Origin of the sequence: Nostoc sp. (assembly GCF_036919495.1) — a bacterium.
Lineage (GTDB): Bacteria > Cyanobacteriota > Cyanobacteriia > Cyanobacteriales > Nostocaceae > Nostoc.
In genome coordinates this window covers 1-50991 of record NZ_JBALBZ010000088.1, presented here as the reverse complement: position 1 = coordinate 50991, position 50991 = coordinate 1, and the positions used below count along the sequence as shown (strand labels likewise).

The window sequence follows — 50991 nt, the reverse complement described above, 5'->3', positions numbered from 1 at the left end:
TCTTATTGACAAAACTAGACCTATCTTTTTCTACCATAAATTGCTGCTTTCTTTATCTCATAAGCTTTTTAGCCTATTTTGTCGCCCCGTCAGCATTATCTGACTCTACTAATAATTCTACTAATCTCAATTGCTCGTTATTGAGCTTCGGTTTTTGACCTCCTCCGTGAGGCTTTGCCTCAACTGTTCCACTGTTACGGTATCGCCTGAGTAAACTTTGAACAAAACTCAAGCTGACGCTAAATCTTTTTGCCAGTTCTCGTTGAGAGCCTTCTTGATTAGTATGTGCATTGATCACTTTTTGACGCAGATCACAGGAGTAAGGTTTCATTTCACGAGTACTTAGACGTTAATATACTCCATTATCCCATACTGTATTGCACTCAACTAGGAACCGCTATATTCGCTTTTTCCCGATTTTAGAGTCATGCAGATTAATTCCCCGCAACCGAATTATATGGGCTAGGCAACATGGTCTTCATGCCCAAAAAAAGTTTTCTTGTAGACATGAAACTATTCTTTGGTTTACTAAATCGGATAACTATAAATTTAATCTAGATGCTATTAGAGTTCCGCAAAAGTATCAAAATAAGAAACATTATCGGGGAAATCGGAAGGGGGAACTCTCATGTAATCCAGAAGGGAAAAATCCTAGTGATATTTGGCTATTTCGGAATGTGAAACACAACCATGAAGAACAAACTATACATCCTTGCCAATTTCCAGAAGACTTGGTAGCTAGAATTATCTTAGCTACAACTAACAAAAATGATATTGTTTTAGATCCATATATAGGATCTGGTACTGCGGCGGTGGTTGCTAGAGATTATGAACGGCATTTTATCGGATTATTACGTCTCCTTTTGGTATTTCAATAGTTCTTCGATAAAAGCAAGGGGATCTATTTCAAGGACTTGGGCAACTTGTAAAAATTCAATCACGTCAAGACGACGCTCTCCACGTTCATACTTTGATACATAGGATTGCGGAAGCTCTAACTTTGCCGACAACTCTGCTTGAGTGAGCTTGGCAGCTTTGCGGGCTTCGATAAGTAGCTGGCGAAACCGATTATACTCTTCGCTGAAAACTGATTTAGGCACTTTAACTTGCCTTTTTTCTGGCGATCATTTATTCGATCTCGATGAGAGTTAGTTAGTACATATTGCTGAACTCAGTTAAATTATAAAACCTGATATGGGATAAACCCCAAATAGGTTTTAGAAAGCTACTAGGAAGACAGCACGCGCGATGATCGTACTCTGAAATTCCCCAAGCTCGTAAAGGGGAAGTCGCTGTATGTCTAAATCTGTGGTTTCATTTGAAGGATATTGAATTTTGCAAGATATCTACTTTATGATGAAGGTTGCACCCGCCATTATAGTACTAGGTCAAAATAGCGTCACAGTAGCACGCAAAATAATCACTGTCCTACCAGGGGCGACGCTATACGGTCTAGCGGGTCGCACATCGGGAGTTGATGTCACCTTCACAAATTTTGGCGAGACGTTGCGCGAGTTATTTGTCCAGGGAACGCCGTTGATTGGCATTTGTGCCGCCGGTATTTTAATTAGGACATTAGCTCCCGTACTCTCGGATAAACGAGAGGAATCACCAGTGCTAGCTGTGGCTGAAGATGGTAGTGCTGTTGTGCCGCTCTTGGGCGGACTTGGTGGGGTAAACGATTTGGCACGTCGCATTGCCGAAGCCCTTGATGTGAAGCCTGCAATTACGACCACAGGCGATTTACGTTTGGGTACAACGCTGTTATCTCCTCCCCCCGGATACCATTTAGCGAACCCAGACGATGCGAAGAAATTTATCTCAGATTTGCTAGCTGGGGCACAAGTTAAACTACAAGGCATCGCACCTTGGTTAAATGATAGCAAACTACCGATAGATCCCAAGGGAAATTTGACCATCCAAGTTACGGAACGTTTGGTAACTCCTACAGCCAACTGCCTTGTCTATCACCCAGCAACGATCGCGATCGCAATTAGTGGCATGATTGATAATGCAGTAGCTTTAGTACAGCAGCTACTAGCTGATGCCGCACTAGAAAAAGCATCAGTTGCCGGCATATTTGCACCCACGATCGCTACTGCCGATCCAGCAATCCACGCCGTAGCTAGCGCCTTGGGAGTGCCTGCCCGCTTTTTTACCCCAAATCAGCTAGAAAGCTTACTTTCACAAGGTTATAGCCCCGCCCAAGCCGTAGCGATCGCTGCCACAGGCACATCCCCCATTAGTGCCTCATCCCCCCACGTTGCGATCGCTATTGCCTCTCAACCAATTGACCCCAACACCATCGGTCAGCCACGCGGACGGTTAGCGATTATTGGCACAGGCCCTGGGGGATCGCAATGGATGTCTCCCGAAGTCAAAGAGATACTCAAGTCGGCAACTGACCTAGTGGGTTACAAAACTTATTTGGATTTAGTCGGTTCTCTGGCTGATGGCAAGCAACGGCATGAATCCGACAACCGCGAAGAAGAAGCACGGGCAAAAATGGCCCTTGATTTGGCTGCATCTGGGCGATATGTAGCTGTAGTTTCATCAGGTGATCCCGGTATCTATGCAATGGCAACAGCAGTTTTTGAAGTGTGCGATCGCTATGCTAAAGCCGAATGGGATAGTATCGACATTCATGTAGCACCAGGCATCTCCGCTATGCAGGCAGCAGCAGCAGCGATTGGTGCCCCCCTTGGACATGACTTTTGCGCTATTTCCCTTTCGGATATTTTGAAGCCTTGGTCTGCGATCGCACAACGAATTACTGCTGCTGCTGAGGCTGATTTCGTCATTGCTTTCTACAATCCTGTTTCCAAAGAACGGACTTGGCAACTAGCAGAAGCGAGAAATATTTTGCTGCGACATCGAACACCGGATACACCGATAGTGTTGGCACGGAATCTCGGCAGACCAGGACAGACGGTAAAAGCGATCGCACTTGACCAGTTAACACCAGCAACCGCCGATATGCGGACAATTATTCTCGTCGGTTCTACAAAAACCCGAACCATCAAACGCCGCGATGGTAATATCTGGGTTTATACGCCGCGTCGCTATACCGAATAGTAGGCATCATTAGCAACTTCTCCTTTGACGTTTCTGTGTTTCGTGCAGTCTGTAATAACTTCTGCCTTGACGTTTGGGTGTTTCGCGCAGTCTGTAGCAACTTCTGCCTTGACGTTTGGGTGTTTCGCGCAGTCTGTAGCAACTTCTGCCTTGACGTTTGGGTGTTTCGCGCAGTCTGTAGCAACTTCCGCTTTGACGTTATCAGAAACACACTTGCGTTATATAACCCTGGTTACGGTATTACGCAATATAGGGATGCCTGCGGCGGTAAACTACGCTCAACCGGAACAGATAGCTTACAAATTTCTGCTTAATGGAGAAACAGAAACAGGTAGTCTAACTTACCAGCAATTAGATGTAGAGCGAAAAGCGTTTTATGTACCTGACTCAAAAGAACCGCGAGTAAAAAGGGGGTTGTATCGGAGTGCATATGGACATCTGGTTAATGCGGATTCCAATGGGGCTGCGAATATCGGAAGAAAAAGTAAGCAGAATGGTTTTACCGGACTGTCTAGAGGCTGTTTGGCACAGGCGTTACGAATCAAGATCCACTAGGGTTTTATCTCTTAAGAATCTCAGTCACTTTAGTCCTGAGAATGTCAATCGGGTCTTAAATCGTTAGATAATTCCACAATACCCCTAGATCCATCAATCCTGACTCGTTGACCATCTTGCAGTAGCCATGTAGCGCCTCGAACATCCATTACAGCTGGAATTCCATACTCACGAGCAACGATCGCACCGTGAGAAAGTCGTCCACCAACTTCGGCAATTAATCCTCCAGCCCTTAATAAAAAAGGTGCCCAGCCGGAATCTGTGTAAGGTACTACTAGAATCGTATCTCGGTCAATCTCCGGCACGTCTTGTAAATTTCGCAACACTTTCACCCGACCTTCAACTTGTCCGGGACTGGCTCCAATGCCTTGTAAGATTTGGTCAGAGTAGAGCAGAGAGGGAGCTAAAGGGTGAGGGGGTGTATTGCCATAGACTAAAAGGGGTACTTGAATGATCTCGCTATCTTGGAGGAATTGCGATCGCCTCAATTTGACCAACTCATCCAACTGCTTAATTAACCTGGAATCTCCACCCACAACCAGACGCCGCACTTCATCAAAGTTGAGAAAAAAGATATCTCCTGTTTTCTTGAGTAAGCCGGACTTTAACCAAATCTTCTCTAAAGCCACAAAACTCCAACGCAATTCAGCTAAAAGCCGTGAATAAACTTCGGTAACTCGTCCTTTGATATCTACACGCCGTTGCACAAAAGAGCGTTTGCCCTTACCAGCAAAGATGCTATTAATTGCGTCTTTAGCGCCTGATTGTGGTTCGTTACCCTGCATTAACTGCACAAACATCTGCTTAATCATCTGGGGATTCTCCCGCCAAGTCGGAACGGAAATATCAGTTCCCACTTCACTTAAATAGCCGTAATCCTGAAGCAATTCGTCAAATTCTTGGAGGATCTTCTCTCCCTCTGGGGTTTGCTTTAATTGCTCAAATACCTGCTGTGGCTCAAACTCAAGCAATACTTCCTTGGCATCTGTAGCGATTGCACTGAGCGATCGCAATGCGGCGATCTCTGGGGTGACGCTATGATCAATTTGCCCATCCTTCACGCGAAAAATCCCCTGGCGGAGGGCAGCACTCAAGGGAGCTAGAATGCTGTAATATGTTCCTTGACGCAGCAACTCCAGAATAAAGTCAATTCTTAACAACAGCTTGGATGGTTCCAAGTTATCTATATCTGACTGCGCCAACTGCGACAACCCAGGAATGAACAGTTTATGATAATCCCGCTTGAAGTCTTTTTCTAAACTTAATTCCCGCTTCAGTAACCTCCCTAGTCCTGGCAAATTTTCCCAGGTTGACTCCCAAGACGGTTTACTTAATTTAGCTCCTCTGGTTAAAAATTCCAGACTTTCGGACGGCAATCCCATGCGGAGAAAAATATTCCCTAAGAGGGATGCGTTAAAGTAGGCTCTGGAATAATGCAGAGTTGCTGTTTCGGCGAAATCTAACCCCAAAGCGCGATCGCCTAAAACTAAAGTAAAAAGTTCTCCCCATGCTCCACAAGTTAAGGGACGATTAATTGACCATGTTAAGGGGTGAATTACTCCCGGAATCACTTCGGCGGCGATTTTGCGTGTCCACATCGGTAGTAGAGTGGTGATCGGTCGAGATTGCAACACCCAAAGCGTTTGACCGTCGTAACTCCACTCTATATCTTGAGGAGTGCCATGATAGCGTTTTTCGAGTCGGTGGGCTAAGTATGCGACTTGCTTGATCAATGCTTGTGGTACTCGTCCTTCACCCTCTAATTGCACAGAGGAAGAGTTTTCTGTTTCCAAGACAAAAGCGCGATATTGTTCTGGTGTGACTTTTCCCGAAACGACTTGCGTCGGGCTGCCTGGAAGGGCTTCGATGATGATCGCATCACTTTGCTGGGTAATGGGATCGCGGCTGAAAGCGACACCAGAAAATACACTTTGGACTTGTTGTTGAATCAACACAGCCATTGCTGAGTCATTTAAGCCGCGATCGCGCCGATATTGCACGGCAGATGGCTGATTATAGGAAGCTTGAACTTGGGCGATCGCTGACTGCAATCCCTCTGGGCTGGTAACATTTAAAACTGTTTCATACTGTCCAGCCGCAGAAGCCTGTTCTGAGTCTTCTCCAATGGCAGAAGAACGCACCACTAAGGGGGATAATTCTGATGGCTGGAGAAATTCTGTCAACAGTTCTGGATCATCGATTGGGGCAAGTACCCACCCCTTTGGGACTGGATAGCCCCAGCGCTTAATTTGAGATAATGTTGCTGCCTTTTCTCCGACAATCGCAGCATCCAACTCTTCATCTAGAGAAACCATCGCGCGACCGCCGCGTAAAAATTCCAACATCGCTTGCGATTCGGTTTCTGCATGTTGGGCTGGGAGGTTCAGATCATCAGGAATTTTGGTATAAATCCAGCCCATTAAACCAGCCAAGGCAACAGCAGCTAGCATTCTGGGAATATCGCTAATGTGCAGAAGCGTCACAAACAGAGGAAACAGAAGCAAAACCCCAAATTTGACTACCTGTCTTGATTGCAGAATTGCAAAGCTAATACCTGCAAAGAAAAATACAAATATTGCCACCAGTGGATCATGTACGACAAATCCCCAGACAACATTTGTCGTACCTGCGCCTCTGCCGATCCAATATCTACCGATTACTAGAGCGATGAGAGCAATCAATTCCCAAGACGAGCCATCTGGGAAGAAAATGCGGGTGAGTAAGACTGCTGCAACTCCTTTAAAAGCTTCTGACAAGACTGCCAGAATTCCGACAAACCTACCGCCATGATAAAAGGCAGCTGATACACTAATGTTTCCTGTACCAACTTGTGATAATTGCTTGCGCGTAAGCGCGTAAGTAATCCATGCAATCAGGGGTAATCCGCCCAAGAGGGGGCAGGCAATTAAAATAACTAAGACACCCCAAGGTTCAAACATTCGGGATTTTGGATTTTAGATTTAAATTTTCCATCTAAAACCTCAAATCTAAAATAATTAAGTTTTTCTGAAATTTTTGATGGTTATTACTAGTTACTGAATGGACACTTGGCTAGAACGGAAACCGTTTTTGCCAGTGTCCTTCTCGGCTACTAATGGTTTTAGTTTAGCGCATAGGCAGCTTGCAGCGCCCAGATGATCAGAGCCGCGATCGATCCCAGAAGCAACACGGTAGAGATAGTGACTACTTTTGGGGAATCTGCACCCTCAAATTTCATAATTCCGCGATTTAAGTCGGACACAGCTTTCTAATCCTCTTCTGTTGGAGCCTGAAACATTTGTCCGTTTTGATTGTAGTCTTTCTATTTGCGGATGATGTTAAATTCCTAATATTATTTTGTTTAAGCTTGAGAATTTTTCCATCACCACGATTACTTATTTCTTTAGAGGTATTAATCTTATTTTTACCATGATCAGGTATAGGGCATGGGGAAGAAGCAGAGGAGCAGAGGGGAAGGCTGAAAATGCTAGGGATTTTGTAATTAAATTACAAGAACAAGCAGAAAAGCAGAGGGGAAGGCTGAAAATACTAGGGATTTTGTAACTAAATTACAATATGTACTAAAATCAAGGACTTGAGTCACAAAGAGAGCAATCATGGCATCCATCCGCGAGTTGCACCAACAACTGGTTACAAAAGAACGTTCTGCCGTTGAAATTACCCAAGAAGCTTTAGACCGTATTCAAGCGTTAGAGCCGAAATTGCACAGCTTTTTATGTGTTACCGCAGAACGGGCATTAGAGCAGGCGGGTGCTGTGGATGCCAAAATTGCTGCGGGAGAAGAAATTGGGCTATTAGCAGGGATTCCAGTGGGGATCAAGGACAATTTATGTACCAAGGGAATTCCTACCACCTGCGCTTCCCGGATTTTGGAGAATTTCGTGCCACCTTATGAATCAACGGCGACGCAAAAACTGGCAGATGTTGGGGCGGTAATGGTAGGTAAAACCAACTTGGATGAGTTTGCAATGGGTAGTTCCACCGAAAACTCTGCCTACCAAGTCACAGCTAATCCTTGGGATTTGTCACGAGTTCCAGGTGGTTCTTCGGGGGGTTCTGCGGCTGCGGTGTCGGCCGAAGAATGTGTGGTTGCTCTCGGTTCTGATACTGGCGGTTCGATTCGCCAACCTGCATCTTTTTGCGGTGTGGTGGGAATGAAACCGACTTATGGTTTAGTTTCCCGTTATGGTTTGGTGGCTTACGCTTCGTCTTTGGATCAAATTGGGCCATTTGCAAACACAGTGGAAGATGCGGCAATATTATTAAGTGCGATCGCAGGTCACGATCCCAAAGACTCTACCAGCCTGAAAGTTGCCATTCCCAACTACGCCGCCAGCTTAAAACCAGACTTGAAACCCAGACGTCAGCTAAGAATTGGGATCATTAAAGAAACTTTTGGTGAAGGGTTGGACTCTGTAGTGGAACAAGCTGTTACCAAAGCAGTAGATCAACTACAAAGTTTGGGAGCAGAGATTCAGATAGTATCCTGTCCCCGCTTTCGCTATGGCTTACCCACCTACTACATCATCGCCCCATGCGAAGCGTCAGCAAACCTGGCTCGTTACGATGGCGTTAAATATGGGTATCGCGCTCCTGATGCGGATAATCTGCTATCGATGTATACTCGTACCCGTGCCACTGGTTTTGGTACAGAAGTTAAACGCCGGATTATGATCGGCACTTACGCACTTTCGGCTGGCTATTATGACGCCTACTACCTGAAAGCCCAAAAAGTCCGCACCCTGATTAAACAAGATTTTGAAAGAGCTTTTGGCGCGGTTGATATCTTAGTTTGTCCCACATCTCCCACTACAGCATTCAAAGCAGGGGAAAAAACTACTGACCCCTTGAGTATGTATTTAACTGACTTGATGACTATTCCGGTGAATCTTGCTGGTTTACCTAGTTTAAGTTTGCCATGTGGTTTTGATGATCAGGGGCTACCCATAGGATTACAACTAATTGGCAATGTGTTGCGAGAAGACCAACTGTTTCAGGTAGCTTACGCTTATGAGCAATCCACTACTTGGCATCTGCGTAAACCGCAAATATCTTGAAAATGGGCATTGGGCACTTGTACTGACTTGTACTGAGCGATGTCGAAGTAGCGAAGTCGTTGGCGCAGCCTAAGAAGAGAAGTATTGGGCATTTTCCTTGTCCCCTTGTCTCCCTCATCTCCCTCATCTCCCCTCCTCCCCCACTCCCACCCTGCTTTTTAAGTCATTTATCAGCCTGATTAGGAACCATTAACTGTTGAATATTGACTTCTGGAGTCAGGGATTTAGATGTAATTCCTCGTTGATTAAGTGTATAAAAAAGACCAGTAGATGCAGCTATTAATAAGAGAATGTAAGTAACAACAAGAGGTATGTATGTATTTGTTTTGTTGTCTGAATTCTGATGATCATTATTGGAGTCTTGGCGGACAACATTGCTTATAAGAGTATGTGATAAAGCATTTCCATCCAGTCCTAAAGCATCTCCATAGCGACGGATGAATCCTTGAACAAAAATAGGCTCAGGCAATTCTTCAAATCGTTCTTCTTCTAAAGCTTCCAAAACACCTGCTCTAATTAGTGTTTGAGAGGCTATTTCTTCTATGCGGATGGATTTTTCTTGTCTTACTTGTCGCAACTGTGTAGTTATTTCTTTTAGCTGCTCTACTTGAGCTTGGTTTAAGAGCGTCACAGTCTTTTCCTCTATGGGCTAATTCTACTATTCATTGAGAAGACTTAAATGTGCATACGTATTTTTACTGAATAATTTATTTTAGGGAATTTTTTTGAGAATGGTTTAAGCCTAGATTTTCAAATGCTAAAGCTGCTAGAAGTAAGTAATTTTACTGTTTTAATACATATTTTTTAAATAAAAAATTAGAGCAAAAAAGTTAATAAGCTGCAATTTCTAATATAAGTATCGTCTCAACTGCTACTCTGGGCTAGGATAATTGCAGCGTTCACTTCCCCTTAATGGTGATAACACCAAGTCTGAACCTTACTTTGCGTAAGTTCTACGTAACAAAGATTTTGTAAAAGTCAAAAATCTTCATCAAAATTCTATTCCGATATATCGTGATATATCAAAAAATATCCTATAGTAGAGAAAGTTGATTTGAAATTCATTTATGTTTAGACACTTTCGGTCACACTTTGGCGCACCTGCATGGGCAGGAGTTAGCGAAGATGATTTATTGCTTGTGAGGTCTTGGTTTGGGCATGGCAAGCATCATGGTAGAGATCATGGCAAACACTTCGGTAATGAAATGTTTGGTCGTGGTTGGGGAGATGAACATCGGACTCGTCGGGGTGACATCAAGTTCATCCTGCTGGAATTGTTATCCGAGCATCCTAGTCATGGTTACGATCTGATTAAAGAGATGGAAACTCGTTACGGTGGTTTCCGTCGCCTCAGTCCTGGCTCAGTCTATCCAACACTGCAATTGCTGGAGGAAGGTGGTTATCTTAAGAGCGCACAGGAAGGTGGTAAGCGGATTTACACGATTACGGATGAAGGTAGACAATTATTGGCAGAACGTGCCCAACAGCAAACTTCAGACTCTCCTTGGGATACTTTTAAAACTTTCGTGACAGGCAAGCCCCAAGAGTTTATTGAGTTGCGAAATGCCGCAACAGAATTAGCTGCTGTGGTGGTGCAGGTTGCTCGCAGTGGCAATATGGAGCGAATAAATCGGGTGCGTGAGCTTTTAGAGCAAGTTAAACGGGAAATTTACGCGATTTTGGCTGAAAAATGAGTTGGGAGTTAGGAGTTAGAATACAGTTGAGTCGAATATAGACAGACCTAACAAGAACAGCCCCTTCACTTGTAGGGAAGGGGAGTAAGATTCAAAGTCTCTCTGCTTTTAGAACAGAGATCAGATCGATCGCTATAGGGTTCTGTTGACTAATGAAGCGATCGCATTTAAATTTGGCTCGATGAGTGAGTTGAGCAATGTCCATAACTGCAAATCAGTAAAATCTGGAATTGCCATAAATGCGCCGACTGACTGCAAAACTTGCGCCTCGTGGGTGGATGCTATGCCAATGGTGCGGATATCTGCGCTCACGGCGGAACGAATACCAGAGGGAGAGTCTTCTAAGGCGATCGCTTCTTCTGCTGTAATTGCCAACTTCTTCAGGGCAACTTCATAGGGTGCAGGGTCAGGCTTACCTGCAATACAATCATCCGCTAAAATAACTGTATGGAAAGCTTCTTTAATTCCCAAAACCTCCAGCATAAATTCTGCATTTAATCTAGGGGCATTAGTTACTAATGCACGTTTTAACTGATGTGTATCTGTCCATTCTAGGAGTTCAGAAAATCCACTTAGAGGTTTGAGATTAGAGGCGAGTTTACGGAAAAGCGCCTCTTTTTCGTCTGCAAATTTTTGCCCTTCTGCTGCTGATAATTGTGGCAGAATATCCTTGACAATTTCTGGGTTTAGTCCCCCACTAATTCGGGATTTATAAAATGTCTCGTCAATTTCTATGCTATAATTTAACAGCATTTGCTGCCAAGCTCGGTAGTGTATGGGGTCAGTGTTGACAATAGTGCCGTCTAGGTCAAAGAGAATTGCAGCCAGCATGATTTTTTCGTAAAATGTAAATAATTGTTAACTTTATTTAAATAGTTTACATTGTTTTTTTGTCCTTAGTGATTGTTCCTTTGTCAATACATGACTTTTGAGGGCATCTGGAAAACCTCCCTAAATCGGGAGCATCTCAGTGAAAGCAAAAATACCAGATGAGAAACAAGATTCTTGCTCCCTCTCCTTACCAAGCGATGCCCTGAGCTTGTCGAAGGGGAGAGGATTGGGGTGAGGTTTTACAAGGCTTTTTACGAAAGTGAGATGTGTAAGCAAATGCTAGCCGCTACAAACTTTTTTCGCGTTGATGATTTACTAGTGCAGATTTACAACTCTGAAGTAGAAATCGCCCAGGACGTTGCCGAAATCGCGCAAGAGCATTTACAGCAAGTTCTCAAGGAACAGGATACAGCTGCTGTATTGTTAGCAACAGGTAACTCCCAACTCAAATTTCTTGATGCTTTGATTGCATTGGGTAGTGTGGATTGGTCACGGATTATTCTGTTCCATCTAGATGAATATTTGGGAATTACTGCTGACCATTCTGCTAGTTTCCGGCGCTATCTGCGAGAACGTGTAGAGAAGCGGGTTGAGCCTAAGAAATTTCACTATATAGAAGGTGATACATTACAACCAGTGGCAGAGTGCGATCGCTACACTAAATTATTGCAAGCACAACCAATTGACTTATGCTGTCTTGGTGTTGGCGAAAATGGACATTTGGCTTTTAACGATCCAGCAGTAGCAAATTTTCAAGATCCTTACGCTGTGAAATTAGTGAAATTGGATACAGTGAACCGTCAGCAACAAGTAAGCACTGGTCACTTTGCGAATCTAGAAACTGTCCCACAATATGCTTTTACTGTTACAATCTCGACGATTTGTTCAGCTAAAAAAATTCTCTGTCTTGCTCCAGAAAAACGTAAAGCGAATGTGGTAAAACAGATGTTGGAAGGAGCCATAAGTACAGACTGTCCGGCTTCTATTCTCCGTCAACAATCCCAAGCAACGTTATTTTTGGACGTAAATTCTGCTAGTTTGCTTTCTTGAACTTCTCTCTGAATTCTCAGAGGATCTTCTATAGTAACTCTCTCCTTTTCCATAGCTCAACTCCCACATCAAGCAGACCATTTGTAGGGACACAGCAATGCTCATCGGTGTCAATTTAAGCGAAAAATCGCTTATCTGTTGGCTGACACGCCCGCCTAGAACTAAAGTTCTTTGGCTTTTAGCTAAAGTCTACTCAAGTAGACTAAAGATTTTTCAGATTATTTAGTCATCTTGAGATGACTTTCGCTATTAGCAAGGAACTTCAGTTCCTTGTGGGACATGGATTTTACCTTAAGTTGACACGCATGAGCTTTTTCTGTGTCCCTACGTGTGTCGTATCCATAGAGGCATAGCGGCTACTCTCCGAGTTTTCCAACGCAGTACCCTACGGGTACGAGAACCGCTATATTATGCCCCTACGTGTGTCGTCTATTTAATTCAAAACCTCGTAATAGCCAGAGGCTTTTAAGGAGGTAATGTCTCAAAGCCTATTCTGGACAAAGCTAGTCCAGAAGTTGACATAAACAACGGCTGTACGCCTCGCCTCCTAGAGTGTGGTGAATACTATTTAGAGCGAGAACCTGTTACATCATTAGGATCTCTATAAGCCCGGACTTGATCGCGATTACGAGCCAGACCTGCTAAACCGGCTAGACCAAGTAAACCTAGCCAACCCCAATTGAAACCGCGATCGCTAGTTGTTTGGGAAGTTGTGATACCTGTATTCCTGCTAGTACCTGTTGTGTCAGTGCCTGTTGTATCTGTACCTGTACTTCCACTGCCTGTTGTATCTGTACCTGTACTTCCACTGCCACCAGTACCACTGCCTGTTGTATCTGTACCTGTACTTCCACTGCCACCAGTGCCACTGCCTGTTGTATCAGTGCCTGTAGTTCCACTACCTGTTGTACCAGTACCTGTACCACTACCTGTTGTACCACTACCTAGACCACTACCGCTTGTACCAGTACCTGTACCACTGCCTGTTGTACCAGTACCTGTACCACTGCCTGTTGTACCAGTACCACTACCTAGACCACTACCGCTTGTACCAGTACCTGTACCACTGCCTGTTGTACCAGTACCACTACCTAGACCACTACCGCTTGTACCAGTACCTGTACCACTGCCTGTTGTACCAGTACCACTACCTAGACCACTACCACTTGTACCAGTACCTGTACCACTACCGCTTGTACCAGTACCTGTACCACTACCGCTTGTACCAGTACCTGTACCGCTACCTGAGCTACTGCCACCACTGGAACCTCCGCTGCCGGAACCTCCGCTGCCGGAGCCTCCGCTTTGGGCAGAAACAGAAGGAGGTAAGGACGCAGAGGCGAAACTGATGGCAAAGAGACTAGCCAAAACAGCTTTAGATAAATCAAAAGACTTCATGATTACGGTTCCTTTTATGTTCTAGATATCTGTGGTTGATTGATTTTCAAAACCGATATTGTCTACTCAATCGATTGCTAAATTAGGTAAACTTTGACAAAATATATTGAGGAGTGTTCAACCTAGTTTGTTTTGGAATAATTGAAACCATTTGAAGATCCCACAACAACTGATTATTCGTCAAAGTCAAACTAATTAATGATAAGTAATTACTAATTTATGATTAGGAAGTAACGACCTTGGTCGCTTGTTCACAACAAACAAGGAATAATAAAAAATTAGATTCACTTGCATCATAAATTTTAATTACTTATTGATTCTCAATTATTTTGCCATTCTTAACCAGCATAGCTGCTAATTTTTTGCCTGACTTCTACCATAAGAGTAAAATCACTTCTATCGCAGGAATTAATTTTGCATTAAAGTTAGTCTATGAACGTGAAGATAATTATACCTTTTAGAGCTTGCAATTAGATCAGCAGACCTCAATATAAGCACAATCTTCACACTGGGGGTTTTGCCCTGGATTGGCACATCCACAAACAGGATTCACATAACATTCAAAAGGATCTTTATGTGTCCGGTATTTTTTGAATATAAAATATAAAGCTGCTTATTGTAGACAAAAAACAAAATCTTCAATTATAAAATTTCGTACTAATCATAATGAATAGAACCATATTTGAGTTACTTATTTAGATGCGTTAACTAAGTAGGCAAGAATAGATCAAACTATGTTAAGCAATTTAAAATTAATTAAATTGACTTTTAGTAAGGGCTTCAGCCCGAAAAATAGGGCTGAAGCCTTTACTAAAAATCTTTATCCTACACAAAGTTTTAAAACTCTAAAAATAACTGCCGTCAGCAAGAACTGCCTCATCCCCAACAAATAACTAAACAAGCGTGCGATTCCTCTTTAGGGCTTTGCTATTCAACTTTTTCATACCAGATGCCTACTCTCTCAAAAGCACTATAAGCAAGCTTCAGAAAATTCATTACTCTCTGTCTGCCAATTACGCCAAATTCTTTATACTCTCTCGCCTCCGCAAACGTCAGGCGATTTTGGTCAATTACGTTTCTTTCTTTATATGCTAACTTCGGAAAATCCATAACTTTTATCTTATATTTATTTCCTATTTTCTGAAAGTTTGAGTCTGACTCTATATGCTCCCAATCATCACACAGCCCTAAATTCCTCACCAGAATATGAGAGATTCTCTCACCATAGGTATTCACTGACTGAGTAAACAGGTTCATGCTGTCGTATCCTCCTGTCGATACAAACCATTTGCAAAACATCACTCCCTGCGAACTCCCTAGTTCAAATAATTGATTAGAGTCAATCCACCCTTGTACTGCTCTATGCGATTGTGCAGCTAAATTCACAATTACTGGCCTCTCTATCGCCCACTCAAATATTTTATCTGCCTTATCTGCCTGTCGTTCATTCTCGCTAAACACAGCATACTTACATATCTCCTTATACACCCCTGCTACATCTGGATTCGATCTATCTGTCTCTACTGGTACAAACGGGATTTTTTTATCCAGACAATACTGAATCATTGTCCTAGCAAAGAGAGACTTTCCTACCCCGCCTTTTTCACCATCCACCAAATGAATCGTCGGCATTACAGCCACCTCTAATACTTATTAAACTCGTCTGATACATCTTTCCCAGGCTTAGAACTTTTTGGCGGTTGCCGCCTAGTAGTTTTGGTAGTTTTATCAGATGCCTTTATCTCATCCTTTGATTCTTGCTGAATTTGAATCTCTGGAGTTAGCTTTTCTAAAGAAGTCTCAAGAACAAGAGAGTCTCCAGTTACTGAGGCCGATTGTGACATTACTGATGATTCTGTTGAAATCTGAGTACAATTCTCAGCAGATAAAATTGGTTTTAGTTTAACCCCTCTTTTGCCAAAACGTTTTTCTTTCTCAATCTCAGTTAAGTATTGCTTGAATGTCACTGCCAAAACTTTTATTTTTTGAGTTTTGAGGTTCTCAGAAAGGTTTTGATAGCTATAACCTTTTTTCAGAGCCGATTCAAGCTCAACTCGCATAAAGTAAACACTCTCTGGCAGTGATAGTTCTTCTTTATCCTTCTCTTCTAGCTTTTCTAGGGAAGCTAGAGTCGCTTGGAGTTTATCAATAGGAATTTTCTGCCTTGGGCTTGTGCGTACCATTCGTTCTGTTGAATCGGCTCAAAATTTAATTAATCTTATCAATCCACACCCTCTTGTGTGGATTGATAAGATTATACATATTATTGAACAAGCTCTACTGAATAAACCAGTATATGCCCTTTACCCCTTCCCCTTTCTGAAACTTGGCCCAGAAGATGTAGTTTCTCCAACTCCTTGGAATTATCAGCCATCCCTGACTAGGATATTGACTTTGAACGCTTTTAAATGGTAGCTTTTGTTATAGAATATGTGCCACAAGATGTCTGGGACTTAGGTAAAACTACACGCTTTAGGGACAATACCCTGCGGTCAGCTAAAGCTACATAAATTGCCCCTACCTAAAAATCATTCTTTTCAGCTATTGTTTAGTTTTTACTTTCTCAAGAGAATTAATATCAGTAGACATTCTGTGTTACCTTGCACGACGATACAATATTCCCCTGTGTCTCGGAGAGCGATGTCACACGAAAAAGCTGCTGCTTCGTCTACGCTGAGTATGACGAACACTCAGTCAGATGCTCCCATTGAAGAAACTATAAAAAGCTTGGTGTTGGGTATCGTGTATCATCTTTGAGGTATTTTCTTTTCGCATTGATTTAATGACTTTGACAGTTATAGTTTTTTTAAACCTTGAAAAAATCATAAATATTCTATGCCTCGAACCACCTCATCTCCATCCCACTCAACTAGAATAACTCCACTGGCTCTTTCGGAATTACATCTGAGATTAGAGTTTTTAGAAAAAGAACATAAATCGCTACTTAAACAGATTAAGAGAAAGCGAACGGAATTGAAGAACTTTGTTGAACAGATGCGTTCTTTAGCCACTGAAATATTTAATAAAGCTAGTCCCAGCTTCCGAAAAATGGCTGAGTTAGACCAGGATATTCATGCTCTATTTGATGAAATTTTTACTACTAGAAAGTTTGGTAAACAAACCCTCAAAAATATAGAATCAGTTTACCTTAACCTCCAGTTGACAGGAATCATTAGTCTAAAACCGAGGAGCAAACAATCCAATAGAGAGCTAGAGGAACTATTTAACAGTTCCGCTACAGAAGAAGATTTTGCAAGAGAAACTGCTGAAGGTCGCCATCAACATTGGCAAGCACAAGAATCTGTAGAATCTGCATCTGTAGCTAGAACAGAGGATTCTAGAAAAATTCGTCAAACATTTCTGAGGTTAGCTGAAATCTTTCACCCTGATAAGGTAAAAGACAGCGAGACACAGAGATATCATACAGAAATCATGAAAGAAATCAATAAAGCCTACCAAGAAGGAGATTTGGCAAGACTTTTAGAAATCGAAGGGATTCAGCAAGTCGGGGAAGTTATTGACAATAATAGCGAGGATGATTTAACTCGAAAATGTCGAACTCTAGAACAGCAAAATCAAATTCTCCTCACTCAATATGAAAACTTAAAACGAGAACTACGTTTGACAAAAAATACTCCCGAAGGAGCGATGGTTTACGATTGTCGTCAAGCTGCTAAAAAAGGCATTGACTCTATGGCTCAGATGGTAGAAACAATAGAATCTCAAATTAACGTTGTTTCTCAGATTCGGGATTTTGTTAAGGACTTTAGAGAGCAGAAAATTACTATCAAAGACTTTCTCGGTGGACCACCAAAGCTGCACTCCTTAGACGAGGAAATTATGGAAGATATTCTTGAGCAGATGTTGTCAGAATTAATGAGATAGTAAGTGATTTTGATTAAAAATAAGAGTTTGTAGTGAATTAAAGATAAGTTTGCCAAAGTTTACACTACCGTTGTAAAAAATCGCAGCCCTTTCAAGGTGACTTGTAAAATCCCTTTTTTCTCTCAGTGCCCTCTGTGTCTGTGCGGTTTAAAAGTAATTTATTTAACCACAGAGCAGCAGAGAACACAGAGTTAAGAGATTAAAGAGGAATTTCTTAACCAAAATTTTTACCCACCTTGAAAAACCTAGTTCTAAATGCTTCTATAAACAATCCAAAAATTTAATTAGTGCATACAATGAATAATGAGTGTACACAGTATTATTGTTTGTGCTTCGCCACAAAACTTGTTCGGAGTTTGATATAACTTCTACTGAGATTTGTGTTTGCGTCACGTCTTCTACTAGAGAAGACTTTGCACTTCGAGTAACCAAGAATCCCACTCTTTTTAAAGCACGAATAGTCCAGATAATTGCCATCCCCTCACCTATTAAATTAATTTCTCCTTTATGGGATATATGAAGGTGAAATTCCCCAGAAGCAATATCAAACTCTACACCTTCACTCTCGAAAGTATCAGCAAATGAACCACTCAACACTAAATCTTCTGGTGCGCCAACGTGTAAAATACCATTAGTTGATAATAACCAAACTTTATCTGCAAGACGCAAAGCTAAATCTAAATCGTGGGTGGAAAGGAGAATCGCTTGATTAGTTTCCCGTGCTAACTGGCGTAACAACTGCATAATTTCCACCCGTCGCGGTAAATCGAGAAATGCTGTTGGCTCATCAAGTAACATAACAATGGGTGACTGAGCTAAAGCACGCGCAATCATGATTTTTTGGCGTTCACCGTCACTTAATTCGCTAACGTGGCGTTGTGCTAAGTGTACTGCTCCTACAGATTTGATTGCCCAATGTACTATAGCTTCATCTTGGGGTGTCAAATTTCCCCACCAATCAGTGTAAGGATATCGTCCCAGAGTCACCAAGGTGTAGGCTGATAGCATTCCTACATCAACTTTTTCGGTGAGTACCAAACTCAGACGTTTGGCTAAGTCTTGTGGTGCTAACTTGTAAATATTTTCGCCTAAGAGTCGTACTTCACCTGATATTGGGGGTTGCATTCCAGCGAGCGATCGCAGTAATGTAGATTTACCCGCACCATTGGGTCCGAGTAAGCAAACAAGTTCCCCAGCTTGCAGAGATATAGAAATATCCGATGCAACACACCGAACAGTTTTTCGTGATGTCTTGTAACCAATAGTCAGGTTGTGAGTTGTTAAAATCGCATCATTCATGACGGAAAAGATTTTTGGGAATTACGCCGCAGAATTACCCAAGTAACAACAGGAGTTCCTATCAAAGCGGTGACAGCATTTAAAGGTAAAACCATCTGACTTACCCATAGTTGGGAAAACAAATCTGCAAACAATGCTAAGATTGCACCCATTATTGTTACACTGGGAATTAATATCCGATGGTCGGAAGTATTAAAAAGACTACGACATAAATGGGGAATTGCTACACCTAAAAATGCAATGGGACCACAAAAAGCGGTAATTGCTCCAGCTAATATAGATGCACTAGCAATAATAGAAAATCTGCTTTTCTGCACAGTTAAACCTAAACTACGTGCATAAGATTCACCCAGTAGAAGTGCATTCAAAGATTTTGATTGCAACACTGCTCCCAATAAACTCAAAAGTATCACTGGAATTAAAACAACTAACTGTTTCCAAGTCACCCCAGCAAAACTACCAAAAGTCCACATAATATAACTTTGAATGCGTTCTTTTGAGCTAAACTGCAACAAAATACTTACTATTGCACTAGTAGCATAACCAAACAATAAACCTAAAATTAATAGTGTCATCGTATCTTGCACTCGGCGAGAAACAACTAACATCATCCCTAAAACTGATGCTGCGCCGAGACTTGCTGCTATGACTAAACCAAAATCACTAATGATTCCCAAATCTGCTAATAATGTTGGTGTCGTAGCACTTGCTGTCAGCACAACTAACGCTACACCTAAACTTGCACCAGAACTAATACCCAATACAAAAGGCCCCGCTAAGGGATTTTTAAATAGGGTTTGCATTTGCAAGCCACTCACACCTAAAGCCGCACCTGCTAAAGTTGCAGTTAAAGCTTTAGGTAGGCGAAATTTGAGAATAATATGAGTCCATGTCACTTTTTCTGCTTCTTGTCCGAGCAGAATTTTTATGACTTCCTTAACAGGGATATCAACTGAACCTAAAGCCAAGTCTAATAAAAAAGCAAAGATTAAACTTATAAGTATAATTAAAAAAATAATAGTTTTGAAAACCGGAGTTTTTTGGGTTAATAGGGGAGTTTTAATTTTATATTTTTTGCTTAACATTATTAAATAAGTTTGTGGTAATAAAATAACTGATGATTAGGTAATATCTCTGGATGCAGTATTTTAATCAAATCTGATAGAACTATATCTGGGTTACTAATACCACTTTCCCAGTAATCATTACCTCCATTCACATTAACGCGAGCATTATTATTATAAAGATTTCCGTTTTTCACAGCATTAAAATCAGCATACCGATTATCTTCTGCTACTAAATCCTTTAAATTCTTCCAAGATTGGCTAAAATTCAACCAGTAGTCAGCATTGGCTGCACGTTCCAAAACGACTTCAAAAGATAAAGGTAAACTAACAGAGGATTTCTCATCACGCCAGAGATAGTTTGCTCCTGCGTCAGCGAAATATTTAGCTACATAACTTTTACCTCCAGGCATATACCAAGTTCCTTTAAAATTGAATCCCACGAATACAGGTGGACGATTTTTTACAGATTTAGCTTTTTGAGCTACTCGTTCATATTTATTGGCAATTTCACTAAATATTTTTTCTGCTTGCTCGTCTTTATTAAAAAATAGAGCAGTAAATTTTAACCATTCACTTCTTCCCAATGGTGTATCTTCCATATATTCAGCATTTATCCCCACTTTCAAACCTGCCTCAGTGAGTTTAGCATAACTATCAGTTTGGGAATTGCCGCTACTATAAGTTGTTATCAAGTCAGGATTTAATTCTAATAATTTCTCTATATCCACATTAGAATTATTACCTATTTGTGTCACTTTCCCTGCTTTAATTCTCTCTACAACATCAGGCGTATTTACTTGCTGAGTATTACTAATACCAATCAGCTTATCAACTACACCTAACTTAGCTAAGTGAGGTAAATGAGTAGTAGATAGAGAGACTATGGAATTTATCGGTACTGTGATTATTTGTGCTTGATTAAATCCTTGAGGTGTAGGAGTTCCACATTGGACTAAAACATATTGAAACTTTGTGTTTGCATTCTTCCAAGGATTTTTTATAGTGACGATTTTGTAGTGTTTATGATATTCTACTACCAAGCCTGTTGCATAATTAATCTGAATTTTATTAGGGAAGTAATCAGTATTGGGGTTATATTTTTGAATACAGCCGTTATTATTGGTATTTGTAGATGTGTTAATTGCTGTACTATGGCAAGCAATGATTAAAGTAGCAATTAAGAAGAATTGGCATAAAAAGATAATAGGTTTTGAGTGAGTCAGTTTTACCAATTTCATGGACTTTTAGAGAAATTTCGTTTTTATCTCACCCAGAGAGGAATGCTAAGAAAACAGCTTTATATCTTTGCCTGAGATTTTCCAAAGGATAAATTACACGGAATCTGGTGGATAGCAATGTTCAATAACTTTGTTACCTTTTACCAAGTGTTCATTGACAATAGTTTCAGCTATATTTGAGTTAACACGAGTGTACCAAGTTTTATCATCGGAATAAAATACTACTAGACCTTGTTGGCAAACTTCCAAACAGCCAGATGTCCTCACTTCTATATCTACACCTGCTTTTTAAACTGCTGATTTTAAAGCATCAAACGTGGGTTGCCATTTGCGTGAAGGAAGACAGCGATGCATCAGTATTCCAGCATATAAACCTTGACGAGTTTCATAAGAAAGTCCTGCATTTAAACTATCTGCACCTGCAAATCGCAATTCTTTATCAACTTCGGCAGAATTTGTACTTTTCAAAATCCGGGGATCATTTGCTGTATAACTAACAAAAGCATAGATATTCTTCGCTAGCTGCAAATTTAAAACTGCTTCGATTCCAGTAGTACGAACCTTACCAATATTAATGAATCATCCCCATCTCCTAATTTTGAGTTCCAGGTTAAATCGGTGAGAACTTGGTCTGTGTATTTGCGATCGCTATCAGTCAATGAGTTAAAATAACCTTGATCAAATAATGGCTCAGGAATGGGTACTCCTCCTGGTACTCCTTGGTCTTTACCTAAATATATGGTTGAAAGGGTTAGGGTATTGCGCTTTCCTAAATCTGCCTCCAACTTGACATTAAAGTTATTATAGAGAGTGTCATTATTTTCCCTGGTTCCCTTGAAATTCGCGGATGGGATAGAAAAAGGATAGTTATTTTCAGCTTCGGTACGGTTATAACCTACAACCCAAGAAATATTCCCTACTTTTCCGCTATTGTTGATAGTCTGCAATTAAGGTAGATGGCTAACTTTTGGTTGCTCAAAGTAGCCATACACCATCTGAGAAACTTGACGAATAAAAGCTGTTGCTCTCTCGTCATTATTAGGTCTTCGCACGAAAATTCCTGCTAAATAACGCTTACCTGATGGTGTTTCAATAATACCCGCATCTCCCAATACAAACCTCAGAGTGCCTGTTTTGTGAGCAATACTTGCCCCATAACCCAAACCAGACGGAAGTAAGCTTCTATTATGGCAACGAATCATGATACCTAAAACTTGAGAGCGACTGGTATCAGAAATTAACTGATTATTTGAAATCAAAGCTGACAATCGTACTAAGTCTTTTGCACTAGTTTTATTAGTTCCTTTAAAATCTCCTAACATATTGTTAATCACAGTACTTTGTAATCCCCAAGTGCGAAACCTCTGATTTAAATTTGCCTTACCACCTAAACGGTCGATAATCATATTTGTAGCGGTATTATCGCTAATAGTCATCATTTTAGTTACAGTTTCCAAAAGACTAATCTTAGTTCCCACCCGCCGATACTGCATATCTCCAGAACCACCAGTAACGTGTTTACGTTGCATTACCAATGTTTCATTTAGTTTGATTCTACCTGCATCTATTCCCTGAAACAAAGCAATTAAAATAGGATACTTAATTGTGCTAGCGGCAGAGAAAGGTTGACCGCCATTGATATTTAAATAATCACCTGTTTCTAAGTCCATAAAAAAGATTCCCGGAGTCAGGAATCTGTTGCGAGCAATTAATGCTTTAATTGGAGTTTGTAGTTCCGATATTTCTCGTCCTAAAGGAACTATACCAGTGTATTTAGGAATACCTGTTGGGTTGAGAAAATTGCTTGAGGGAGTTGGGGGAATGAATTTCAGTTCTGGTAGTTGTAAATCTGATTGATTTCCACTCCCGCCATCTGCACTGTCAACTTGATTCGTGTTGAGATTCGCCTTTACTGGCAACGACAGTAGAAAAATACTTATGAGACTAAGTAATAACCAGCGTAGTTTCATGTAGTGGTGTGAGGATAATGTTGGATTGACTTACAGAGATTTCCAGATAAGTAAATGAAATCCGGATTGATTGACATAATATTCACTAAAATATCCCATGTCAATAAATATAGATAACATACATTACTGGAAGTTGAGGGATAAAAATTATGAATTAAAATCAGAATATCAAATAGATAAAATTTACATACATATATCCCATCAAGTAGTTATCTATTTATACAAATAGTCAGAGATTAAGATTGTGGTTTGAGTTTTGCTTGCAATGATTTATACATACCAATCGCGATAAATAAAGCATCCGTAATTGAACCGATTAAAGAAGAATGCAGAATCAATAATTTTACCTATATTGTAAATTATCACAGATGGGGAAGAGTGAAAAACTACAACTTAATTAGGATACAGCAACATTCTTGAGGATGGTCATCGGGCCTTGGGCTTTGAGAATCTCCATTTCGGCTGCATTCCGCACTAGCAAAGCACCAGCGAATCCTAATGAATTCACAGAGATAGACTGGAAATGCTCCTGCGATCGCGGTATGATCAACATCCATTCTCGTGTCACTAGCAGATTATAAGCACCAGATTGCCTTGCATCCAAACCTACAGCATGTCGTAAGGTGCGATAAACTTCCAGTGTTGCTTGGGCTGCTGTAAACAAGGACTGCCCCCAATTGGAATTTAGTGGTGCGAAAGCATGTACAAAAGGAAGTTTTGGTGAAGTTGTGTAGGCTTTTCCTACCGTACCCTTACTCTTAAGCAAGCTATGCGTAGCGGACACCCTAGAAGGTATTGAATTCTGAAATTGTGCTGATGCTAGCAGAGTTTCAATAGGTATTTGTGATCCTGAAGGTGCAAGTGGTAATGGCACTAATTGCAAGTGCTTGTGTCGCTGACTAGCACCTGCGGTTTTGCCACTGTTGTAAAATGCTAAACCATCGAAATCAGCTAGACATGCCCACATAGCCGTAAAATCTTGCACAGTGAGTAAGCTTTCCTGTTCCTCGAAGCCACGGGTGATTATTAGCAGATGATAATCAACAACATTGAATTTATTCAAAATACATACATGGGTATCGGAGATATCCGCCACAAATAAATCCTTTTCGTAGGGTAAGAAAGGATTAAATTCTTGACCAGATGTAGCAGATTGTTTTTGCTGCTGATCCTTGGCGGCTTTTTTGCGATTCAGGTTAGACAAAATCCGCACTAAAAACCGCACATTATCCTGTTCCACAAATTCAAATTCCGTCGGTATCGACAGCAACGCCCCGCATTGCAAAGCATGTTCCGTCTGCTCTTTGACACTTGTCCATAAAGTACCAGCTTTAAGTAAGATTTTACCCTGTGCCATTTTATTCCTTCAGACATGGATGCAACACCAATCGGGTAGCACAGATGTGCTACGCTACGAATGACTATATTCCAATACAGTTCAGTTAAGGTGGGATGCGATAAGTAAAATACCAAACCTTTCATAACAACGCAATACCTCTGCAACAAAACTGTCACAAATAATATCTACATTAGTAATACATCTAAATATCCTTCCAGACAGCAATGCAAAACGAATCTCGCGACAGAGAACACCCATCAAATAGCATTTCACATAACACTGCTGACACCAAATACCATAATCGAACACCCTGGAAAAAGGCTGCCGCCTCTCTATCGCTGGTGTTGCTGGGATCGGGTATGACATTGGCAGGCGGTTATATGGCTGGACATCCTCAGCAGGTGTCTGAAAGCGCATCTAATTTGGCAGTGAGTCCAGTAAATGCCGCTCCTCCATTAGCAGCCGGTACAGATCCTAACTTTGTGATCCAGGTGGTGCAAAAGGTCGGGCCAGCCGTGGTGCGAATTGACTCTTCCCGAACTGTAAAAACTCAGATACCAGATGAATTTAACGATCCACTTTTCCAACGTTTCTTTGGCTCTCAACTACCACAACAACAGAATCGGGTAGAACGGGGTACTGGGTCAGGTTTTATTATTAGTGCTGATGGTCGTATTCTTACCAATGCCCACGTAGTTGATGGTGCTGATACGGTAACAGTAACACTTAAGGATGGGCGTACCTTTAAAGGAAAGGTGTTAGGAAAAGATGAGTTGACCGATGTTGCTGTCGTCAAGATTCAGGCAAATAATCTACCGTTAGTAGCCTTGGGTAACTCAGATAAACTGCAACCGGGAGAATGGGCGATCGCGATCGGCAACCCCCTGGGACTAGATAATACAGTAACTACCGGAATCATCAGTGCTACCGGACGCAGTAGCAATCTAATTGGCGCTCCCGATAAGCGAGTAGAGTATATTCAAACCGACGCAGCGATTAATCCCGGTAACTCCGGCGGTCCCCTGCTAAATTACCGTGGCGAGGTAATTGCCATGAATACAGCCATTATCCAGGGGGCACAAGGATTAGGTTTTGCTATTCCTATCAATACAGCACAACGGATTTCTAGTCAACTAATAGCTACGGGCAAAGTAGAACATCCTTATCTGGGAATTCAGATGGTGGGGTTAACGCCTCAGCTAAAACAAAATATCAACTCAGACCCCAATAGTGGTTTGAGTGTGACTGAAGATAAAGGTGTATTAGTTGTGAAAGTTGTGCCAAATTCACCAGCTGCTAAAGCAGGGATACGGGCTGGTGATGTGATCCAAAAGCTTGGTGGTCAAGCAGTCACAGATGCCAGCAGTGTCCAAAAGGTAGTAGAAAATAGCCAAGTTGGGAGCGACTTACGTATGGAATTACGTCGCAATGGGCAGAATCTTAACATAGCTGTGCAACCTGGTGCTTTCCCCACGCAAGTCCAATAAAAGTTTTGCTATCAAAAGTGAATTTTCTGGGATGGGTATTATGCCATTGGTGTCAAGTTAAAGCTTCAGCCCAGATGTCAAGGGACTTTGAGGCGTTACGTCGATGCCGTTGACCAATGGCTTTGACCAAGCCCATAGAACGCTGATGCTCAACCAACCAAGGAATGAGTTGTAGTTGTGGGTTTTGCAAGAGTGCGCGATTGAAAAAATATAAACTGCGGAAAACCATCTCCACAGAAATACGTTCTAAGGCTTGTTGCAAAGCGACAGCGACATCAGCAGACAAATCATTGAGGACAGCATAGAAAATCCACGTAGCATAGAGAAAGCATCTGTATACTATTAGTGCCACCAACCCAAAGATAGGACAAGCTTAAACATTCGTTTAGTCAGTAAAAATGCATCTTCAATGTGCCAACGACGGCGATATAAATCACAAACTTGCTGCGCTGAAAGTTGTTCTGGCACCTGTTTTTTCTTGAAGTTGCCCCAAATGTTTTTTGACTGCTTCCAAGGTTGATGCATCCGCAATCCATACTGCACTAAACTCAGAAGCTACCGATGCCCACATTGGGGCAACTTCTGCGCGATTGTTTTTGACTGCTAGAGGCTCTATTACTTGCTCAAACAGTCCGATAAACAGGTGCGCTGGCATATTAATTTAAATGAATGGGATACTTATATTGAAGATGAAATAGAAGCAGCAGTGCGTGATGGCAGTGTGGAAGTTTTGAATGGAATGTATAATGAATTCCAATTGGCTGAAATGATAGATAGAAATCAGATTATTCAGACTGCTTTGAAGTTTTTGGCACTAACTTATTCTTATTCAGCTAAGGAGTTACCCGCAGTTGTGGCTGAAAATTTAACTCAGCTACCCGGTGGAGAAGATTGGAAAGCAGGTAGGCGGTAAAACAAATGACGCAAGAACTAATAGACCTCAAAAAGAGTATTTTGGAAGGACGTTACGCAGATGCCTTGGTAATTGTAGATGAATTAGAGGGAATGAGTAAACAAGCTATTCTGCGAAATATCCAAGCTTATTTAAACATTCTGTTGATTCATTTGATTAAGAACCAAGTAGAACAACGATTAACTGGTTCATGGGCGGCTTCTATTCGGAATTCCATTCGAGAAATTAAAAAGCTAAATATCAAAGACAATAAAACATCTTACTATATCAATTTAAATGAATGGGAAAGTTTGATGGAGGAGGAAGTTATTGAAGATGCGATCGCAGATGCGAGTCAGGAAGTGATGAGCGGCAAATTTACTCGCTCTCAGTTGTCAGCGATGCTAGATAAAAGCCAGATTTTGACTACAGCCACTAGTTTACTGGCTTTAACATACACTTATTCACCAAAGGAATTACCAGCGATTATGGATGATTATCTCAGTCAATTAGCTAGTGGTGAAGATTAAACCTCTTGCTAAAATACTTGAACCGCCAGGGACTCAAGTCCCTGGCTAATAGCAAAAGTCCGTTGAAACGGACTACCTCTGGCAATTTTAAGTTTCAATCCCTGATAGGGATTTTGATGAATTGCAATTCGCGCAAGGCTAGCGGGGTTGTCTGTTGTTCTGGGCTGGTTTCAATCCCTGATAGGGATTTTGATGAATTGCAATCTTTCGTAGTCAAGGGTGTACTCAAACTGGACATGTTTCAATCCCTAATAGGGATTTTGATGAATTGCAATCTGCATTAGCATTCATACCAATAGAAGAACCCATGTTTCAATCCCTAATAGGGATTTTGATGAATTGCAATTTCTCCCCCCCAATGTTTAGCGAGGAATCGATGAATGTTTCAATCCCTAATAGGGATTTTGATGAATTGCAATTTGATGCCGACCATCTCAATATTATCTACGTAGAGGGCTGTGTTTCAATCCCTAATAGGGATTTTGATGAATTGCAATTGCGGGAGCCTGAAAGCCAAGCTGTATTTAGTTTTCAAGGTGCGGTTGCGCGATTCAAGAGCAATAATAGCATTAGAGAATTCGTTTGGCAAGAGTGCTAGAAAAGTTTAAAAGCTAAAACCCTATTTTGATAAGCATTTCAGAGATTGCGCGGATGAAAATTGGGCGATCGCTGGGTGAAAACCTTGCTGGGGTTGAGATAGAAGCACTTTTTTTCGGCTGTGGAATTTGTACACCTACCTTACCGCGCATTTGACCATACAGAAACCTAACTATAAGGTACTCAGCACAGAAAATTGTTTAGTCCCGTGGCTTTTCTTTGCCAATACGTCCGACTTTTGCCTGACAACAGCCACAGACAAAGAACGCTTGGACAGTAAAGGAAGCTAATATTACAGTAAACTGATTCATCAATTGTAGTATTTGTTGTCATAGTACTGTACGGATAACCAACAATAAAGTTTTTGCCAATTCAAGGTACAGATAATGAAAGAAATAACACGCCGCAAATTTATCGCAACAACCACCCTGGCGACGGGTTTTGCCCTAGCTGTGCAACCCATTTCTGCCGGAGTCATCACCACCAATGCTAAAGGGTTGGTAGCTGGTGCGGTGAAAATTCCCGTCAAAGATGGCGAAATTCCTGCCTATCGAGCAGCACCTGCGACTGGTGAAAATTTCCCCATTGTCTTGGTGATCCAAGAAATCTTTGGCGTACACGAGCATATTCAGGATATCACTCGGCGCTTTGCCCAGTTGGGGTATTTAGCGATCGCACCCGAATTATTTGTGCGTCAAGGCGATGTCTCGAAATTAAGCAGCATAGACGAAATTCGCCCAATTGTCGCCAAAGTGCCAGATGCCCAGGTGCTATCCGATCTCGATGCCACGGTACACTGGGCGGTGAAATCAGCTAAAGGTAATGCCAATAAATTGGCGATTACAGGCTTCTGCTGGGGCGGCCGCATTACCTGGTTATACGCAGCACATAATCCCCAGGTGAAGGCTGGTGTGGCTTGGTACGGGCGACTCGTGGGCGATGCTACCAAACTAACGCCCAAGCATCCGGTTGATATTGCCTCAACGCTGAAAGTCCCGATTCTCGGACTCTACGGCGGTAAGGATACGGGTATTCCCCTCAATACAATAGAACAGATGCGCGATCGCTTAAAATCCAGCAGCAGCAAATCTGAAATCATCGTCTACCCCGACGCATCTCACGCTTTTTTTGCCGATTATCGCCCCTCCTACCGCGAGAAAGAAGCCAAAGAAGGTTGGAAACGTCTTTTGGCTTGGTTTAAGCAAAATGGTGTTTAAAAAATTAGCTACTCGCAAAAGTTTTCGGTCTATGAACTGTGACGTTCAAAAAAGTTCCAAATTGTTTCACTGGCGTTCAGCCCCAGCTTGGCATTGAATTTGTTTAGGCTCTCGTCAGTTGAGGAACCACCAGGCCAGAAATGTCCACCGTTTACTACCGCTAGCTGCCAGACTTCTGAGTTGCCACTACAACCTGTGTAGAGAGCGGTTTTCACTTTATCTTTAGAAAACTTTGGAGATTCTTTTGATGAGGTACATTGATCGTGCGATCGCCAAAAATTTACCATGTCTGAGATAGAAACCAGCGCTCCTCGTTGAGTGTGGTCATTACCTTCATAAAGTACATCGCGATCGTTTGTACCGTTGAGCATTAACATTGATACGGAAGTTTTCGGCTGGCAATTAGGTTTGAGTCTAACTGGAAGCGAACCAGCTACTGATGCAAAACCAGCAATTTTATTAGGTAACTTACAAGCCAGTGCTTGGGTAAGTATGCCACCTCTAGAAAAACCAGTGGCATAAACTTTATGACTATCAATATTGATTTGCTGCTGAAGATGATCAATCAAAGCACTGACAAAGGAAACATCATCTACCCTTCCTTGAACGTTACCTCTAAGACTCCATTTTTGGTCAATTCCATCTGGATAAACAACAATAAATCCTTTTTGTTCTGCTAATTCATTGAAGCGAGTCACATTACTGATAGACCGACCATTACCATCATCTCCATGAAACACTAAAACTAACGGCATCGGGCGGTCTGGATTATAAGATTTGGGAGTGTAAAAATAGTAAGTACGCAACTTTCCTTGGTCATGTAATTCTCCATAATTATCACCACTCAATATTTTTTCTTTAACTAGACTTTTTTCTTCAGCCTGAATGGAATTGCAGCCTGTCACTAAAGTCATTCCCAGTAGAAATATCAGAAGTTTTTTCAAAAGCCGAGAATTTTGATATATATTCATGTTAATTAAATTGACTTATGTCAGATAATTTTATTTCCTTTGCAATTCTTATTTCTAACAAATTTTTACCTAATAGAGGCTAACAACCCTACTTGAGTTGTTAGCCTCTATTTATATCTTAAACTCTTACAGTTACATAACGAGCAGGAACTCGAACCTTAACCCACCTGTTACCGCGTCGGACATTTTGCCAATGTGCACGAATTAACTTTCGTTCATATCGGGCAACAACAGTTTTATGCACAATACCAACTTGATGAACATTCGGTCTGACAATGAATTCTGCTGCCGATGCCTGTGAGGGCAAGGAGGAAATTGCAAATGGAAGAGCAAGTAATGTACCTAATAGAATACGTTTCATGTTCAAATCTCCATCAATTAATTTACTTGAGTTTTCTCCAGCATTTATCAATAATTTGTGAACAGATATTCTTACCTATTAGCTTTACAGGAAGTTTTATTTGTTACACAACTCCATTTATTTGCTGTATTGCTCTCAGTTTAAAATACTAAATTAAAAGATACAGTGGAATAAAGTCACATTTTAAGTATGACTTTAGTCACATTTTAGACTTTGGACAAGAAAAAAGAGGAGTTCCTGAATGAATATATGACTATATTCAAAGGCATACTTACACGAAATCCACCAATATATCTAAGGACAAATGACATCCTAAACATAAAAAAGCCTCCCATCGCGGGAGGCTTAAAAGTTAGCGGAGAAAACTTCTTAAACTACAATGTACGTACACCCAGCGCTCCTCCTAATGCAGAGAAAATCGCCGAGACGGATGCTGTAGCAAACAGCCACCACGCTGCTGTAGCTGCGGCTTTGCGGGTTTCTTCTGCTTGGCGTTGTGCTTGACGCTTCACGTCTTCTAGGCGGCGTTGGGCTTCTTGCTGTATGCGTTCTGCACGTTGTAATACTGTGTTGCGTGCCCGTTCAATTTGGTCGATGATCCGGTTGGCATCTGCCTCAGAGATGTCCTCGCGAGAACTCATAATTGCCACTAGGGTATCACGGTCAAAAGAGGACAGGCGATCACGCAGGGCATCAAACCCCGCCTGGGGATCGTCAAAAAATGTGCGAACATCGCGCTTGATACTATCATAGTTAAGTTCTGGGCGATCCAGGGCGTTGAGATAGTTGCGAATGCGGCCGAAAACTCCGTCAATTGCATCTTGAATCCCTCGTTGGATGTTCCGCACTTGTTCTACAAATTGCTCCCTTACGGATACGATGTTATCGGCAATCCGTGCCGCTTCTTCATCAGAAATATCTTCCCGAATTTTCAGCAGGGCAATGATCGTAGAACGGTCAAAATGGGAAAGGCGATCGCTAAAAGTTTCTACCCCGGCTCGCGGATCATGCAACAGTAGTTGCAAGTCGCGCTTGATACCTTCAGGGTTGAGTTCTTCTTTGCCAGTTTGCCGCAGATACTCTTCTACATAACCTTTGAATGTTTCCACTCTTTGCTGCGTACGGGTAGCTAGGCGACGAGGCGCACGCACAAAGTTGCGAATCGAAGTTTGGGTGGAATCAATGATTTGATTAACTTGTTCTTCACTCAAGTCTTGGCGTTGACTGAGCAACTTCACCAGTGTATCTCGGTCTACCTGCGACAACCGACGGCGCAGTGCGACGGCTCCCTCTTTGGGATTTTCAAACAATCTGGTCAAATCTCGCCCAATACCTTCTGGGTTGAGTTCTTCTTTACCAGTATTCCGCAGATAATCTGCGATCGTGGTGGTAACTGAGTCGTATTGATCTTTGGCTTTATCCACTACAGCTTGGGGTGTGTGGCGGATATTATGCCATGACTCCTCAGCAGAACTGATGATTTGATTAACTTGATCTTCACTCAAATCTTGCCGCTGACTCAACAGTTGCACCAAGGTATCGCGGTCAAAACGAGACAAACGCGCCCGAATTGAGGTAATTCCAGCTTGGGGATCTTCCAGTAGCTTTTTGAACTCCGCGCGGATGGCATCAGGATTCAGTTCGGCTTTTCCAGTATTACGCAGATATGATTCTACATTCAGCCACAGGGTTTCTGCTTGATATTGTGCCTGTTCTGCTAATCCTTTAGATTCTACCAAGACGCGATCGCGCTGTTTTTCCAACTCATCAAGAATGCTGTCTACTTCATATAGCTGCACATCATTACGTTGCAGCAATATCTCCCGCATCTCCTGACGTTCCAGGTGCGCCAGTCGCAATGTCAGGGTTTCATCATCTGCATCTGAGTCTTGCAACAGTGGTTTGAAATTCTGCTCAATGCCTTCGGCTGTCAAATCTGCTTTCGGGGTAACGAGCAGATAACTTTCCACTGCACGTTGCAAGTCTTGGACTATCTCTGTTTCTTCGACAACTTTCACTGTCGCTAGCACATCTTGGCGGACAGCTTCTAACTGATCTGCAATGCGGTGAATTTGGGTTTGGGTAAGCAGTCCCCGTTGTTGCAGGATGTTGACAAAATCGTTGCGGGATAGTCGCTCTATTTCTCTCTTGACTATTCCGGGGTCAGCTGCTGGATCGTAAATGACATCACGAAATTCCTGAGCGATTTTTTCTGGGCTTAGTTGCCAAGCATAAGTGTTGTGCAGATAGTTTTCGACATCAGCCCGAATTGGGCTATAGGGTTGTGCTGGTGTTGGCAACCCTAGCTTATCTGCTTGTTGGGTGACTTTCTCTTTGGCAGTGGTGAGGCTACCCAAGATTTTTTCCACATCCAAATCAGGCAAATCGGCGCGTCCCAACACAATGCTGGTTAAGGCAGCTAGTCCTTGTTGGACTGTACTTTGAATTGCCCCTGGAGCCGCCTTTTGCTCACCTTCTTTGGAATTACGTGTTTCTGTTACTAAGCGATCAAGCTTGGCGTTGAGTTCATCTGTTTTAGCTTGTCCGGCTGGGAGTGATTTCAGATAATCAATTAACTCACCCATCCGGTCTTCCGTGGGTGGTTGCTTACTGACCACTTGCTGCCAAACTTTATACAACGTATCAGCAATTCGGCTAACGTCTTTTTTGGAAAGATCGGTGCGACTGCTGACTAACTCGATGAACTTTTCCCGGTCGATGTTGCGAATATCTGGAGTTCCTGCGATCGCTTTTAATTGCGGATCGTTGAGTAAATTTTCAAAATCGCTCCGAATTTTCGACACATCTAGCTCTGGAGGACGTACCTTATCTAAGTAATCCTCTATATTCTCCCGGATACTCGTAGGGTCGATGGCGTTTCCTAGCTCCCGACGGATAGCAGCGGCGGCGGCTTCAGCCGTTGCTACCACTTGGTTATTCACAGCTTTTGCGCCCAGTGCGGCGGTGGCTGTGCCCATAATCGTCTGAAACCCGGAAGTCGCCGTATTCACAACTGAGCCAATTAAGGAACCTACGGTGGTAGAACTTACCCAAACGAGGATTAAGAAGTAAGCACCCCAAATCACCAAGCCGAGAATTGCTCCCAATGCTGGGTCTAAGATTACAAGGCTCAATTTTACCGCGAGGAAAGAAGCGATTAATAAGGCGATCGCTACAGTTACTACTGTCCAAATCCCTACTGCTGTACCAATTTTGCGAATAGTACCGCCCAAACTTCCCACTTCCCCACTATTATCTGAATCCGAGTCAGATGAGTGCCCCAGGTAGGAAATACCGGCTGCTAGGGAGAGATTAGTTAGAACTAATTGGAAAGCAAAAGCTAAGATCACGCCGGAGATTAAAGCCACAAAAAAGCGCGGACCGGAAGTGATAACCGATGCCTGTGCTGGCGTGACATTTGAGGCATCTCCTTGAATCTGTGCCACCCACAATAGTGGTTTGTAGAGTCCCACCATGATTTCCGTACTTTGGAACATTGTATTTCCTTGTTCTAAGTTTAAATTTAGGGAATTAAGAATTTCTTGAGAAGCAACTCTTAGTATGTATTTATGTCTGTACTTATGGCAATACCTAACTCTGTTAGCTCAGAATCGTAGAATTTACCTGTTTAAAGCATCTCTCCCAAGGCTGAAAACCGTATCCAGCCAAAGATATAACTTTTATCTCTAACCCGGAAAATATTCCTGAGCAGATGAAAAACTTGGCTAAGTATTGGCTGCTACGTTTTAATTTTTAATTACTAACTCACAACTTATTTTGCAAAAATTGCAGTTTAATCACGATAATTTTACATTTATTTATAATTAGATTTTTATCACTCTCTCAGGGTGGATTTGTCAGCACCAAGACGTTGTTGATTATCCTCCGTAAGAAGTGCATATAGTTTATGCCTACAGACAGAAAGGATCTGAGTTTGAGATAGCTACATTAAACTTAACAAACAAATCGTTGAGGACAAAAAAATGGCAGTTCCAGAAACTCGCCCTTCTAGTGGTTTACCACCTGTTGCAACCGAATACAACGGCGTAGATCGCAATGCATTTTTGTTTGGCTGGACTCCCCAAGCCGAAATTTGGAATGGTCGCTTGGCAGCTATTGGTTTTCTCGCCTATTTACTTTGGGATTTAGCTGGTTATAGCGTTTTGCGTGACGTTTTACATCTGATTGGCTACTAGAAATTTAACACCTGAAAACCTATTAGATTTGGGAGGGAAAAAATGGCAAATCAAGAAACTCGCCCTTCTACTGATTTACCACCTGTTGCAAGGGAATACAACGGTGTAGATCGGAATGCATTTTTGTTTGGCTGGACTCCCCAAACCGAAATTTGGAATGGTCGCTTGGCAGCTATTGGCTTTCTCGCCTATTTACTTTGGGATTTGGCTGGTTATAGCGTTGTTCGTGACGTGCTACACATCATTAAATATTAGCGATAGCTAAGGAGTTAGGAGGAGCCACTGCGTTGCGGGGGTTCCTCCTTTGTAGCAAGTAACGTTGATCAGTTTTAAACATACATACTATTAATTAAAAATTCAAAAGATGTGTTCTATTTGCAGGTGTTCTACTGGAATACCAGTACGTTTAAATAGCTGTTTTAATGCTCTCTGCTGTATTTCTGGGGTAATATCATTATCTTGGTTCTCAACTTGTCTATTTGCAGAAGATTGACCGTTTACTGACATTGTAGAAGAAGCATAAGTTCCTAAAATTAGGATTAATACTAGTAAAAAGCGGTAGGTTTTCACTTAATTTTCTCCTTGGTAATTGTACTATACTGTATTTATTTAGTAGCGAAAAAAGCCACCTAGTTGTAGGTGACTTTTTTTGATTACAATTTGATAAAAATTACTGAAATTCTGAACAGCGATTATTCATCAATAGAAGTGGGAATGCCCAAAACGGCGCAGGGGAAATTAGAACCTAGTGCTTCAATCATCGGATGATTGACAGATGTGCATCCTAGAAACAAAATATCGGCAGTTTCTGATTCAACAACTTTCTTAAGTTCTGTGGCAATGCAGCCAAACCGCAAATGAGATTTGAAAGAACCCTGCCATTCTTCAGCTAGACTTCGGGCTTGCCAGAGAATTATATCCGCTTGTTGCAGGGGAGTTGCCACTGTCTGCAATTTGGGTTGAGTTAATACCAGTGTGACAGACTTTGATACTTCACTGATTTGACACTCCAATGAAGGCTGTTTTTCTGGAAAGCTTAAGATATTTGGATACTGACTGCTTTGATTGTCTTCTACCACATAAACGGCTTGAACTGTGACTTGGGCATTAGTGGCTAAACGCGTTTGATGGGCAATCCAAAAGGCAATATCTAGTGCCGTATGACTGTTAGGAGATGCGTTATATGCAACTATTAAGTTAACGGCTTTTTCTGTTTGAGGTTTTTTAGAAAAAGGTTTTTTTGGTTCTGGCAGCAGTACCATTTGTTCAATTAAGTCATCTCGTCCTGTGGCACTTTGCAGACGTGCTAACATTGGCTTAATTTGCACAGCTTTACTTCTCCTAATGAAATGAATTAGCAATGAGAAGCAGGGGGACAATTTTAGATTTTAGACTTCGGCTACGCTCAGTCGAACGATTTTAGATTGAGTGACGATAACCAAAATCTCAAATCTTAAATCAATCAAGGAAACCCCAATAATAACTGTATTACAGCCCAAGTCTTGGGGGTTCCTTCCATTGCCTACGGAGTTAGCTGACGGGCTAAGACTGGAAGGTGTCTTTCTCTTAATAGTGCTGAGTGCTGAGTGCTGTTAGCAGATAGCTAAGGTTTAGCCCGTGCTGAGTTAATTAATAATTCCTAACTCCTGACTCTTAACTCCTCACTTTCTATGAGATACGCCCCACAATATGGTTCCTCCGTTCCAAATCCAGCTTTCATGAATTTGAATTAGGCTACCCACTAAAAAAAATGATAATCTAACTTACTCGTCTTCGGCAAAATATCGATCAAGGAAATTTAGGGCGTGGTTGCGGAGTTCAAAATATTTTTTTGAGTTTCGTATGGCGGCGCGATCGCGTGGATGTTCAAAAGGAACTTTTAATATCTCTCCTATACTAGCAGCTGGGCCATTGGTCATCAAGACGATGCGATCAGACATATAAATTGCTTCATCTACATCGTGGGTAATCATCATCACTGCTTGACGATTATTTTCCCAAATATCCAATACCTGCCGTTGCAATTTGCCACGAGTTAGCGCATCTAGTGCCCCAAAAGGTTCATCCATCAGCAACATTTTGGGACGGATTGCTAAGGCTCTGGCAATACCTACTCGTTGTTTCATACCTCCAGAGATTTTATCAGGATATTTGTCAGCCGCCGCCGTCAAGTTTACCATTGCCAAGTGTTGATTTACAATGCTAATTTTCTCAGCCCTATTAGCATTTTTTAACACTTCATCCACGGCTAAACGGATATTTTCTCGCACGGTTAACCAAGGTAACAGCGAATAGTTCTGAAATACCATCATCCGTTCGGCTCCTGGCTGACGAATTTCTTGTCCATCTAGCCTGACTGAGCCGGAAGTTGCTTTTTCTAAATCAGCTACTATCTTTACTAGAGTTGATTTACCACAACCTGAGTGACCAATTACAGAAATATATTCATCTTCACCAATCGTTAGATTAACCCCCTCTAAAACGACAAAATTATCTTTATCAGGTGTCGGATAAGACTTGACTAAATTTTCAATTTCTAAAAATCCAGGGCGGGGCAGAACTTCGCTCTGGCTATTCATCGGTAATGAGGTGTATTCCATCATCAAAATGCTCCGAAAATAATTTAGTCATCAGTCAATATTTAACAGAAGAGAATAAAGGCACCAGTCGGCAGAATTCAGAATTAAATTCTGTGTGATCTGAATTCTGTATTCTTCTTTAAACTTGGGATTTAAGACATGAAAAAGTTAGTGGGAGCGTTAGCCCTGATAGCAAAACTATTTAGATAACCCACAGGATCGCTAGGGTCGAAGCCTTTCTTATCTATAAATACTTCTGGTGGTTCGACTTTGTAATCATCCTTGGGACACTCAATGCCCATTTCGGATGCTATCTCCCGATATAAATCTGTTCTCCAACCAAGTTCTGCTAGTTTCTCGGCTTTTTTGGGGAATTCCTTAATTTGTCCCCACCGGGCTGCTTGTGTCATCAACCAGATACTTCTTGATCTCCATAAGAATGTCGAGTGTTCTGCTGGCTGTTTGGGAAGATTGTCAGGAATATCGAAGAAAATCGTCGTGTCTGCGGCTTTGATGGTGCGGTCTTTGCCATCAAAGCCGCCATAGTTGTAGTTGCCGAGAATTCCTGGACTTGTAAACTTCGCAATTGGAGCATTTTTCTTTTTAGGTCTAGCACCTGTAAAGGAACGGTCTGTGATCAGTTCGGCTACTTCTTGGCGATTTTCTACTTTGCTGCAATACTGGCAAGCTTCAATCATCGCCTTCACGAGGGAACGATAGGTTTTAGGATATTTTTCGATGAAAGATTCCATCACCCCCAACAGTCGATCTGGGTGTCCCAACCAGATTTCTTTACCTTGTGCGAAGGTAAAGCCGATGTTTTCATTACCTGTTATTGCGCGTGTGTTCCAAGGTTCTGCAACCATGTAAGCTTGCATTGCACCAATCCGCACGTTTGTCACCATTTGGGGGGGCGGAACGATGATCACACGAAACTCTTTAAGCGGATCAACACCGGCGGCGGCGGATAGGTAGCGGACAAAGTATTCGTAAATGGCGGAACTTAGAACAACTGCCCAAACTTTGCGTTCTGGGGGCTGCTGGTCAAAGTAGCCTCGGAAATCGCGCCCAAAGGCTTCTAGCGCACCATCACCATATTTTTCTTGATACTCATACCACGGGCGTAGCCCAAAATCCCACATAGCTTTGTTCATGGTCATGGCGTTACTGTGGCGGTGAATGGTCATCGCTGCACACAAGGGGGCGTGGCGTGCGCCTTCAGCACCAATTCTGGCGTTGGTGACGGCACCAGATACTACGGGCGAAGCATCCAGGCGACCAAAAATTAAACCGTCGCGGGAGGTAGCCCAACTACCTTCGCGGTTGAGTGTGACGTTCAAACCATATTTGCGGAAGAAGCCTTTTTTCCAGGCGATCGCAAATGGCGCACAATCATTAACGGGAACGTAACCAATGGTGAGATCGGATTTTTCTAGGTCTTGGGATCTAACTACTGGTTGTACAGCTAAGGCTTCTTCAGTCAATCCTTTAGCTGATCTATCTCCTGAAATCGCACAGGAAGACAGCGCTATTCCTGTTGTGGTTGCTCCTATTCCTTTGATAAAGTCTCGTCGAGTCCAGTTATTATCACCCATTCTTGTAGCTCCATTGGTGATTAATTAGTTATGAGTAGCCTCACGCACAGACGCAGACTCTCGCTGCGTTTTAATGCTTTGACAGCAGGCGAATTTTGTTAGTTAGAAGCTGTAGGGCGGCGAGTTACTAATTCTTGGATTTTGCCGACACCGTAATCGAGAATTAACCCAGTTAAGCCAATTATCAACACAGCTAAAAAGACTGAACTCAGGTTTAAGCGACTCCATTCATCCCAGACAAAAAAGCCGATACCAATACCACCTGTGAGCATTTCTACCGCTACTATTACTAGCCAAGCTATCCCTAAACTAATTCGTAAACCTGTAAAAATATACGGCAAACTTGCAGGCCAGATGATTTTTGTAATTCGTCTCCAACGAGGCATTTCCAGCACTCGTGCTACATCTAAATAATCTTGGGGAACGCTAGAAACTCCTAAAGCGGTATTAATAATTGTCGGCCATAATGAAGTAATAAAGATCACAAAAATGGCTGAAGGATCTGCTAAATTGAAAATTGCTAAGGCGATGGGCAGCCAAGCTAGGGGCGATACTGGTTTAAAAATTTGAATGATCGGATTGAGCGCTAACATTGCCGGTCTGGACATTCCAATTAAAAACCCCAGAGGAATCGCTACTACTGCACCTAACAAAAAGCCTAGTAATACCCGGCGCAGACTTGCTATCAACAACCAACCAATTCCTAAGTTGCCTGGGCCTCTTTGGTAGAATGGATTTAAGATGTAGTCTAGATTAGCGATTAGCGCTTCTGGTGGGGTGGGCATCAATTCATGGTTAGCAAGTGCAATAATCCACCACAGCACAATTATTCCCAAGAAGCCCAATACAGGCAGAATGAAGACATCTCTAAAGATGAGAGGTTTTGCCTTTTTCCAAGTGGCTTGCCCAGCGATCGCAGCCAAATTTAGTTGAAATATCATTTACGACCTCAACAGATTTAAGTGCAGGTACAAAAAATTTGAGCAGTACCAGCCTTGGACACCGATGAGATCCAAACATTATAAAAATGTCGTCTCTTCAGTCTCCTCTCAATGCCTACGAAGTTAGCTGACGGGCTAGGGCTGAGAGATGCCCTTCTGAAGAAAGTTATGAGTTATGAGTTAAAGATTAATAACTTCTAACTCTCAACTTCTCACTTTCTCTGAGATACGCCCCACAATTTGGTTCCTCCGCTCCAATCTCACGTACTGTGATCTGATGGATTAGGCTGACTTACTCTAATGGATATTAGTTATCAACAATATAACATCAATGCTCAGTAAAAGCCAACTGCATTCTGATAAATGTTGTTTATTTCAATACCAAAATCAAGTCTGTCTCCTTGGTTTTCGGTAATTAACAAAATGTATAATTTTTTATAATTTTAGTTGTATTGTGAGTGAACTCATTGCACAGATAGCTAAATAACAATAGTTGAATCAATCATCAAGTTTGTTACCTCCTTGATTAAGATTTGTTAACAACAATTATATTATACTTTGCAAAAATTTTATACACGGATAGTTAATTAAGTAAAAGAACATATAAAATATATTTCTTTTGATAGATTAATTAAATCGCTAATTTTGCCAAAAAAACACTGCACTCGGTAAACTAATTGCATATAGTAGTGAAGTTTACTCATCGATCTCCTCGCTGAATTTAACATAATGGATTTTAGTCAAGTACTGGCTGAAAAAGCGGACACTATCCTTGATAAATGGATTACAGCAGTTCGCAACGATAGACAGATTGAAAGTGCTGATGATTTATCTTATACAGCCGTAAAGGATCACATCCCTGATGTTTTGAAAGCAATGGTAACGGTGCTTTCAAAATCTCAGGATAATGATATTCAGTCGATAGTTAATGCGAGTTTCCAGCATGGAGCTATTCGAGCCGAACAAGGATTTGATCCAACTGAAATAGCTAGAGAATATCATTTGCTACGAACATTAATATTTGATGCTATACAAGCAGATTTATTGAGTGGAACACCTGTAGAGATAATTCGTTCTATGCGTTTGATTGACGCTATCATAGATGAAGCGATCGCTCGATGTTTTAAGAGTTATGTTGAAGAGCGGTTGCGAGAATTACAGCAGTTGCAGTCAGTAGTTACGCTCCATAATCAGGAACTCACGCGCTTAGTTAGCGCAAATCAAGAGTATCTTTCCCAACTAGCCCATGAATTTAAACAACCTCTAACTTCTATTATTGGTTACTCGGATCTGTTTTTACGCCAACAACGGCGAAAGACTCAGGTGAAAGACACTTCTGCCAATTTAGAACACATTGAGCGCGTGCTACGGAATGGTAGACAATTACTGCACCTGATCAATAATGTACTCGAATTCTCGCGGGATGATCAAGGGCAAATAAAATTCCAACTAACAGCTACCGATGTACATGAATTAATTAATAATGTATGTGAAATGTTGGAACCTTTAGCTGCTGAGAAAAATTTAAAAATCGTCGTAGATTGCGATCGCGCTCCTAAAGAATTAATCACAGATTCTTTTAAATTCCAACAGATTGTTACAAATCTTATTAGTAATGCGATTCGCTATACAGAGTCGGGGACTATTATTATAAGGTGTAAGGTGTTGGAGAATCAGAGATGGGCGATCGCGGTTTCTGACACTGGAATTGGCATTGCACCAGAAAACCAAGCCCAGATATTTGAACCCTACTTTCGCGTGAGTTCTAGCGATCGTTCCTATCTTCCTGATAGTACTGGATTGGGGTTAGCGATCGTCTCGCGGTTAGTGAAACTATTGCAAGGTCAAATTAACCTAGTCTCTGAGGTAGGGGTTGGTTCTACTTTTACGGTAATTTTGCCCTTAGAAGTGAAGATTTGAGAAGTTTATAGTATTATTTTTAAAACTCATGAAATAAGGCGTGAGATCAAAAATCAATGGCTAGATACTGGTTAACTGCTGTAACTATTAAAACTTAACTTTCGCAAGTGAAAATTTCGCAAACAAGTTAATCTAAGATGCCGTTGTGCAATAAGACTTAGGCAAAACTACACGCGATAGGGGCAATTCATGTAGCTTTAGCTGACCGCAGGGTATTGCCCCTAGCTAAAAATCATTCTTTTCAGTTATTGTTTGCGTAAGTCCTGTGCAAAATCCGGCTCGAAAGGGTAAGCCACTGGGTAGACCCTAGAGATAACCTGATTAGCATTAAAACTGTATACTATCAGTAGCTCTAATGCTTGCGGTAGTTGTGTTTCTTCTCTATAAGATGCTACCCGAACATTTTTAATTTTTAATTTTTAATTGCTTATGTCCTTTGTCCCTTTACATATTCACAGTGACTACAGTCTACTCGATGGGGCTAGTCAGCTACCAGAGTTGGTGGATCAAGCGATCGCACTGGGGATGAAAGCGATCGCCCTTACCGATCATGGTGTCATGTATGGCGCGGTTGAATTGATCAAAATCTGCCGTAGTCATAATATTAAGGCGATTATCGGCAATGAAATGTATATCATTAACGGCGATATCGAGAAACAAGAACGCCGCCCCAAATATCATCAAGTTGTTTTAGCTAAAAATACCAAAGGTTACAAAAATTTAGTCAAATTAACCACAATTTCTCACCTCAAAGGTGTTCAAGGCAAAGGAATTTTTTCTCGCCCTTGTATTAATAAAGATTTACTAAAAGAATATCATGAAGGCTTGATTGTCACCAGTGCTTGCTTAGGTGGAGAAGTTCCCCAAGCGATTCTCAGTGGTAGACCAGATGCAGCCCGGAAAGTTGCTCAGTGGTATAAAGATGTATTTGGTGATGATTATTATCTAGAAATTCAAGATCACGGCTCCCAAGAAGACCGAATTGTGAATGTTGAAACAGTCAAAATTGCACGGGAGTTAGGGATTAAATTTGTTGCAACTAATGATTCGCATTTTATTTCTTGTTTTGACGTTGAAGCCCACGATGCTTTGCTCTGTATTCAAACTGGCAAGCTAATTATTGAAGATAAGCGGATGCGTTATAGCGGTACAGAGTATCTCAAATCTGGTGAGGAGATGCAGCAGCTATTTCGAGACCATTTGCCGGATGATGTGATTGCAGATGCGATCGCTACCACTGAAGAAGTGGCCGATAAAGTCGAGCCTTACCATATTATGGGTGAGCCTCAGATTCCTACACCCCCAATTCCCTCTGGTCATACTGCTGACACTTACGCCGAAGATGTTGCATGGAGTGGACTTTTAGAACGATTAAATCGCAAATCTCGCCAGGAAGTCGATTCTGTCTATAAAGAAAGATTGGAATACGAACTGAAAATGATTCAGCAGATGGGTTTTTCCAAATACTTTCTAGTTGTATGGGACTACATCAAATTTGCTAGAGATAATAACATTCCTGTGGGGCCAGGTCGGGGTTCGGCAGCTGGTTCATTAGTTGCTTATGCAATGCGAATTACTAATATTGATCCTGTACATCATGGGTTACTATTTGAGCGTTTCTTGAACCCAGAACGGAAATCAATGCCTGATATTGATACGGATTTCTGTATTGAACAACGAGATAAAGTTATTGAATATGTAACTGAGAAATATGGTGCAGATAGAGTTGCCCAAATTATTACTTTTAACCGCCTAACTTCTAAAGCAGTTTTGAAAGATGTCGCCAGAGTATTGAATATTCCCTACGGGGAAGCTGACAAAATGGCGAAATTAATTCCTGTGGTGCGGGGGAAACCAACGAAACTCAAGGTGATGATTTCTAAGGAAACCCCAGAACCACAGTTTAAAGAGAAATATGATAAAGAACCCCATGTTCGCCATTGGCTTGATATGGCGATGCGAATTGAAGGAACTAACAAAACTTTTGGTGTTCATGCAGCAGGTGTGGTAATTTCTGCCGATCCACTTGATGAAATTGTGCCGCTACAAAAGAATAATGACGGTTCTGTGATTACCCAGTATTTCATGGAAGACCTGGAATCAATGGGTTTGTTAAAAATGGATTTTCTCGGTTTGCGGAACCTGACGCTGATTCAAAAGACCGTTGATTTGATTCAAGAAACAAGAGGATATCGGGTTGATCCTGATGAAATTCCCCGCCAGGAAAGAAAAGCCCAGAAGATATTAGCTAAAGGTGAACATAGCACTCTACCAAAAGATGTCCAAAAAACTTATGAATTATTAGAAGCAGGTGAGTTAGAAGGAATATTTCAATTAGAATCGTCTGGGATGCGTCAGATCGTGCGAGATTTGAAGCCTTCTAATATAGAAGATATTTCTTCAATTTTGGCACTTTATCGACCTGGACCATTAGATGCTGGACTGATTCCTAAATTTATTAACCGCAAACACGGGCGAGAAAAGATTGATTATCAACACACCATTCTGGAACCAATATTAGACGAAACCTATGGAATTATGGTCTATCAAGAGCAAATCATGAAAATTGCTCAGGATATGGCTGGATATACTTTAGGACAAGCTGACTTGCTGCGGCGGGCGATGGGTAAAAAGAAAGTTTCGGAGATGCAAAAGCAGCGTGAAAAATTCGTAGATGGCGCAGCTAAAAATGGTGTTCAGAAAAAAGTTGCGGATGAATTGTTTGAGCAAATGTTAAAGTTTGCTGAATATTGTTTAAGCTATGACACAGAAATATTGACAGTAGAATATGGATTACTGCCGATTGGGGAAGTTGTAGAAAAACGCATTGAATGTACTGTGTACAGCGTTGATAATAATGGAAATATTTACACCCAACCTGTGGCACAGTGGCATGATCGCGGACAACAAGAAATGTTTGAATATTGTTTGGAAGATGGTTCATTGATTCGGGCAACAAAAGACCATAAATTTATGACTGTTGATGGTCAAATGTTACCAATTGATGAAATATTTGAACGGGAATTGGATTTGATGCGGGTAGAGGGTTTACCGAATTAGCCAGAATAAAACTTTAGTAATAGTGCTGAGTTTAGTGTATCGGCAAATATAGCATTTAACAGATGTGCTACGCTGCCTGGAAGTGGAAGGATTGTTGTGGGTAGAGGCAATGAAAGAACTTACCTCCTGCCTTTCACTCTAATAATTTGTCTTGTCTAGGGAGTAAGGCATTGGGCATTGGGCATTGGGCATTGGTCAGAATCTCCATTTCGTTACTTGATAGTCAAACTTGAGACCGGTTGTCCAGAAATGCAATAAATTAAAATCATGAAGTAGAGGCAATTAATAAGTTTAATTTTTACTTCAAAAATAATTAATGTCATATAAGGCGAGGCTTTGGGGTAAGAATGGGGTATCGATAACCGAAACGGTTAATTCGAGAGCGTCCGCGCGGATTTAATGGAAGAAAGCGAAGATGGTTTAAGTTGATTTGTATTTTGCAAAATGTAGTCATAATTCCTTTTTTGTCACTTATGGACTGCGATCGCTCTCGATAACTCCCGAAACAGAATATTCGCAACCTTGGACATCAGTTTGTTTTGCAAGTGTTTACCGTTGAGTAGCTGCTTACCGGAAGCATCGACTTGGTTTTTGAGCGTGTCCCGATAAAGGGCAATTTCTTCACCTATAGGATTTTTAGGCAAGCGACCGTCAATTTCAATTTTGGTGATCACGTACTGCCAAAAGGTCATGCGACACAACGCTGAACCACTACCCACTTCAACTAGTTTATCTCCAGACTGTTCTAAGACAGTTCCCATACCAATTCTGAGTTTGAAAGCATCCCTGGAACGGTTGCGTTTCACCCGTTTAATGTCACCAGGAAGAAATTTCACTACAGATTTACCATTTTCCCGGCTGACCTGCTTCTTCTTCACTTCCCGGACTTCTCGCTCAATTAACTGCTTGCCGTTGGTGAGAAATGCTTCAAATGGGTAAATCCGACTTAGGAGCCTCGCCCGAATTCTCAGCCCAAAATTAAACTGATCAAAAATCTGGTTGTAAATTTGAAACTGTTCATCAAAGACCTTGGGTTTGAGCTTTGCTTCTAAGCGCTGCTCCTCGATGTCAATGTCACAAAGCCAGTCAGCGTGCAATCTAACAATTGGATCTACCTCTAAACCAAGTAGGAAGGCTATTGATTTTTGGTATTTTTTGGTTAGTGATTTGTAGCTGGGTGAATGTACTTCTGACTCGCGCTGCGCTAACCAACCCCATAGCGGCGGGACATTTCCGGGCTTAGTACTTTCAGTCTTACTGTGTGCCTTTTCGGGGAATTGCCAAGCTAGCATTTGGCGAGTGTAGTTAATAATCGGTGACTGAACACGGTTTAGGTGTTCGATTTGTTGCACGAGTTCACGCAGATGGTCAATTGGTTCTGGACGGTGCATCAGAAATTGGCGCTCGTTTAGTTCACCCGATTCAAGATAATTTTCCTGATCTTGAGGGTAGGCGGCCATAGCCAAAGCATCAGCCTCATCTGACTTATTGGGTAGGTTTTTTCCTCCGCGATAACGGCGTAGCTCAATATGACCCACCCAAAGGATCTTAATCCCTAAGCTTTCTAGAATTTGTGCCCAAACCCTTGAGTAATGATTTCCTGTTGGCTCTAAAATTGCCACATCTACGCTACTGTCCCGGACATAATCAGCAAAATCAAAAGCTGATTTTTGGTTCCTTTTGGGGTTGGGACTAGAATAGAAGCTGGGAAACAAAGTACTGGCTTTGGTTCTAGTTTTTTGCCAATAAGTCTTTAAACCACCTACGGGATATTGTATTAAAATGTGACAAGTTACGCTTGATTTACTAACATCAACGCCCAATGATGTAATCGATTTAATTGTCATGGTTCTGCTGAACAATTGGAGTTTTTTAGTTTTGTGCTGCTAACACAATGCGAACAACCCAGTTTTGACGCTCGAATCCTCCTAACACCCCAGATACAGGGGCGCGATTCACTCTTAACGCTGGGTTTAACCCGGTAATTCTAAAGAAGGTGCGCTTGAAAGGCACAACACCCCGCTTTTTGGGTGTGCGATTCAGGGTTAACGCCCCATTCCCTAGAAACAGTGGGGCAGGTGCTTTGGACACAACCCGCGACGACGGGCTATATGCCCGTCGTTTCGGCTACTGTGTCAGGTAGCCCGCGCTAGTCACAAAGCGCGATCGCAATTACGATTCATCAGGCGGGGTTTGAGAGGGAGAATTGGCAAAAGGCTCGCGGATAGCTGTTAGGAAATTAAATAAACTTTCTCGCGGAAAATTTGTCAATTCTAAGGTAAGGTCCACAAAGTCATCGTCGTCTTCATGTTGAAATACTTGAAATTTCACTTTGGTTCGTGGTTTATTAGCCATTTTTATCAATTCTCCGTAAACGTTTTAAGTTTCTCAATTATTTCCTGAATTTCTTTAGTAGATAATTGTTGTTGCTGCTCGACTGCTTTTTTTCCCTATATAGTCCTTCCATGCTTCTATGGTTTCCCCGTTGCTTGGGAAAGTATTTGTATAGCTATTCCCATAGCCAAAGTATTGAGAATGCATACATCTTTGGGCAAGCAAATCAAATCATCTTTGGAGGAATTACTCATAGTCTTTAACATCTGAGTAGTCTGTTAACTCATTTTCGATGAGTGATTTAAGTTGTTCTAAAGCTGGTTCTAGTATTTCCTTAAGCTTTTCATCAGTTGTGTTGTCTGCCAGATCTTCACCAGTAATAAGTTTTATTCGGGCATCAATTTTGTTTTTGATAGCGTGCAATGATTGCCAGATTTCGTAATAGTCCCAACCTGGATCTGGTTGAGAGATGTTTAAATTATTCATAAACTTCATCATCCTCAAATTCGTCATCATATCCAACTAATGAATATGAGTTTTCTGGGTCAATGATGTTAAGAGCATCGGTAAACGCTCGACCCGTTAGTACATCAAGAACTGAGTAGTTACCCTGCCCGATCGCACTCTCAATCTTCCTCATCTTCAAAGCACGCTCGAGTTCTGGGGTTCTGAGGCGCGGGTCAACGTCCTCAATGGAGTTAACTGGTGGCGGTACTTCATCCCCTTCAATCCATCTTTCATGTTGACTGTTGTAAAATTCCCGCCAAGCCCTAGCAGATGGTGGCTGGGGTGCAGTCTCAAAAAAGTCAGCCAGTTCTTTTGATCGTTGGAATCCTTCAACATCACATTCCATAGCCTCAACCCACCCATCAGCCATACCAAAGCCACCAAGGGATACAGCCTCGGACTGCACTTCAACAAGATCAGCACCGCGACCGTTAGCGATAAGTTGAGCCAACGCGTTGATCTGAACGGGCCAGAGACGTTCTAAATCGATAACCCACAGTGGAACCTGTCCGCCATCCTCTGTGGTAAATCGCTCCAGGGGAAACGGATCGCGAACGGGTATCTTGCTTTCCGGGAATAAGTCTAAAATTGGCTCATAAGGATTGCCGGGCTTGAGTTTTACCCAAGTGTCATGCTTGGTCATAGCATCTCCTAAAAATCATCAGTTTCAGTTGCTACCAGTGCAGGTTCTGGCGGGAAAAGTTGATTCTTCACCAGTTCCCGAAGTTCCTGACTAACATCGTTTGGGTCATCATACTGATCTAAGACTGCCGTCATTTCTATCGTTTCAGTCTGGTAATTTCCTAAATTTTTGACCCGCTTGTAAGTAATAGTTTCAATTTTCATAAGCTTGTGTTATTTTTTACTTGTTTGAATCGATTTTCAAAAGCGATCGCGTTCTGATGCCGCGATCGCTTTTGAGCTATAGTTAGCTAGGTTGATCGAAAACTACCTGAAATTTCCCACCCCCCTGGCGGAGAATGCTAACGTAAGCATCGGCATCGCTTCGGGTGCGAAATCGATAAAAGCAGACATTTTGGCCATTGGGCAGACGCTGAAAAATTGCCCACGGACGAAGCCCATCACAGTAAGTCATAGTTTTAATTCCCAGAATTCCCAAAATTCCCTAAAAAGAAAAAAACACCAGCGCCAGCTAACAACAGCCCGCGCTGGTGTTTTGTATGAAATGAATGCATGACAATTTGAACCATTTATTTCACAGGCACTACCTCGGTGTCGGAAAGGCTGCGACCCCAGCGAACCTGATTGATCAGCGCTTCGATCAATCCTTCTCGATCTGCCTGGGGCAATGAGCTATTAATTTGATAGCCAACTACGTAAATCTCATCCCGACACCTGCCGGGAGATTGATCGCAGGATTGGATTGCAATAGACGAAATCAAAAATAGTTTTTCGCGTTTGGTCATCTTTTCAAAGCCAGATCCGTACTCTTCCTGGAGAGAATCCAGTAAGGAGCCATCGTTTAGGGTGTAACTGGTGAAGTGTCCTATAGGTTTACTCATGTGACTGTTATGTAACTGTTATGTGACTAATGATGTTTTTGTACTAGTAAAAATTATTTGTTCTCCTCATCCTCCCCGTCTTCCTCGTATGCTTTTTCACCGATCTTGATAGTCAGCACGTTTTCTGAATAGACAAAATCAACGATCGCAAATTCCGCGTCGTCAACATCTTCGATCACTACCGCCGTCTCAAGAGGATAGTGTTTCAGATGTTCAAGCAATTCTCGAATTGTGATTGTCATGTTGTTTTTGTAAGTTATAAGTCTGCGTTGAGAAAACAAACACGCGGCAAACTCGTTACCGCGATCGCTCCAGGTGATTTTTAGGGTGTTTCCGCGCAAGGACAAGGCGCGGGTGCTTGCTCCATATAGTCTCCACGGGGCACGATGGCAATGTGGGGAGAGAGCTTTTTGTAATTTTGTTTTCACAAAACTCTGTTAATATAATCGTACACCCAATAATATAAGTCAAGCGTGAACACGAAACTTTTTGTGCTGACAAAATTAGAATAGAGAAGAAGGTATATGAGTCAGAGAAAGAATGACAACACCACAAAAACCCGGACGCCCAAAAACATTGCCAAACGAGGAGGCGAGACTGTCGGTACGACTTTCTCCGGAACAGAGGGACGCGCTACTGAGCAAAGCGAAATCAATGGGATACAAGGACACCTCCCAGATGATCAGGGGTCTAGCATCAGGGGAAGTGGGTGTAAGTCTAGCCAGTCCAGAAGCGCAAATCCTGGGGAAATCCTAGAGGCCGTCAAGCTAATTGAAGAAAAGCATCTTTCTTATGTCAAGTCACACCAGCAGAGGCTGATCACCAGACTTGACGAAAGTAAGGAAAGTGAAAATGACTTCAAAAAAGCCATTCAAGAGCTTGAGGCACAGATCCAGCAATTAATTTCTGATAAAGGTATCAAGGAACCTGAATAAAACCGTCCTGCCTGCAAAGGTTAGGGCGGTTTTGTTTTGTGCGATCGCAGTGGGGGGATGGGGGGATGGGGTGCGATCGCGGATGACCAACGACCAATGACCAATGACTATGAACCATGTCTACAAAGGATTTAGAGCGCTGATTCTACCGGAAATGGAATCCACAGAGGCAAGATTAGCCAGAGGAGATTGGCGATCGCGAATCCTGGGATACAGATACACCGCTCGTTACAGAGGAAGAATCAGTTTTCTGGTTGACGAACCTTTACCTTCGGTGGAGGACGCGATTACTGATTTTGAAAATCGGATCGACGCAATCCTAGACAGTGTTTAGCCCAATGCCCAATGCCCAATGCCCAATGACCAATGACTAATAACCAATGACTAGAAAAAAGATACATATTTACAACTCGACTACCGTGCAGATGCATCATGCTGCTGGACTTTGCTCCCAGCAAGTAGAAAAGTTTGTTGACTACTTGCATAACTTTGACCCAGAACTCAACCCGCACGAAGTAATCCTGCTTGCAGCAGCAGTTTTCAATGAGTTACCAGGTGCTTTTAAAAATGATCCAGAAATGCTCTCCACTCTCAAAGCAGCGTCTTACCGCTTAAAGAGGAACTTAAAGAGGAACGCCACAAATAGCAACTAAGAAACCAAAAAGCCACCAACAGATTAGCCATCGTGGTGGCTCCTTGAAAAGTAACTAACAGTATTATGCCAGAAAACTCACTTAAAAAAACAATTCCCTGGTCGGAATTACACGAAGCATTTTGTTATCAACACCATATTTGCCCTGACGGGGCGACAAAATAGGCTAAAAAGCTTATGAGATAAAGAAAGCAGCAATTTATGGTAGAAAAAGATAGGTCTAGTTTTGTCAATAA

52 protein-coding genes, 2 pseudogenes, 1 CRISPR repeat array and 2 riboswitches are annotated in these 50991 nt (G+C 41.9%); of the genes and pseudogenes, 19 read left to right on the top strand and 35 right to left on the bottom strand.

The window, feature by feature from the left end:
• Window positions 1-73: 73 nt before the first annotated feature.
• Entirely contained in the window at window positions 74-331 is a 258-nt protein-coding gene (locus V7K25_RS13505; protein WP_335158658.1) for a helix-turn-helix domain-containing protein, read from the bottom strand.
• A 46-nt stretch (window positions 332-377) separates the two neighbouring features.
• On the opposite strand from V7K25_RS13505, the gene V7K25_RS13500 reads away from it, so the two are divergent.
• Window positions 378-878 carry a DNA-methyltransferase gene (locus V7K25_RS13500; protein WP_335158656.1) on the top strand — a complete coding sequence of 167 codons (501 nt, stop codon included), beginning with the start codon at window positions 378-380 and terminating at the stop codon, window positions 876-878.
• On the opposite strand, the gene V7K25_RS13495 is transcribed toward V7K25_RS13500, so the two are convergent.
• Entirely contained in the window at window positions 852-1100 is a 249-nt protein-coding gene (locus V7K25_RS13495; protein WP_100897345.1) for a helix-turn-helix domain-containing protein, read from the bottom strand. The genes V7K25_RS13500 and V7K25_RS13495 overlap by 27 nt on opposite strands.
• Window positions 1101-1353: 253 nt before the next feature.
• Here V7K25_RS13495 and cobJ point away from each other — a divergent pair, with 253 nt between their 5' ends.
• Complete coding sequence (cobJ, locus tag V7K25_RS13490; protein ID WP_335158663.1) at window positions 1354-3075, top strand: precorrin-3B C(17)-methyltransferase; 1722 nt, start codon at window positions 1354-1356, stop codon at window positions 3073-3075.
• Between the two features lie 213 nt (window positions 3076-3288).
• Window positions 3289-3630 carry a hypothetical protein gene (locus V7K25_RS13485; protein WP_335158654.1) on the top strand — a complete coding sequence of 114 codons (342 nt, stop codon included), beginning with the start codon at window positions 3289-3291 and terminating at the stop codon, window positions 3628-3630.
• Between the two features lie 44 nt (window positions 3631-3674).
• Here the strand turns inward: V7K25_RS13485 and V7K25_RS13480 are convergent, their stop codons facing one another.
• Together V7K25_RS13480 and V7K25_RS13475 are read right to left on the bottom strand one after the other, a co-directional pair.
• The gene (locus V7K25_RS13480; RefSeq protein WP_335158652.1) at window positions 3675-6569 is read right to left on the bottom strand and encodes a glycerol-3-phosphate acyltransferase; all 2895 of its coding nucleotides are present in this window, start codon (window positions 6567-6569) and stop codon (window positions 3675-3677) included.
• 161 nt (window positions 6570-6730) lie between these two features.
• Complete coding sequence (locus V7K25_RS13475; protein ID WP_041565237.1) at window positions 6731-6871, bottom strand: hypothetical protein; 141 nt, start codon at window positions 6869-6871, stop codon at window positions 6731-6733.
• Between the two features lie 355 nt (window positions 6872-7226).
• Here V7K25_RS13475 and gatA point away from each other — a divergent pair, with 355 nt between their 5' ends.
• A complete protein-coding gene (gatA, locus tag V7K25_RS13470; protein WP_335158650.1) occupies window positions 7227-8687 on the top strand; it encodes an Asp-tRNA(Asn)/Glu-tRNA(Gln) amidotransferase subunit GatA in 1461 nt (486 codons plus the stop codon).
• Between the two features lie 163 nt (window positions 8688-8850).
• Here gatA and V7K25_RS13465 read toward each other — a convergent pair whose 3' ends face one another.
• Complete coding sequence (locus V7K25_RS13465; protein WP_292792444.1) at window positions 8851-9318, bottom strand: helix-turn-helix domain-containing protein; 468 nt, start codon at window positions 9316-9318, stop codon at window positions 8851-8853.
• A 436-nt stretch (window positions 9319-9754) separates the two neighbouring features.
• On the opposite strand from V7K25_RS13465, the gene V7K25_RS13460 reads away from it, so the two are divergent.
• Window positions 9755-10381, top strand: coding sequence for a PadR family transcriptional regulator (locus V7K25_RS13460; protein ID WP_292792446.1), 627 nt, complete (start codon window positions 9755-9757; stop codon window positions 10379-10381).
• 132 nt (window positions 10382-10513) lie between these two features.
• On the opposite strand, the gene V7K25_RS13455 is transcribed toward V7K25_RS13460, so the two are convergent.
• The gene (locus V7K25_RS13455) at window positions 10514-11212 is read right to left on the bottom strand and encodes an HAD family hydrolase (RefSeq protein WP_335158648.1); all 699 of its coding nucleotides are present in this window, start codon (window positions 11210-11212) and stop codon (window positions 10514-10516) included.
• Window positions 11213-11488: 276 nt separating this feature from the next.
• On the opposite strand from V7K25_RS13455, the gene V7K25_RS13450 reads away from it, so the two are divergent.
• A complete protein-coding gene (locus tag V7K25_RS13450) occupies window positions 11489-12262 on the top strand; it encodes a glucosamine-6-phosphate deaminase (protein WP_335158646.1) in 774 nt (257 codons plus the stop codon).
• Between the two features lie 564 nt (window positions 12263-12826).
• On the opposite strand, the gene V7K25_RS13445 is transcribed toward V7K25_RS13450, so the two are convergent.
• The 3 genes from V7K25_RS13445 to V7K25_RS13435 form a co-directional block, all read right to left on the bottom strand.
• Window positions 12827-13660 (bottom strand): WGxxGxxG family protein, encoded by an 834-nt coding sequence (locus V7K25_RS13445; protein ID WP_335158644.1) that lies wholly within the window; start codon window positions 13658-13660, stop codon window positions 12827-12829.
• A gap of 927 nt (window positions 13661-14587) precedes the next feature.
• Entirely contained in the window at window positions 14588-15292 is a 705-nt protein-coding gene (locus V7K25_RS13440; RefSeq protein ID WP_292790210.1) for a mobilization protein, read from the bottom strand.
• 11 nt (window positions 15293-15303) lie between these two features.
• Window positions 15304-15843 carry a hypothetical protein gene (locus V7K25_RS13435; protein WP_335158642.1) on the bottom strand — a complete coding sequence of 180 codons (540 nt, stop codon included), beginning with the start codon at window positions 15841-15843 and terminating at the stop codon, window positions 15304-15306.
• A gap of 652 nt (window positions 15844-16495) precedes the next feature.
• On the opposite strand from V7K25_RS13435, the gene V7K25_RS13430 reads away from it, so the two are divergent.
• Entirely contained in the window at window positions 16496-17545 is a 1050-nt protein-coding gene (locus V7K25_RS13430) for a J domain-containing protein (RefSeq protein ID WP_335158640.1), read from the top strand.
• Window positions 17546-17806: 261 nt separating this feature from the next.
• Here V7K25_RS13430 and V7K25_RS13425 read toward each other — a convergent pair whose 3' ends face one another.
• The 7 genes and pseudogenes from V7K25_RS13425 to V7K25_RS13395 form a co-directional block, all read right to left on the bottom strand.
• Window positions 17807-18844, bottom strand: coding sequence for an ABC transporter ATP-binding protein (locus V7K25_RS13425; RefSeq protein WP_335158638.1), 1038 nt, complete (start codon window positions 18842-18844; stop codon window positions 17807-17809).
• Entirely contained in the window at window positions 18841-19929 is a 1089-nt protein-coding gene (locus V7K25_RS13420) for an iron ABC transporter permease (protein ID WP_334787906.1), read from the bottom strand. The genes V7K25_RS13425 and V7K25_RS13420 overlap by 4 nt, the downstream gene beginning before the upstream one ends.
• 2 nt (window positions 19930-19931) lie before the next feature.
• Window positions 19932-21149 carry an ABC transporter substrate-binding protein gene (locus tag V7K25_RS13415; protein ID WP_335158636.1) on the bottom strand — a complete coding sequence of 406 codons (1218 nt, stop codon included), beginning with the start codon at window positions 21147-21149 and terminating at the stop codon, window positions 19932-19934.
• A 93-nt stretch (window positions 21150-21242) separates the two neighbouring features.
• Window positions 21243-21497: pseudogene (locus V7K25_RS13410) on the bottom strand ((2Fe-2S) ferredoxin domain-containing protein); the annotation flags it as partial.
• Window positions 21498-22093 (bottom strand): annotated as a pseudogene (locus tag V7K25_RS13405) (hypothetical protein); the annotation flags it as partial.
• Window positions 22094-22096: 3 nt separating this feature from the next.
• Entirely contained in the window at window positions 22097-23119 is a 1023-nt protein-coding gene (locus V7K25_RS13400) for a serine hydrolase (protein WP_292790187.1), read from the bottom strand.
• A gap of 397 nt (window positions 23120-23516) precedes the next feature.
• Window positions 23517-24476 (bottom strand): ATP adenylyltransferase family protein, encoded by a 960-nt coding sequence (locus tag V7K25_RS13395; protein ID WP_335158634.1) that lies wholly within the window; start codon window positions 24474-24476, stop codon window positions 23517-23519.
• 206 nt (window positions 24477-24682) lie between these two features.
• Between V7K25_RS13395 and V7K25_RS13390 the strand changes: the two genes are divergently transcribed.
• Window positions 24683-25945: an HhoA/HhoB/HtrA family serine endopeptidase gene (locus V7K25_RS13390; RefSeq protein ID WP_292790191.1), complete on the top strand. Its 1263-nt coding sequence runs from the start codon at window positions 24683-24685 to the stop codon at window positions 25943-25945.
• A gap of 52 nt (window positions 25946-25997) precedes the next feature.
• On the opposite strand, the gene V7K25_RS13385 is transcribed toward V7K25_RS13390, so the two are convergent.
• Window positions 25998-26297 (bottom strand): hypothetical protein, encoded by a 300-nt coding sequence (locus V7K25_RS13385; protein WP_334787903.1) that lies wholly within the window; start codon window positions 26295-26297, stop codon window positions 25998-26000.
• Window positions 26298-26378: 81 nt separating this feature from the next.
• Window positions 26379-26600: a hypothetical protein gene (locus tag V7K25_RS13380; RefSeq protein WP_335158632.1), complete on the bottom strand. Its 222-nt coding sequence runs from the start codon at window positions 26598-26600 to the stop codon at window positions 26379-26381.
• Between V7K25_RS13380 and V7K25_RS13375 the strand changes: the two genes are divergently transcribed.
• The 4 genes from V7K25_RS13375 to V7K25_RS13360 all read left to right on the top strand — a co-directional run bounded on the left by V7K25_RS13375 (window position 26589) and on the right by V7K25_RS13360 (window position 29181).
• Complete coding sequence (locus V7K25_RS13375; RefSeq protein WP_334787901.1) at window positions 26589-26858, top strand: hypothetical protein; 270 nt, start codon at window positions 26589-26591, stop codon at window positions 26856-26858. The genes V7K25_RS13380 and V7K25_RS13375 overlap by 12 nt on opposite strands.
• A gap of 5 nt (window positions 26859-26863) precedes the next feature.
• Window positions 26864-27367 carry a DUF29 family protein gene (locus V7K25_RS13370; RefSeq protein ID WP_335158630.1) on the top strand — a complete coding sequence of 168 codons (504 nt, stop codon included), beginning with the start codon at window positions 26864-26866 and terminating at the stop codon, window positions 27365-27367.
• A gap of 90 nt (window positions 27368-27457) precedes the next feature.
• Window positions 27458-27865: direct repeats of the CRISPR family, unit length 39 nt; unit sequence TGTTTCAATCCCTAATAGGGATTTTGATGAATTGCAATT.
• A 126-nt stretch (window positions 27866-27991) separates the two neighbouring features.
• A complete protein-coding gene (locus tag V7K25_RS13365; protein ID WP_292790199.1) occupies window positions 27992-28120 on the top strand; it encodes a hypothetical protein in 129 nt (42 codons plus the stop codon).
• A 230-nt stretch (window positions 28121-28350) separates the two neighbouring features.
• Window positions 28351-29181 (top strand): dienelactone hydrolase family protein, encoded by an 831-nt coding sequence (locus V7K25_RS13360; RefSeq protein WP_335158628.1) that lies wholly within the window; start codon window positions 28351-28353, stop codon window positions 29179-29181.
• Window positions 29182-29210: 29 nt separating this feature from the next.
• Here the strand turns inward: V7K25_RS13360 and V7K25_RS13355 are convergent, their stop codons facing one another.
• The 3 genes from V7K25_RS13355 to V7K25_RS13345 all read right to left on the bottom strand — a co-directional run bounded on the left by V7K25_RS13355 (window position 29211) and on the right by V7K25_RS13345 (window position 34010).
• Complete coding sequence (locus tag V7K25_RS13355) at window positions 29211-30152, bottom strand: extracellular catalytic domain type 1 short-chain-length polyhydroxyalkanoate depolymerase (RefSeq protein ID WP_292790202.1); 942 nt, start codon at window positions 30150-30152, stop codon at window positions 29211-29213.
• 118 nt (window positions 30153-30270) lie between these two features.
• Window positions 30271-30513 (bottom strand): hypothetical protein, encoded by a 243-nt coding sequence (locus V7K25_RS13350; RefSeq protein WP_292790203.1) that lies wholly within the window; start codon window positions 30511-30513, stop codon window positions 30271-30273.
• Between the two features lie 374 nt (window positions 30514-30887).
• Complete coding sequence (locus V7K25_RS13345) at window positions 30888-34010, bottom strand: MFS transporter (protein WP_292790204.1); 3123 nt, start codon at window positions 34008-34010, stop codon at window positions 30888-30890.
• A 486-nt stretch (window positions 34011-34496) separates the two neighbouring features.
• On the opposite strand from V7K25_RS13345, the gene V7K25_RS13340 reads away from it, so the two are divergent.
• Both V7K25_RS13340 and V7K25_RS13335 read left to right on the top strand, forming a co-directional pair.
• Complete coding sequence (locus V7K25_RS13340) at window positions 34497-34709, top strand: high light inducible protein (protein WP_292790205.1); 213 nt, start codon at window positions 34497-34499, stop codon at window positions 34707-34709.
• Between the two features lie 42 nt (window positions 34710-34751).
• The gene (locus tag V7K25_RS13335) at window positions 34752-34964 is read left to right on the top strand and encodes a high light inducible protein (protein WP_335158626.1); all 213 of its coding nucleotides are present in this window, start codon (window positions 34752-34754) and stop codon (window positions 34962-34964) included.
• A gap of 102 nt (window positions 34965-35066) precedes the next feature.
• On the opposite strand, the gene V7K25_RS13330 is transcribed toward V7K25_RS13335, so the two are convergent.
• From V7K25_RS13330 to ntrB, 5 genes are all read right to left on the bottom strand, one after another.
• Window positions 35067-35279, bottom strand: a complete 213-nt coding sequence (locus V7K25_RS13330) for a hypothetical protein (protein ID WP_292790207.1) — start codon at window positions 35277-35279, stop codon at window positions 35067-35069.
• 122 nt (window positions 35280-35401) lie between these two features.
• Window positions 35402-36022, bottom strand: a complete 621-nt coding sequence (locus V7K25_RS13325) for a universal stress protein (protein WP_292790212.1) — start codon at window positions 36020-36022, stop codon at window positions 35402-35404.
• Window positions 36023-36213: 191 nt separating this feature from the next.
• Window positions 36214-36455, bottom strand: a riboswitch (cyclic di-AMP (ydaO/yuaA leader).
• A 17-nt stretch (window positions 36456-36472) separates the two neighbouring features.
• Window positions 36473-37309, bottom strand: a complete 837-nt coding sequence (locus tag V7K25_RS13320) for an ABC transporter ATP-binding protein (RefSeq protein WP_335158660.1) — start codon at window positions 37307-37309, stop codon at window positions 36473-36475.
• A 131-nt stretch (window positions 37310-37440) separates the two neighbouring features.
• The gene (locus V7K25_RS13315; RefSeq protein WP_335158624.1) at window positions 37441-38883 is read right to left on the bottom strand and encodes an ABC transporter substrate-binding protein; all 1443 of its coding nucleotides are present in this window, start codon (window positions 38881-38883) and stop codon (window positions 37441-37443) included.
• A gap of 98 nt (window positions 38884-38981) precedes the next feature.
• Window positions 38982-39824, bottom strand: coding sequence for a nitrate ABC transporter permease (gene ntrB / locus V7K25_RS13310; RefSeq protein ID WP_335158622.1), 843 nt, complete (start codon window positions 39822-39824; stop codon window positions 38982-38984).
• Between the two features lie 97 nt (window positions 39825-39921).
• A riboswitch (cyclic di-AMP (ydaO/yuaA leader) is annotated at window positions 39922-40123 on the bottom strand.
• A 430-nt stretch (window positions 40124-40553) separates the two neighbouring features.
• Here ntrB and V7K25_RS13305 point away from each other — a divergent pair.
• Together V7K25_RS13305 and V7K25_RS13300 are read left to right on the top strand one after the other, a co-directional pair.
• The gene (locus V7K25_RS13305) at window positions 40554-41744 is read left to right on the top strand and encodes a sensor histidine kinase (protein ID WP_335158620.1); all 1191 of its coding nucleotides are present in this window, start codon (window positions 40554-40556) and stop codon (window positions 41742-41744) included.
• Between the two features lie 429 nt (window positions 41745-42173).
• Window positions 42174-44804 carry a DNA polymerase III subunit alpha gene (locus tag V7K25_RS13300; protein ID WP_335158618.1) on the top strand — a complete coding sequence of 877 codons (2631 nt, stop codon included), beginning with the start codon at window positions 42174-42176 and terminating at the stop codon, window positions 44802-44804.
• 467 nt (window positions 44805-45271) lie between these two features.
• Here V7K25_RS13300 and V7K25_RS13295 read toward each other — a convergent pair whose 3' ends face one another.
• The 9 genes from V7K25_RS13295 to V7K25_RS13255 form a co-directional block, all read right to left on the bottom strand.
• Window positions 45272-46651 carry an IS110 family transposase gene (locus V7K25_RS13295; protein WP_335158616.1) on the bottom strand — a complete coding sequence of 460 codons (1380 nt, stop codon included), beginning with the start codon at window positions 46649-46651 and terminating at the stop codon, window positions 45272-45274.
• A 25-nt stretch (window positions 46652-46676) separates the two neighbouring features.
• On the bottom strand, window positions 46677-46895 hold the full coding sequence (locus tag V7K25_RS13290; RefSeq protein ID WP_335158614.1) for a hypothetical protein: 219 nt from the start codon (window positions 46893-46895) through the stop codon (window positions 46677-46679).
• 81 nt (window positions 46896-46976) lie between these two features.
• A complete protein-coding gene (locus V7K25_RS13285; RefSeq protein WP_335158612.1) occupies window positions 46977-47159 on the bottom strand; it encodes a hypothetical protein in 183 nt (60 codons plus the stop codon).
• A 225-nt stretch (window positions 47160-47384) separates the two neighbouring features.
• Entirely contained in the window at window positions 47385-47624 is a 240-nt protein-coding gene (locus V7K25_RS13280; RefSeq protein ID WP_335158610.1) for a hypothetical protein, read from the bottom strand.
• On the bottom strand, window positions 47617-48288 hold the full coding sequence (locus V7K25_RS13275) for a hypothetical protein (protein ID WP_335158608.1): 672 nt from the start codon (window positions 48286-48288) through the stop codon (window positions 47617-47619). Before V7K25_RS13275 ends, V7K25_RS13280 begins: the two co-directional genes overlap by 8 nt.
• 8 nt (window positions 48289-48296) lie before the next feature.
• Entirely contained in the window at window positions 48297-48491 is a 195-nt protein-coding gene (locus V7K25_RS13270; RefSeq protein ID WP_335158607.1) for a hypothetical protein, read from the bottom strand.
• A gap of 82 nt (window positions 48492-48573) precedes the next feature.
• A complete protein-coding gene (locus V7K25_RS13265) occupies window positions 48574-48741 on the bottom strand; it encodes a hypothetical protein (protein WP_335158605.1) in 168 nt (55 codons plus the stop codon).
• 115 nt (window positions 48742-48856) lie between these two features.
• Entirely contained in the window at window positions 48857-49168 is a 312-nt protein-coding gene (locus V7K25_RS13260) for a hypothetical protein (RefSeq protein ID WP_335158603.1), read from the bottom strand.
• A gap of 53 nt (window positions 49169-49221) precedes the next feature.
• The gene (locus V7K25_RS13255; protein WP_335158601.1) at window positions 49222-49515 is read right to left on the bottom strand and encodes a hypothetical protein; all 294 of its coding nucleotides are present in this window, start codon (window positions 49513-49515) and stop codon (window positions 49222-49224) included.
• A gap of 177 nt (window positions 49516-49692) precedes the next feature.
• Between V7K25_RS13255 and V7K25_RS13250 the strand changes: the two genes are divergently transcribed.
• From V7K25_RS13250 to V7K25_RS13240, 3 genes are all read left to right on the top strand, one after another.
• Window positions 49693-50103 (top strand): hypothetical protein, encoded by a 411-nt coding sequence (locus tag V7K25_RS13250; protein ID WP_335158599.1) that lies wholly within the window; start codon window positions 49693-49695, stop codon window positions 50101-50103.
• Between the two features lie 103 nt (window positions 50104-50206).
• Entirely contained in the window at window positions 50207-50437 is a 231-nt protein-coding gene (locus tag V7K25_RS13245; protein ID WP_335158597.1) for a hypothetical protein, read from the top strand.
• 46 nt (window positions 50438-50483) lie between these two features.
• Window positions 50484-50756 (top strand): hypothetical protein, encoded by a 273-nt coding sequence (locus V7K25_RS13240; RefSeq protein WP_335158595.1) that lies wholly within the window; start codon window positions 50484-50486, stop codon window positions 50754-50756.
• The last annotated feature ends 235 nt before the right edge of the window (window positions 50757-50991 follow it).

Excerpts from the sequence above, each read along its gene's own strand:
- V7K25_RS13455 (WP_335158648.1), bottom strand. The coding sequence starts at position 11,212 with ATGCTGGCTGCAATTCTCTTTGACCTAGACGGCACTATTGTCAACACT.
- V7K25_RS13480 (WP_335158652.1), bottom strand. The coding sequence starts at position 6,569 with ATGTTTGAACCTTGGGGTGTCTTAGTTATTTTAATTGCCTGCCCCCTC.
- V7K25_RS13275 (WP_335158608.1), bottom strand. The coding sequence starts at position 48,288 with ATGACCAAGCATGACACTTGGGTAAAACTCAAGCCCGGCAATCCTTAT.
- V7K25_RS13420 (WP_334787906.1), bottom strand. The coding sequence starts at position 19,929 with ATGTTAAGCAAAAAATATAAAATTAAAACTCCCCTATTAACCCAAAAA.
- V7K25_RS13450 (WP_335158646.1), top strand. The coding sequence starts at position 11,489 with ATGCTAGCCGCTACAAACTTTTTTCGCGTTGATGATTTACTAGTGCAG.
- V7K25_RS13395 (WP_335158634.1), bottom strand. The coding sequence starts at position 24,476 with ATGGCACAGGGTAAAATCTTACTTAAAGCTGGTACTTTATGGACAAGT.
- V7K25_RS13325 (WP_292790212.1), bottom strand. The coding sequence starts at position 36,022 with ATGTTAGCACGTCTGCAAAGTGCCACAGGACGAGATGACTTAATTGAA.
- V7K25_RS13280 (WP_335158610.1), bottom strand. The coding sequence starts at position 47,624 with ATGAATAATTTAAACATCTCTCAACCAGATCCAGGTTGGGACTATTAC.
- V7K25_RS13445 (WP_335158644.1), bottom strand. The coding sequence starts at position 13,660 with ATGAAGTCTTTTGATTTATCTAAAGCTGTTTTGGCTAGTCTCTTTGCC.
- V7K25_RS13360 (WP_335158628.1), top strand. The coding sequence starts at position 28,351 with ATGAAAGAAATAACACGCCGCAAATTTATCGCAACAACCACCCTGGCG.
- V7K25_RS13425 (WP_335158638.1), bottom strand. The coding sequence starts at position 18,844 with ATGAATGATGCGATTTTAACAACTCACAACCTGACTATTGGTTACAAG.
- V7K25_RS13335 (WP_335158626.1), top strand. The coding sequence starts at position 34,752 with ATGGCAAATCAAGAAACTCGCCCTTCTACTGATTTACCACCTGTTGCA.
- V7K25_RS13295 (WP_335158616.1), bottom strand. The coding sequence starts at position 46,651 with ATGACAATTAAATCGATTACATCATTGGGCGTTGATGTTAGTAAATCA.
- V7K25_RS13390 (WP_292790191.1), top strand. The coding sequence starts at position 24,683 with ATGCAAAACGAATCTCGCGACAGAGAACACCCATCAAATAGCATTTCA.
- V7K25_RS13435 (WP_335158642.1), bottom strand. The coding sequence starts at position 15,843 with ATGGTACGCACAAGCCCAAGGCAGAAAATTCCTATTGATAAACTCCAA.
- V7K25_RS13355 (WP_292790202.1), bottom strand. The coding sequence starts at position 30,152 with ATGAATATATATCAAAATTCTCGGCTTTTGAAAAAACTTCTGATATTT.
- V7K25_RS13245 (WP_335158597.1), top strand. The coding sequence starts at position 50,207 with ATGACTATGAACCATGTCTACAAAGGATTTAGAGCGCTGATTCTACCG.
- V7K25_RS13260 (WP_335158603.1), bottom strand. The coding sequence starts at position 49,168 with ATGAGTAAACCTATAGGACACTTCACCAGTTACACCCTAAACGATGGC.
- V7K25_RS13440 (WP_292790210.1), bottom strand. The coding sequence starts at position 15,292 with ATGCCGACGATTCATTTGGTGGATGGTGAAAAAGGCGGGGTAGGAAAG.
- V7K25_RS13265 (WP_335158605.1), bottom strand. The coding sequence starts at position 48,741 with ATGACTTACTGTGATGGGCTTCGTCCGTGGGCAATTTTTCAGCGTCTG.
- V7K25_RS13505 (WP_335158658.1), bottom strand. The coding sequence starts at position 331 with ATGAAACCTTACTCCTGTGATCTGCGTCAAAAAGTGATCAATGCACAT.
- V7K25_RS13430 (WP_335158640.1), top strand. The coding sequence starts at position 16,496 with ATGCCTCGAACCACCTCATCTCCATCCCACTCAACTAGAATAACTCCA.
- gatA (WP_335158650.1), top strand. The coding sequence starts at position 7,227 with ATGGCATCCATCCGCGAGTTGCACCAACAACTGGTTACAAAAGAACGT.
- V7K25_RS13250 (WP_335158599.1), top strand. The coding sequence starts at position 49,693 with ATGAGTCAGAGAAAGAATGACAACACCACAAAAACCCGGACGCCCAAA.
- V7K25_RS13285 (WP_335158612.1), bottom strand. The coding sequence starts at position 47,159 with ATGGCTAATAAACCACGAACCAAAGTGAAATTTCAAGTATTTCAACAT.
- V7K25_RS13345 (WP_292790204.1), bottom strand. The coding sequence starts at position 34,010 with ATGTTCCAAAGTACGGAAATCATGGTGGGACTCTACAAACCACTATTG.
- cobJ (WP_335158663.1), top strand. The coding sequence starts at position 1,354 with ATGATGAAGGTTGCACCCGCCATTATAGTACTAGGTCAAAATAGCGTC.
- V7K25_RS13380 (WP_335158632.1), bottom strand. The coding sequence starts at position 26,600 with ATGCCAGCGCACCTGTTTATCGGACTGTTTGAGCAAGTAATAGAGCCT.
- V7K25_RS13240 (WP_335158595.1), top strand. The coding sequence starts at position 50,484 with ATGACTAGAAAAAAGATACATATTTACAACTCGACTACCGTGCAGATG.
- V7K25_RS13370 (WP_335158630.1), top strand. The coding sequence starts at position 26,864 with ATGACGCAAGAACTAATAGACCTCAAAAAGAGTATTTTGGAAGGACGT.
- V7K25_RS13300 (WP_335158618.1), top strand. The coding sequence starts at position 42,174 with ATGTCCTTTGTCCCTTTACATATTCACAGTGACTACAGTCTACTCGAT.
- V7K25_RS13415 (WP_335158636.1), bottom strand. The coding sequence starts at position 21,149 with ATGAAATTGGTAAAACTGACTCACTCAAAACCTATTATCTTTTTATGC.
- V7K25_RS13315 (WP_335158624.1), bottom strand. The coding sequence starts at position 38,883 with ATGGGTGATAATAACTGGACTCGACGAGACTTTATCAAAGGAATAGGA.
- V7K25_RS13270 (WP_335158607.1), bottom strand. The coding sequence starts at position 48,491 with ATGAAAATTGAAACTATTACTTACAAGCGGGTCAAAAATTTAGGAAAT.
- V7K25_RS13320 (WP_335158660.1), bottom strand. The coding sequence starts at position 37,309 with ATGGAATACACCTCATTACCGATGAATAGCCAGAGCGAAGTTCTGCCC.
- ntrB (WP_335158622.1), bottom strand. The coding sequence starts at position 39,824 with ATGATATTTCAACTAAATTTGGCTGCGATCGCTGGGCAAGCCACTTGG.
- V7K25_RS13340 (WP_292790205.1), top strand. The coding sequence starts at position 34,497 with ATGGCAGTTCCAGAAACTCGCCCTTCTAGTGGTTTACCACCTGTTGCA.
- V7K25_RS13400 (WP_292790187.1), bottom strand. The coding sequence starts at position 23,119 with ATGAAACTACGCTGGTTATTACTTAGTCTCATAAGTATTTTTCTACTG.
- V7K25_RS13305 (WP_335158620.1), top strand. The coding sequence starts at position 40,554 with ATGGATTTTAGTCAAGTACTGGCTGAAAAAGCGGACACTATCCTTGAT.
- V7K25_RS13350 (WP_292790203.1), bottom strand. The coding sequence starts at position 30,513 with ATGAAACGTATTCTATTAGGTACATTACTTGCTCTTCCATTTGCAATT.
- V7K25_RS13460 (WP_292792446.1), top strand. The coding sequence starts at position 9,755 with ATGTTTAGACACTTTCGGTCACACTTTGGCGCACCTGCATGGGCAGGA.